The organism is Kitasatospora brasiliensis (assembly GCF_032654805.1).
Classification (GTDB): domain Bacteria; phylum Actinomycetota; class Actinomycetes; order Streptomycetales; family Streptomycetaceae; genus Kitasatospora; species Kitasatospora brasiliensis.
Genome location: NZ_JAUOOW010000007.1, coordinates 167,737 through 223,549, shown reverse-complemented (window position 1 = coordinate 223,549; position 55,813 = coordinate 167,737). Strand labels below are relative to the sequence as shown.

Genomic DNA, 55,813 nt, shown 5'->3' with positions numbered 1-55,813 from the left:
ACCACAGCGAGTTGGCAGGGCGTCGTTATCGCCGAGAGTGACGACACGGTCGTCGTCGAGGGCAACCACTACTTCCCGGCCGAGGCGGTGCGCACCGCGTACCTGCGCCCCTCGGAGACCACCACGGTGTGCGGGTGGAAGGGCACCGCGGGCTACTACACCCTGGAGGTGGACGGGCGGACCAACCCGGACGCCGCCTGGTTCTACGCCGACCCGAAGCCCGAGGCCGAGCACGTGCGCGGCCGGGTGGCCTTCTGGCGCGGGGTGGAGATCGCCGAGTAGCCATGGCGCCGTGGCGAAAGCCGTGGCGAAAGCCGTAGGGAAAGTCGCAGGGAAAGGGGTGCCGATCCCGATGGCAGTCTTCCGTAGACCGGGCCGATCCCGGCCGGCACCCGAGCCCGACCTGACCGAGCGCCTCGCCGAACTGGTCGAGGAGTCCGAGCAGCCGATCGGCCGGGGCCCGGTCGCCGAGTACGCCTCCGAACAGCGCGGGCGCGGCCGGGCCGTGGTGCTGCACGCCGCCCGGCTGCTCGGCCGAAGCGGCCGCACCGCCGCCCGGGGAGCGGCCAGGGGCGTCGCGTTCGGCGGCAAGGCCCTGACCGACCAGTTGGTGCAGGCCGCGCCGCGGATTCCGGTGCGCGACCTCGCCACCCTGCGGGCACAGCACCCGGACGCGGCCTTCCCGGAGCAACTGGCCGACGTGCTGGTCACCGGCGCCGTCCGGGCCTCCGGCGCGCTCGGCGCGGGCGTCGGAGCGGTGGCGATGCTCCCGGTGCCGCCCGCGCTGCCGGTGGAGATCGCGGCGGAGACGCTCGCCGTGGCGGCCCTGGAGGTCAAGCTGATCGCCGAGCTGCACGAGGTCTACGGCACCCCCGCGCAGGGCACCGCCACCCAGCGGGCCGGCGCCTACCTCGGTGCCTGGGCCAACCGGCGGGGGATCGACGCGAGCCTGCTGGTCCGCCCCGCCGGGTTCGCCGCGCTGGCGGTCGGCTCGGAGGTGCGCCGGCAGGTCCGCCGTCGACTGACCCACAGCTCGCTGCGCCATCTTCCGGCGGTGACCCCGCTGCTGGTCGGCGCCGGCATCGGCGCCACCATGAACCGCCGCGACACCCGCCGGCTGGCCGACGAGGTCCGGGCGGACCTGCGCGAGCGCCGTCCCGCGGACCGGGCCTACTGGACGGCGGCCGCTCCGGCGGCGACGGAGCACGGGAACAGCGGCGGGCCCGGGAGCGAACCCGGGCCCGCCGCTGCTGCGGGCGGTTCCTAGAGCTTCGGCGGTGCCGGGGCACCCACGCCCCGGCCGGCCTTGACGCCGTTCACCATCGCCTGGTGGATCGCCCGCGCGGTGGTCTCGTCATGCGCCGGGACCGGGCTGCCGGAGACGGTGTACCAGTCCAGCGCGCCGGTGTACTGGACGGTCAACCTCGCCTCACCGTCCACCCAGGTGGTGTGCACGGTGAGGTCGCCGGAGATCGGGCCGACCTCGGTGGTGGTCACCCCACCGGGGCCGCTGATGATCGATTGAGTGGTCCAGGTCGCCCACGACGTGCGCGGGTCCGCGGGCGGCCGGGCCTGGCGGTTTCCTTGGTCGTGTTCGGTCATGCGCCTATCCTCCCCCGCGGGTGGCCCGCCGCCGGAGCAGCGACACCTGCGGTCGCGGCGACCGCCCGGTTCCACCGGGCGGTCGGTTCGGTTCGGCGGACGGTCAGGCGGACTGGCCGGGCTCGTCCTGCATGGGGGCGCCCTCCGCCCGGGAGGTGTCCTGAGCGTGCAGGTTCTGCATCGAGGGGACGCCCTCCTCGGGGTCCGCGGCGCGGACGTCCTCGTCGTCCTCGGTGCTCACCTTGGACCGGTCGCTCATGTCGGTCATCGCGGGCTCCGTCTCCTCGGCCGGTCCGATCGCGCCGGGCCGGGGGCGCGGCAGGGCCGGTGCTGTCCTTACGCCTTCCAGCCTGCCTCCGCCCCGGCGCCGGGGCCAGCCGGGTGCCCCGGCGAGCGCCGCGCGGACGTCCCGCGCGTGTGCTGCCGACGCACCAGGAGCGTGCCGCGAACCTCACACGGTCGTCACCAGGTCACCGGCAGCGACCGCATGCCGTAGATGAACGAGTCGGTACGGAAAGCGAGTTCGGCGCGCGGGATGGCCAGCCGCAATCCGGGAAGCCGCCGGAACAGCGTGGCCAGCGCGATCTGGAGCTCGGCGCGGGCCAGTGGCTGGCCGAGGCACTGGTGCACACCGAAGCCGAAGGCCATGTGCCGTCGGGCGTCCCGGTCCAGGTCCAGCTCGTCGGTCGACGAGCGGCCGGCGGCGCCGAACACCTCCTCGTCCCGGTTGGCGGTGGAGAGCATCGCGATCACGCCCTCCCCGGCCCGGACCGTCGTGCCGCCCAGCTCCACGTCCTCCAGTGCCACCCGGGGCACCCCGGTGTGCACGATGGTGAGCAGGCGCAGCAGCTCCTCCACCGCGCCGGGCACCGCGGCCGGGTCGGCGAACCTGGCGATCTGCTCGGGCCGGTCCAGCAGCAGGGCGGTGGAGAGCGCGATCATGTTCGCGGTCGTCTCGTGCCCGGCGATCAGCAGCAGCAGTCCGGTGGTGGCGATCTCGTGCGGGGTCAGGTCGTCCCGGACGGCGAGCCGGCTGAGGATGTCGTCCTCCGGCTGCTTCCGCTTGCGGGCCACCAGCTCCCGCAGGTACGCGAGCAGCTCGTCCTGGGCTTCGAGGAGCCGTTCGAGCGTGTTGGTGTTGTTGAGCAGCGTCCGGCTGATGCCCTGGAAGAACTCGCGGTCCCCGTACGGGACTCCGAGGAGCAGGCAGATCACCAGCGAGGGGACGGGCAGCGCGAAGTCCGCGACCAGGTCGGCCTCGGTGCGGCCCTCGGTCATCCGGTCCAGCGCCTCGTCCACGATCCGCTGGATGCCGGGGCGCATCGCCTCGACCCGTTTGACCAGGAAGTCCCCGGTGACCATCCGGCGCAGCCGGGCGTGCTCCGGGTCGTCGAGCCGCAGGAAGGTCGGGTTCTCGGCGATCCGCTCCCGGCTCCCGGCGATCAGCACCGGGAAGGACGGGTGGCGCGCGTCCGCGCTGAACCGGCGGTCGGACAGGATGGTGCGGACCTCGGCGTAGCCGGTGGCCAGCCAGCAGGACCCGCCCCCGGGCAGGCCGGCACGGGTCAGCGGGGCGGTGGCGGCGGCCTCGGTGTAGGCGGGCGGCGGGCTGAACGGGCACTCGGCGGAGTGCCGGGCCGGGAGCGGGACGGCGAGGGAGGCGGGTGTGCTCGTCAAGGCGGGGGTTCTCCTTGCGTCGCGGTGCTGTTCTGGCTGGAAATGGTGACTGTTCGTCAATGGTGCCCGTCGCGTGATCAGTTCGGTCTCGGGCGGCCGAGGTCAGTCGCGCTCGGCCGACTCGTCCTCGATCACGGTGATCGCGCCGCTCGGGCAGAGCTTCGCGGCCAGCCTAAGATCGTCGAACTGATCGGGACGGAAGGTGGTTTGACGCAGCGTCACCAAGCTGTCGTGGTCGTCCTGGTCGAACACCTCGGGAACGTTCGTGACACACATTCCGGAGCTACAGCAGCGGTCCCGGTCGATACTCACCCGCATGGTCGGCACCTCTCGCCAGTGTGCCGCCGACTGCCCGGCGGCCGAGGTTCGTTGTCATCGCCAACCTAACTGCCGTTGTTCCGTCCACGGATGGCGCCGTGGCCGGATGGTTGAGAATGGCCGATTCGGTTCCCGTCGGAGCCATCGGGCGGCGCTGCAGGTTTGAACGGACGACGCTCCGGCGAACGGGCGTCCGGCAGCTCCCGGTCGGCGCCTTCCGGCCGTCGGCCACGACCCTCCTTCCACAGCCGCTCGGTTCACAGTCCCTCGGCGGCGGCGATCTCCCGTACGGTCGCGACGGTGTCGGCCTCGGCGGCGGACTTGTCCGGCCGGTAGCGCACCACCCGGGCGAACCGCAGGGCGAGGCCGGCCGGATAGCGGGGGCTGCGCTGCACCCCGTCGAACGCGATCTCGACGACCAGTTCCGGCCGGACCCGCACCGTCCAGGCGTCCCGCTCGGTCTCCCTGGCCAGCAGCTCGGCGGTCTGCCAGGCGAGCGTCTCGTCGGTCAGCCCCTTGAAGGTCTTGCCGAGCATCACCCACGGCCCCAGCCCCGGATCGCCCGCCGCCCGGGCGCCCAGGTGCAGATTGCTGAGGAAGCCGCGCCGCCGTCCGCTGCCCCACTCGGCGGCCAGCACCACCAGGTCCAGGGTGTGCCGGGGCTTCACCTTGATCCAGCCCGCGCCACGCCGCCCGGCCGCGTACGGGGCCGCCGGGTCCTTCACCAGCACGCCCTCGTGCCCCAGCGCCAACGTCTCGCGGAAGAAGGCCAGCGCCCGCTCGCGGTCCTCGGTCTCGACCCGGCCGACCCGCAGGCCCTGCGGCACCGCCTCGGCCAGCGCCGCCCAGCGCTCCCGGCCGGGACGGTCCACCAGGTCCTCGCCGTCCCGGTGCAGCAGGTCGAAGTAGCAGGCATCGAGCGGGACCTCGGCGCGCAGCCGGTCCGGGTCCCGCCGGGAGGCGGTGCGCGCGGCGGTCTCCTGGAACGGGCGCGGCCGCCCGTCCGGTCCCAGCGCGACCGCCTCGCCGTCCAGCACCGCCGAACGCAGCGGCAGCGCCGACACGGCCTCGACCACCTCGGGCACGCGCGCGGTGATGTCGTCCAGGCCACGGGTGAACACCGCGACCTCACCGCCCTCGCGATGCACCTGCATCCGGATGCCGTCCAGCTTCCACTCCAGCGCCGCCGGACCGGTACGCTCCAGCGCCGTGGCCACGTCCGGGGCGGAGGCGGCCAGCATCGGCCGCACCGCCCGGCCCACCTCCAGCCGGAACGCCGCCAGCGCCGGCTCCCCGCCGGTCAGCGCCGCCTCGGCCACCGCGCGGGCCGACCCCCGGAACATCAACGCCCGCCGCACCGCGGCCGCCGGCACCCCGGCAGCCTGCGCCACGGCGTCCCCGACCACCGCGTCCAACGCCCCCTGCCGCAGATCCCCGACCAGCACCGCCCGCAGGAACCCCTGCTCGACCCCGGTCGCCCGCGCGAACACACCGTGCAACAACCGCAGCCGCTCCGCCTGCGCCCCCGCCCCGTGCACCCCGGCGATCCGCTCCAGCTCCCGCTCCACCTCCCGCACCCCGAGCGAGGCCTCCACGGCCGGCTCCGGCAACCCCCGCAACGCCGCCGGCCCGACCCCCGTCCGCAATCGCCGCGACTCCCCGGACAGCAACGCCACCGCCGCCGCCCCCTCCACCGGCCCCAGTTCCCGCAGACACCCGGCCAACAACCCCGTCTTCACCCGCCGGCCCGCCTGCGCCGCCACCTCCCGCGACACCACCGCCAACCGCGACAACCCCGCCACAGCATCACCTCCAACCCCACCAGCATCCGCCCACCCGGGCCCACCCCACGACCTCACCCACCCACCTCGCGGCACCGTCCACCTCCCAGCACGGCCACGGCCGCCCGGCCACACCCCCCATGGCGACCACCTTGCTCCACAGCGCGCGCCCAGCCACACCCCGCCCGCACGGCGTGAGCGGGCCCACCGGATCCACGCCCGCGTGTCGGTGACCCCGGACGGGCCCGCATCCCCGCCCCGCGAGCGGGCTCATCCATCCGGCGCTCGACACTGAGCACCCCGAACCCGCGTCGCAGGCGGCCGACCGGACTCGTGTCCGGGCTGGGTCGGCGGACCCAGCCGCGCTCGTACGGCGACCCGTGTCCCGGCCCGCGTGTCAGCGATCGGGTAGGGCCGGGCGGGTGGACTCGGCAAGGCGACGGAGTGGCGTGTGCCGCGGGTGGGGTTGGCCGGGGTGGTGATCTGTGGGGAATCGACGGGGCGTCATGCTTATGGCTCGCAACGTTCGCTGAGTGATGGAGACCGAGATGAGTGAGACCACCGCGACCACTTGGAGTGTCACCGCGCCCGAGCCCGGCGACTTCGCGGCCTGGCGTGAACTCTTCCGTGGGTACTGCGAGTTCTACCGGGTGGCGAGCCCGGAGGAGAAGATCGAGCTGGTGTGGTCCTGGATCACCGACCCGGGGCACGAGGTGTCGGGGCTGCTGGTTCGGGACGGGGACGGTCGGCCGGTCGGGTTGGCCCATTACCGGCCGTTCTCGCGGCCGCTGCACGGGGCGGTCGGCTGTTTCCTGGACGATCTGTTCGTGGCGCCGGACGTCCGGGGCGGCGGGGCGGTGGACGCGCTGTTGGGCCGCCTGCGGGAAATCGCGGCCGAACGCGGGTGGAACACCGTCCGCTGGATCACCTCCGAGGACAATTACCGGGCCCGCGGCAAGTACGACCAGGTCGCCACCCAGGTCAGGTTCATCACCTACGACATGGCTCCGGAGACCCCGGCCGGCTGAGCCAGCGAGGCGACCGCCGGACATTCGTTCGGAGTTTCTGTTATCGACGCCCCGCCGGGAGGTCTCCCAAGTGTCGACACCCGACCAGTCGACCCGGAACAGAAAGCGTGGCCACGTGAACAGCGACGACAGGACGACCATCCTCCCGGCGGCCGGAGGCGGCGCCGACGGCGGCAGCGGGAGCGGTACCCGCGGCCGCGCGGCGCGGCGGGCTGCCGAGCGGCACTCCGGCCGCGGCCGACGGGGGCGGCGCGGCGGGGTCGTGCCGGTCGTCGCTGTCGTCGCCGCGGTGGCCGGCACCGGGGTGTTCGCCGCGCTGGCCGGCGCGGGCTACGCGGCGTTCGGCGGCAAGCAGGCCGACCGCGACATGGCCGGCCAGTCGCTGGCCGCCGACACGCTGATCGCCGCGGAGCTGGGCACCCACGACGGCATCCAGGTTCCCGGGACCGGGGGGACGAACCGGGACCTGCCGCTGCCGGGCAGCCCCACGGCCACCGACCCGGCGGCCACCACGAGCGCCCCGGCTACGCCGACCGCCACCGTTGCGGCCTCACCGACGGTCGCTGCCACCGCCACCCCGACCGCCGTCCCCACTCCCACGGGCACCGCGGCCAAGGCGGCTCCGGCTCCCAGCCGCACCGCCCCGGCCGCTCCGGCGGCAGCCCGGCGTCCGGCCCCGCCGGCCGGTGGGGGCGCAGCGCCGTCGTACGCCCAGCAGGTCGTGGACCTGGTCAACGTCCAGCGGGCCAAGGCCGGCTGCGGACCGGTCAGCTCAGAGCCCCGGCTGGCGAGCGCGGCCCAGTCGCACAGCGATGACATGGCCGACCGCAACTACTTCGACCACGCCAGCCCCGAGGGTGAGCACGCCGACCACCGGATCGAGGCGGCCGGCTACAGCTGGAGCACCTGGGGCGAGAACATCGCCCGCGGTCAGAAGGACCCGGCCGCCGTGATGGACGCCTGGATGAACAGCCCCGGCCACCGCGCCAACATCCTGAACTGCGCCTTCGACCAGCTCGGCGTGGGCGTGCGGACCGGCACCAACGGTCCGTGGTGGACGCAGGTCTTCGCCGCCCCGGAGGAGTGACCGGCTCCGGTCCGGTCTGACGGCAGCCCGGACCGCCCAGACGGGACCGCCTTGCCGGGCCGATTTTCCGATTCCGTGCACATTGTTGTTATCTGATCACTCCCCACAGGTCTCCGAGGAGGCAGCGGCGGACGGAAACACGGCAAGACGGAGTGCGGACCATGAACGCTGATGTGCAGAACAGGACCGGGACCACCCTGGTGCTCGCGGCGCAGGCAGGTGACCGGCAGGCGCGGGAGGCGCTGGTCGCCGCCTGGCTGCCGCTCGTCTACAACGTGGCCGGCCGCGCCCTCGACGGCCATGCCGACGTGGACGACGTCGCACAGGAAACCATGATCCGGGCCCTGGACGGCCTGGACGGGCTCCGCGACCCGGAGTCCTTCCGGTCCTGGCTGGTCGCCATCACGATGAACCAGGTGCGCCGCCGTCACGCCGCAGGCCAACAGCAGCCGACCGTCGGCGGTCTGGACGAGACCTGGGAGGTCGCCGACCCGCGGGCCGACTTCACCGACCTCACCATCCTGCGCCTCGGCCTGTCCGGCCAGCGCCGTGAGGTGGCCGAGGCCACCCGCTGGCTGGACCCGGACGACCGCGAGCTGCTCGCCCTCTGGTGGCTGGAGGCCGTCGGCGAGCTCACCCGTGCCGAACTCGCCGAGGCCGTCGGCCTGAGCCCCCAGCACACCGCCGTGCGGGTGCAGCGGATGAAGAAGCAGCTCGAAGCGGGCCGCATGGTCGTCCGCGCGCTCTGTGCCTACCCCCGCTGCCCCGGGCTGGCCGAGCTCACCGCGGGATTCGACGGCACCCCGAACTCGGTCTGGCGCAAGCGCATCGCCCGCCACATCCGCGACTGCCCGGACTGCGACGGCCTCGGCCGTGACCTCTTCCCGGCCGAAGGGCTGCTGGCCGGCCTCGCCCTGGTGCCGATCCCGCTCGACTCGCCCGTGCTGCTGCACTTCCAGCACACCGCGGCCGCCGTCACCTCCTCGACGGCCGTCGGCGGAGCAGGCTCCGGCAGCGGCGCCCACACCGGAGCGGGAGCGCACACGGGCATAGGCGGCGGGCGCGGGGGCTGGGCCGGTAGCGCGGCCCGCAAGGCCGTGTTGGTCAGCGGGGCGGCCGCGGCCGTGGCCGTGACCACCCTCGCCCTGGTCTGGCCGCAGGCCGACGAACCCGGGCGGCCGACGGCACCGGAGCCCGCCGCCCCGGTCGCGGCCCTGGACACCCCGACCGTCGCCGCCGTACCTGCCGCCGTCCCGCCCACGCCCACCGCGACACCGAAGCCCACGGAGAGCGCGACCCCGACGCCCACAGCGACGCCGACCGTGACCGCGACCCGCACCGTCGCCGCGATACCGCAGCCCAACCCGGAACGCCAGCTGGTGGACCTGGTCAACGCCGAACGCGCCAAAGCGGGTTGCACCCCGCTGCGACTCGACCCCAAGCTGCACGGCTCGGCCCAGAAGCACGCGGACGACATGGCCACCCGGGGCTTCTTCGACCACGTCAATCCGGACGGTGTCCGTACCGACGCCCGGATCATCGCTGCCGGCTACCGCTGGTCCCAGTGGGGCGAGAACATCGACCGGGGTCCGACCACCCCGGCCGCCGTCTTCGCCCGCTGGATGGACGGCGGAATCCACCAGTCCAACATGCTCGACTGCGGATTCAAGGACATCGGCGTCGGCTTCGCCACCAGCTCGGCCGGCACCCCCTACTGGACCCAGGACCTCGGAGCCCCGATGTCCTGACCCATCAGCAGGGACTACGCCGGGGTGACCGCCACCAGGCCGTTCGCCGACCCGGTCGCATAGCCCGTGGCCTCTCCGAGGACACCGCCCGCGTCACCGACCTGCCCGGTCACCACATCCGGAGCACTGCTCAGCGGCCCGGGCAGCCCCTCCTGCCCGCCCACGGCACTGGCGTGCGCGCTCGGCGCGGTGAGGGAGGCCACGACGCCGACGGCGAGCGAGGCAACGGCAAGCATGCTGCGCTTCTTCATGGCCGGTCCAACGACGCTGCGCCGGAAGGGTTACGCCCCGTACGGCCTACCGGCGCAGCCCGGTTATGAGCCCACCGCTGAGCCGTAGTTCGACGCCCATCAGGAGACCCCCGTTCATTCGTCCGATCGTGCTGGGGACGCTAGCACCCACCACTGACAACGAGACGGCAGAGAGGTCGCCCGCTCACGGTGCGGATCGCGCGGGAACGTTGGACGGCCCGCGAGCCGACCGGGACTGTGCCGGGCGGCGGGCGGGCCGTGGGGACCACCATGGCCCCACCCGCCCCCGTCGGTCAGGGGCGTGCGAAGGGTGATCGGACGCACGGCGGCGCGCCGGGCGTGCACCAGGAGCCCCAGCCGAGCCGTCAGAGCGTCCCGGAGCCCCGTGGCACCGAGGGCCCGCCCGCCGCGACGGCCCCACCCTCCCCGGCCGACACCACCGGACCTGCCGTTCCGACCGGGCCCACCACCCAGTCCGGATGCCCCGGCATCGGTGGTGTCCGCAGCCCGTACAGCCAGTCGCGGAGGAAGCCCCGCAGGTCCTGCCCGGACACCGCCGAGGCCGTCCGGACGTAGTCCTCGGTGGTCGCGGTCCCGTACCGGTGCTCGCGCAGGAAGGTGCGCTCGATCCGGTCGAAGGTGTCGGCTCCGACCTTCTCCCGCAGGGCGAACAGCACCAGCGCGCCGCCCGTGTACCGCTGGCTGTCGAAGAGCGCGGCCGCGGTGGGGGAGGCGACCGGCCCGGAGTCGTGCCGCCACTGGTCGCCCAGTCCGTAGAGCTGGTGCATCCGGTCGACCAGCGTGGTGTGGCCGCCGCTGTCCGGCCAGCCGCGCTCGTAGCGGTACGCCAGGCCGTAGTAGTCGGCGTGGCCCTCGTTGAGCCAGAGGTCGGACCACCTGGCGGGGGACACGCTGTCGCCGAACCAGGAGTGGACCAGCTCGTGCATCATGTGCGAGCCGATCACCGGCTCCGGCTGGCGCAGGAAGTTCGGCTTGTAGAGGGTGAGCGTCTGGGTCTCCAGTCCGGTGAAGGCGAACGCGGCCGGATCGTCGGTGTCGGCCGGCAGGATTCCGTACGTCTCGAACGGGAACGGCCCCAGACGGGCTTCGGCCCAGGCGAGCTGACCGGCGGTGAGATCGAGCGCGGGCTCCAGCTCGGCGGCGCGGGCGGTCGGCACGACGTCGCGCAGCGGCAGGCCGTGCGGTCCGGTGCGCTCGCGCACGGTGTAGTCGCCGACCGAGACCTGGACCAGCTCGGTGGCCATCGGCTCCCGGGAGACGTACCGGCGGGTGGTGCGGCCGTCGCCGAGGTGCTCGGTGGCCGCCAACTCCCCGTTGGCGACGCCCAGGAGACCGTCCGGGGCGGTCACCGCGATCGCGAACCGGGCCTTGTCGCTCGGGTGGTCGTCGCACGGGAACACGGTGTGCGCGCTGTTCGGCTGGCCGGCCACCGCGAAGCCGTCCGCGGTGGGGACCCAGCCGGTGTGCGGCAGCTTGGCGCGGGGGTCGGCCGTGTACTCGACGGTCAGCCGGGCGACTTCGCCCGGGAGGAACGGCCTGGCCGGGGTGACCGTCAGCTTCTCGTCGTGGGCGGCGAAGCCCGCCGGCCGGCCGTCGACCCGGACGCTGCGCACGGCCAGCCCGAGCGCGTCCAGCTCCAGCCGGGCCAGCCTGCGGTCGGCCCGTACGGTGATCACGGCGGTGCCGCCCACCGTCCGGCTGTCGGCCCGGTAGTCGAAGGCCAGGTCGTACCCGAGCGCCCGGTACCCGGCGTTCCCGAGCGAGGGGAAGACCGGATCGCCCAGCCCGTCGGCGGCATCGGCGGTCGGCACGCTCGCGGCCAGCAGCGCCGCGCTGAGCACGAGCGACAGGACGAGACCGGCACGGGGCCTGGGCAAGGGTGACCACCGCACTTCACGAGCGGGAACGGAAGCGCCGATGCTAGTGGATTGTCGGACCGGCAAGGGAGCCATTCGGATGACTTCCGTGCCCCGGTGATTCCCGGGACAGGGGAGAGCCGGGCGCTCCGGTGACACACCGTCGTCCCCCGGACGGCCTACGGTGATGGCGGGGCCCCCGGGTACGGACTAACGTCGGGAGTGCTTCGTCCCCTGACGGACGAGCCACGGCCGTCGGAACTCCTGGCCAGGTCCGGCGGCCGTACTCTCATGCCCTGGCACCGTGGGCCCCGGCGCGCGCCACCCCGTAGGCTGGCTGCCGAGACGAGACGACGCCCGCGTACCGGATGCCAGGAGCCGCCGTGACCAGCCTAGCTTCCCCCGTTCTGGTGGTCGGCGAGTGCGTCGCCGACATCGTCCGCACGGGTGAGGGACCGGACCGGGTGCACCCCGGCGGCAGCCCGGCGAACGTCGCCTACGGCTTGGCCCGACTGGGCCACCCGGCCACGCTGCTCACCGAGCTCGGGCCGGACGCCAACGGCCGGCTGATCCGGCGGCACCTGGAGTCGGCGGGCGTACGGGTGCGGGCCTCGGAGGTCGCCCGGACGCCTTCGGCCGTGGTCGAACTGGACGAGCAGGGGCGGGCCCACTACACCTTCGACATCCGCTGGACGCTCCCGGCGACCGGGCTCACCGGGCTCACCGGGCCCACTGGGTTCACCGGGCGAGGCGAGCAGATCGAGCCGCCGGCCGCGATCCACCTCGGCTCGATCGCCGCCGTCACCGAACCGGGCGCGGCATCGGTCCTGGCACTGGTGGAGCGCCTGCGCGGGCAGGCGCGGGTCAGCTACGACCCGAACGTGCGGCCCGCGCTGATGGGGGAGCACGACGAGGCCGTCCGCCGGGTCGAGCGCTGCGTGGCGCTGAGCGACCTGGTCAAGGCCAGCGACGAGGACCTGGCCTGGCTCTACCCGGGGGAGCGGCCCGAGGCGGTCGCCGAGCGCTGGCTGGATCTCGGCCCCTCGGTGGTCGCGGTCACCCTCGGTGCGGAAGGCGCGTTCGCCCGCACCGTCGAGGGCGGACACGCCGTGGCCGAGGCCGTCCCGGTGACGGTCGCGGACACCGTCGGCGCGGGCGACTCCTTCATGTCCGCCTTCCTCCACGCCCACGCCACCGCAGCCGATCTCCCCGCCTGCCTCAATCAAGCGGTGACGGCGGCAGCGCTGACCGTCGCCCGCCCGGGCGCCAACCCGCCCACGGCGGCCGAACTCACGGCGGCGCTGACGGGCGGCGCGTCGGCGGGCACCCGGGCGGACGGGCGGGAGTCCTACTCGGGTGCCGACGTCGGGTAGGCCCGCTCAGCCCCTCGGCCGCTCGACGGCGGCCAGTTCCTTCCCGTACCAGACCTCGGCGTACGGGCCGCTGCTGTAGGCGGGTATCTCCTGGTACCCGCGGCGCACGTACATCGCACGGGCCTCGACCAGGTCGAGGCGGGTGTCGAGGACGATCCGGTCGGCGCCGAGGGAGCGGGCGGCCCGGTCGACGGCGGCCAGCAGCGCGGTGCCGCCGCCGGTGCCGCGCAGGCCGGGGCGGACGAAGACGCGGGTCAGCTCGACGGTGGCGGCGTCGAGCCGGCGCAGGCCGGCGCAGGAGTGGGCGACGCCGTCGTGGCGGCCGATCAGGAAGAGGCCGTCGGGGGCGACGAGGTCGTCGCTGGGGGAGTCGGCCAGGCCGGACTCCAGCTCCTCGGGGGTGCCCTCCCGGCCGAGGTGCAGCCGGTAGTACCGGTTGGCCACCTCGTAGTAGTACTCGCGCAGCAGGCCGAGGGCCTCGGGGGCGGTCACGTCGGCCGGGGCGACGGTCCAGAGGTCGGATCGGTGGAGCGCGGTGTTCGTCATGCGCGCATGATCCGGTTCGAGGGCCGTCGGCGCAATCGGTTTTCCAGGCCCGCCGCCCCCGACCAGACCGCCGACCAGCCTGCCGGCCGACCCGCTGCCCCGGAGGGGCCGCGATCGGCCGGCCGGGCAAAGGAACGGCAAGGTCCTCGGTGGGTCGTTGCCCCGGGCGGGTGACGAGGGGATTGGCGGTGGTGCGCGGTGGGGGAGCAGTGCACCCATGAACAGACCATCAGTTTGTCGTAAAAGTCGGAGTTTGAGGGGGGATCAGCGGCACCGGGCAGGCCTGCTGGCCACCGTCTGCCTCTCCGCCGTCCTCGCCGGCTGCGCCAGTCCGGCCGGTCCGGCAGGTTCGGTCGGCCCGGCCGCGCCCGCCGCGCCGAAGGCAGCCCCCGCCGAGGCGAACGCGGTACCGGCCGCCCCCGCCGAGGCGAACGCGGCACCCGCCGCCCCGGCCGACGCCTCGGAGGTCGGCGCCGCCGAGGACGCCGACCGCGCCGCGCTGGAGACCGCCCAGCGCTGGGGCCTTGACCAAGTGCCACTGAAGGCCCCGCCGCGTCCGGCGAGCAAGGTCGAGCTCACCCCGGTGCAGGGCGTCAAGCTCGCGGACGGCCGCCCGCCCGTCGTCTTCCGGGTGCCGACCGACGACAACGTCGTCTTCCTGACCGTCGACGACGGCGCCGAGAAGGACCCGGAGTTCTCCCGGATGGCCAAGGAGCTGGGCATCCCGCTCAGCACCTACGTCTCCGACTACCTGGCCCGCGAGAACTACGGCTACTTCCGCGACCTGCACGCCCAGGGCGTGGAGATCAACAACCACACGATCAACCACCGCAACCTGAAGGTCCTGGACTACGAGACCCAGCGCGAGGAGATCTGCACCCAGCAGGACCAGCTGGAGGAGCAGATCGGCGTCCGCCCCCGGCTGTTCCGGCCGCCGTACGGCGAGTACAACGACGACACGCTGCGCGCGGCGGCCTCCTGCGGGGTGCAGGCGGTGCCGATGTGGAACGAGGAGGCCTTCCCGGACCACATGGAGTGGCGCTACGACGACCAGAAGCTGCACTCGGGCGACATCATCCTGACCCACTTCCGGGGCACCGACATCTGGAACGCCTCCATGCCGGACCTGCTGCGCAAGGTCGTCAACGACGCGACCGCGCAGGGCTTCGCCCTGGCCCGGCTGGACGACTACCTGTAGCGGCCGTCGGAGCGGGCGCCGACGGAGGGCGGCTCAGCCGAGCGAGAGGGCGTCGAGGTACACCCAGGCGCCCTCGTACCGCACGAAGCGGCTGTTCTCGGTGAGCACGCCCTCCTCGCCGCCCTCGGTCCAGTGCGCCCGGAAGGCGACCGTGCCTTCGGCGTGGAACGCGCCGCCCTCGGTGGTGGCGACCACCTCCAGCCCGGTCCAGCGCAGCCCCGGGTCGAAATCGACCTCGGCGGGCCGGGTGTCCGGGTGCCAGGTGCGCAGCAGGTAGGCCTCGTCCTGCGCGGCGAAGGCGCTGAACCGGGAACGCATCAGGGACTCGGCGGTGGCGGCCGCCGTCTGGCCCCGGTGCAGCCGCCCGCAGCAGTCGCCGTAGGTGGCGGGCAGGCCGCACGGGCAGGGCGAGGAGGGCAGCAGTCGGGGTGCGGCGGCACGGGGCGCGGAACGACGTCGGGACATGCCGTCCATTGTCCCCCACCGGTCCGGCGGCTCCTCGGCCACCCCGGCGAGCGGCGGCGACGGCCCCGCCCGCACTCGGGCACCCGCCCTCAGGAGCGGCCGGCGCCGAACCAGTGGCGCAGCGCCCGGACCAGTCCGTCCGGGTCGGCCCGGCCGGAGTCGGCGGCCCAGGCGACGTAGCCGTCCGGGCGCAGCAGCAGTGCCCCGGCCGGCGGCTGCGCGCAGTCGGCCGTCACCAGGTCGACCCGGTCCTTCCAGCCCGCCGCCGGGCCTTCGAGTCCGAGCGTCCCACCGGTGAGGTCGATCAGCAACGGGCGTCCGGCGCGGGCGAGTTCGGCGATCCGGACGGGCCCTTCGGCGGTGCTCGCGGTGAGCTCCGGCACGAAGAGGCCGGCCAGCGGGTGCGGGCAGTCGACCTGGTAGCGGACATCGCTGCCCGCCATCAGTGCGGCGATCCGGCCGAGGTTGTCCGGCTGTTCCAGCAGTTCGCCGAACAGGGCGCGCACGGCGGTGGTCCCGGGGCCGGGGGACATCAGCGCGATCTGGGCCTGGGAGTGCATGAAGACCCGCTCGCCGATCGGGTGGCGCTCGCGGTGGTAGCTGTCCAGCAGGCCGGGCGGGGCCCAGCCGCGCAGCTCGGCGGCGAGCTTCCAACCGAGGTTGGCGGCGTCCTGGAGGCCGAGGTTGAGACCGGGGCCGCCGGTCGCGGCGTGCACGTGGGCGGCGTCGCCGACCAGCAGCACCCGGCCGTCGCGGTAGCGCTCGGCGAGTCGGGTGTTGTGGCCGACGGTGCGGCGCGGGGTGAACGGTCCGGCGGTGCGGGCCGGGGCGAGCGGCAGATCGGCGCCGGTGACCCGGTGGATGCCGGCGCGCAGCTCGTCCAGGGTGAGCGGGGTCCGCTGGTCCACCGGGGGGCCGCCCCACTCCATGGTGGCGATCATGACGGCGTCCGGGTCGAACGGGGCGATGACGAACACGCCGTGGTCGGTGCGGGTGTGGGTGTAGAAGGGGAACGGGGTCGGGCAGCCCGGCAGCAGGACCTCGCCGCTGTCGGTGAGGCGCAGCCCCTCGGGCGGCCGTACGTGCGCGACCCGGAAGACCGGGTCGGCGGAGGTGACTCCGGGGAAGCCGATCCCGGCGAGCTTTCGGACGGTGCTGCGGCCGCCGTCCGCGCCGACCAGGTAGCGGGCGCGCAACTGCCCGGCGCCGTCCGGGCCGTGGACATCGACGGTGACCCCGGACGGGTCCTGACGGAAGCCGGTGACCTCGCAGTCGCGGCGCACGGTGACGCCCAGCTCGCGGGCGCGCTCCTCCAGCACCTCCTCGATCCGGTGCTGGGGCACGGGCGCGGCGTACAGCGGGTTGTGGTCGAGCCGGTCCAGCTCCAGCGGGAAGGCGCCGAACACGAAGCGCGCTACGGGCCGCGGCGCGCCCGGGAGGCCGCTGATCGGCTGGTACAGGCCGCGGTGGTCGAGGAGCCGGAGCACCTGGCCGACCAGCCCATTGGCCCTCTGCTCGCCCGAGCGCGCGGGCAGCCGGTCCAGCACCACCGGCCGGACTCCGGCCAGTGCCAGCTCACCGGCCAGGAACAGCCCGACCGGGCCGGCCCCGACGATGACGACATCGTTGGTCATCTCGAATCCCCTCGAATGCGGTGAGTTCACCGGTGTGACGGATCGGGCAGCCCGGCCGCCAGCTGGCGCAACGCCTCGGCGAGCAGGGACGGGAACGGCACCGGCGGCTCGGCGGTGAGGTACTGGTCGTTGGCGGCCTTGATCGCGGCGAGCGCGGCCGCGGTGACCAGCTTCGGGTAGAGGTCCCGGTCCGGGTCGGTACCGGTCCGGGCGGCCACCGCGGCCGTGAGTCCGGCCGCGGTGGCCGCCCCGTCGCGCATCAGCTCCGCCTGGAGCGCGGGCTCGCGCAGCAGCAGCCGGATGGCGGCGATCCACCGCGGGTCCGGCTGCTCGCCCGCGCTCTCGTACGGTTCCAGCAGGGCCCGGGTGAGCGCCTCCCAGAGCGGCTCTCCGGCGGGCCTGCGGCGCAGCGCCTCGGCGGACCGCTGCACGCGGTCGCGGTGTCGGTGGACGATCGCCTCGGCCTTGCTGGAGAAGTAGTTGTTGTACGTGCGCGGGGACACCCCGGCGGCGGCCGCGATGTCCTCCACCCGGACGTTCTCCAGTCCCCGCTCCGCCGCCAGCCGCAGTGCCGCCCAGCTGAGCGCCTCCCGCGTCGCGGCCTTCTTCCGTTCCCGCAGTCCTGGCTGACCCTTCGTCATGGGACCACTGTCCCGCGAAAAGTGCGCGCTGCGCAATAGTGCGTGACGCGCAAGTTTTCCCCGCCGTGCGGGCCGTGGCGAGCCGCCCGCCACCTGCGGTTCGTCGCTGGTAGTAGTTGCCTGGTCGCGGAGCGATCCCCAGTGGGGTCCGAGCCCCGCAGGTTTTCGGGGGGACGACTCGACAGGACTGAGGAGCGGTCATGGGTGGCAGACAGCGTCCGCCGAGAGCGCGGAGCCCCCGTCAGGGCAGGCCCGCCGGCGGCGCCCGGGTGAACTCCCGGACGGAGTTCGCCCGCATCGAGGGATTCCTGGCCTGGGAGGCGGAGGTCGCGGCGGCCGAACGGGACGCCCGCGCGTTCGCCGGGCAGTTCCCGTGGCTGCCGGCGGCGGAGCGGGAGAGCCTGGAACAGGCCTACGCCGCCGACCGGCTGCGCTACGCCGAGGAGGTCGTCGACCGCGCGGTCGAGCGCTGCCGCCGACTGGCCGCCCGCTACCGCGCCGAGTGCCGCCGGATCTGCGCCCGCTGGGCCGCGCTCTGCCTCTCCGTCACCCTGGCGGCGGCACTGTTCGCCGTCGTCCCGGCCGTCCTGCGCGGCTGAGCGCCCCCTGTCGGACCCGGGCGTGACGAGGGCCCGCTGTGCCGTCTCCGGCGCAGCGGGCCCCTTTGCGGTGCCGACGAGGGATCAGTGGTGGCCGTGGCCGCTGCTGATCTCCTTGTGCTCCTCGACGGTGGGCTTGGCGATCTGGCTGCCCTCGCCGTAGAAGCCGCGGGAGAGCTTCACCCGCGCGCGGGTCCACAGCCCGGCCTTGCGGGCCACCCCGTTCTCGTCCACCTCGGGCGGCAGTTCGGAGGGCTGCGGCTGGTCGTGCGAGGTGAGGGTGTAGAGCCGGCCCTGCGGCAGCGGGGCGTGCACCTCGATGAACTCGCCGTGCTGGAGCCGGTTGATGACGCCGGTCTCCCGGCCATGCAGCACCTTCTCCTTGTCCCGCCGCTGGAGGCCCAGGCACCACCGCTTGGTGATCACGAAGGCGACCACCGGCACGGTGAAGAAGCCGATCCGCACCGCGTAGGTGATCGCGTTGATCGAGAGGTGGAAGTGGGTGGCCAGCAGGTCGTTGCCGCCGCCGGCCAGCAGGAGCAGGTAGAGGCTCATCCAGGCCACGCCGAAGGCGGTGCGGACCGGGGCGTTGCGCGGCCGGTCGGCGATGTGGTGCTCGCCCCGGTCCCCGGTGATCCAGGCCTCCAGGAACGGGTAGCACCAGATGGCCAGCAGCACGAGCGGGAAGACCATCAGCGGGAGGAACACCCCGAGGTTGAGGGTGTGGCCGCCCCAGACGCTGATCTCCCAGCCGGGCATCACGCGGATCAGGCCCTCGGAGAAGCCCATGTACCAGTCCGGCTGGGCGTCGGTGGTCACCTGGTCCGGACGGTACGGGCCGTACGCCCAGATGGGGTTGATCGTGGCGATCGCCGACATCACCGCGACCACGCCGAAGACCAGGAAGAAGAACCCGCCGGCCTTGGCCATGTAGACCGGCATCAGCGGCATGCCGACCACGTTGGTGTTGGTCCGACCGGGCCCGGCGAACTGGGTGTGCTTGTGGTAGAAGACCAGGATCAGGTGCGCCGCGAGCAGGCCCAGCATGATCCCCGGGATCAGCAGGACGTGGACGGTGAACAGCCGGGGGATGATGTCGGTGCCCGGGAACTCGCCGCCGAACATGAAGAACTGGAGGTACGTCCCGACGATCGGGATGGACAGGACGGCGCCCTCCATGAACCGGATGCCGGTGCCGGAGAGCAGGTCGTCGGGCAGCGAGTAGCCCATGAAGCCGTCGAACATGCCGAGGATCAGCAGCAGCGCGCCGAAGACCCAGTTGAGCTCGCGCGGCTTGCGGAAGGCCCCGGTGAAGAAGACGCGCAGCATGTGCGTCAGCATCGAGGCGATGAAGACGACCGCCGCCCAGTGGTGGATCTGGCGCATCAGCAGGCCGCCGCGCACATCGAAGCTGATCTTGACGGTCGAGGAGAACGCCTCGGACATCGGGATGCCCCTGAGGGGGACGTACGACCCGTCGTAGACGACCTCTCCCATGCTCGGCGTGAAGAACATGGTGAGCCAGACGCCGGTGAGGATGATGATGACGAAGGTGTAGAGCGCGATCTCGCCCAGCATGAAGGACCAGTGGTCGGGAAAGATCTTGCGCAGGTTGGACTTGGCCAGGGAGTAGATGCCGAGCCGGCCGTCGGTCCAGTCGGCCAGGGCCTCGGCCTTGTTGGCGGGGTTGGCGCGCGTGGTGGTCACCGGTCCCGGCTGAGACTGCTGGTCGGCTCTCACGACGGGCTCCCCGGCGTCCTCGGCGTACCGTGCTGGAGGCCCGCCGGCGGGAACGCCGGCCGGCGAAGTGTTGTGATCATGGGACCTCTCGATACGGGCCCGCCGGCCGGACCGGCGCGTGGACCAGGTGTTCCGCGGGACCCGTTGCTCAGGGTGATGGAGCGCTTACTCTGTCATGCTGTCGGCAGGGGGCCGACTGTGCACGTCCATCGGCCCGTCCGGCCGTGCGTGTCGGGCCGGACGGGGGCCCTGACGCCCGATCGGCTGGCCCTCGGTCGGCCCAACGGGCCCCGATGCTGCGGTCGAGTGCCGCTGAACCGATTCGGCGCGCGCCGCGTCCGGGGGTCGTACGGTCCGGGGCCTACGCTGCGCCAATGGTGGATCAGCGTGAACTCTTCGAGGACGTCACCGAGGCCCTGGGCCGCGCCGGGTTCGACACCGGGCCGGGCTCCTCGCCGCTGTGGATCGACCGTCACCCCGAGGGCGTGGTGGTCGGCTGGACGCCGGGCGCGGAGCCGGGTGGGACGCCCTCCCGGGAGGCGCTCGCGGCGCTGAGCGGCGCGGCCGCGGTCGTGCTGCGCGAGTGCGGCTACCTGGTCGCCGGGACGGAGGAGGGTGATCTGCTGGTGCGTTCCGCCGAACCGGTGACGGTCCCCGAGTCGTCCGAGCCGGAGCCGGTGCCGGAGCAGTGGTGGGGGTGACGCGGGGCTCCTGACGATCTCCCACCTGCCGGTTTGACCGATGGTCAGATGGTCTCATTACCGAACTCTTACCTGCCCAGGGGGTGCTGTTGACCCGGTCGGCTCTAAGGTTTGCCTAAGCTAAGCCGCGGCGCCCCGGACCGCAGTGTCCGGGGCGCCGCGGCTGTGCCGCCCCACCGCCGTCGCGGCGGGGTCGAGGACAGGTGAACGACCCGGGGCGACCCCGGGGGAGGAGCCCGCCGCATGTGGGACGAGGCGTTTCCCAGCTTCCTGATCGGGCTGCGCGAGGGCCTGGAAGCCGGACTGATCGTGTCCATCCTGATCGCCACGCTGGTCCGAGCGGACCAGAAGACCCGGTTGCCCCAGGTGTGGACGGGCGTCGCGGCGGCCGTCGCGCTCAGTCTGAGCTTCGGCGCGGTGCTCACCTTCACCGCCGCCAACCTCTCCGGCCACGCCCAGGAGGCGTTCGGCGGGGTGCTCAGCCTGATCGCGGTCGGCTTCGTCACCGCGATGGTGTTCTGGATGCGGCGCTCGGCGCGCACCCTCTCCGCCGAGATCAAGGAGAAGGTGCAGGCCTCGCTGGCGATGGGCGCCGGCGCGCTGGTGCTCACCAGCTTCCTCGCGGTCGCCCGCGAAGGCCTGGAGACCTCGCTCTTCCTGTGGACGAACGTGCGCACCGCCGGGGAGTCCACCGGGCCGCTGATCGGCGCGGCCGTGGGCCTGGTGCTCTCGGCCGGGCTGTGCTGGGGGCTGTACCGGCGGGCCCTCAAGATGAACCTCACCCGGTTCTTCACCATCACCGGCGTCGGTCTGATCGTCGTCGCCGCGGGCGTGCTCGGCTACGGGCTGCGCGACTTGCAGGAGTCCGGCCTGATCGGCGGCGTCAGCTCGTACGCCTTCGACCTGAGCGGGCCCCTGGACGCCTCGTCCTGGTACGCGACGCTGGTGCAGGGCACCCTCAACCTGACCGTCACCATGACGGTGCTCCAGGTCGTCGGCTACGTCGCGTACCTGGGCATCGTGATGACGCTGTTCGTCGAAGGGGTCCGGGGCGGCAAGAGCGCCCCGGCCACGGCGGCCGCTCCGACCACGGAGAAGACCGCCCAGGCCGAGCCGGTGCGGGCCGGGCGGCCGCGCTGGGTGCTGCCGACCGCGGCGATCGCCGTCCCGGTGGTGGTGGCCGGCGCGGTGATCGCGATCAGCGACGGAAAGCAGGACAGCTCCGCCACCGTCGCCGTCTCCGAGCAGGACTGCGGCAAGGGCTTCGCCGGACCGCAGCCCGGTCAGCAGGTGTTCCAGATGCACAACACCGGCGACAAGGTCTCCGAGGTCTACCTGGTCAACCCGGCCACCGGCGCGGTCTACGGCGAGATCGAGGGCCTCGCCCCCGGCACCACCCGCGCCCTGACCGCCACCATCGGCTCCGGCGACTACGCCTGGCGCTGCGTGCCCACCGGCGGGAAGTCCGTCACCTCGGCCACCGTGCACGTCAACGGCGGCACCGAGGTCAAGGCCGTCAAGCCGGTCGCCGAGGACGACCTCAAGGCGCCGCTCGACAACTACAAGGCGTACGTCGAGCAGGGCCTCGCGACACTGGTGACGCAGAGCCGGAAGCTCCAGGCCGACGTGCACTCCGGCGACCTCGCCACCGCCAAGGCCGACTGGCTCACCGCCCACCTCCAGTACGCCTCGCTCGGTGCCGCGTACGGCACCTTCGCCGACCTCGACGGCAAGATCGACGGGCGCCCGGACGGCCTCGCCGACAAGGAGCGCGACCCGGGCTTCACCGGCTTCCTGCGGCTGGAGTACGGCCTCTGGCACGGCCAGTCCGCCGCCGAGCTGACGCCCCTGGCCGACGGGCTGGCACAGGACGTCGCCCAGCTGGCGCACGACTTCCCCGCCCAGGACTTCGCCCCGGGCGACCTGCCGCTGCGCGCCCACGAGATCCTGGAGAACACCCTCCAGTTCGAGCTGACCGGCGACACCGACATGGGCAGCGGCACCAACCTGGCCACCGCCCAGGCCAACCTGACCGGCACCCAGGAGCTGCTGACCCTGCTCCAGCCGCTGCTCGACGAGCGGGACCCGCAGGTGCTCGTCCGGGTGAACGCCGGGATGAAGCGGGTCGGCGACCTGCTCGCCGCCGCCCACCAGCCCGAGGGCTGGACCCCGGTCGACCGGCTCTCCGCCGACGCCCGCCGGCAGCTCGACGGCGCCACCGGCCAGCTGCTCGAAGACCTCGCCCCCGTCCCCGCCCTGCTCGAAATCCGGAAGGCCGCCTGATGACCGACCACGCCGCAGCCACCGGCTCCTGCCCGTTCCCGCACACCGCCGCGGCCGTCTCCGTCGAGACGGCTGCCCAGGGCGGCTGCCCGGCCGGCCCGGCCCGGCGCAGCTTCGTCCGGGCCGCGCTCGGCGCGGGCGCCGGAGCGGTCGTGCTGGCCGGCGGCGCCCTCAGCCTCGGCGCCGGCCCGGCCGCCGCCGGGGACGACAAGCAGGAGAAGAGCGGGGCGGTGCCGTTCCACGGAGACCACCAGGCCGGCATCACCACCGCGGCCCCGGGCTTCGCGGCCTTCGTCTCCTGCCAGGTGATCGCCCAGGACCGCAAGGGCCTGGAGACACTGTTGCGGACCCTCACCGAGCGGATCCGCTTCCTCACCGCCGGCGGCACCCCGCCGGACCTCGGCGTCGGCGCGCCGCCGTCGGACAGCGGCCTGCTCGGCCCGACCGTCCCCGCCGACCACCTGACCGTCACCGTCGGCGTCGGCGCCTCGCTCTTCGACGACCGCTACGGACTGGCCAAGGCCAAGCCGGTCAAGCTCACGCCGATGCGGACCTTCCCCAACGACAACCTCCAGGCCGCCGAACTGCACGGCGACCTCTCGCTCCAGATCTGCGCCGACCGCCAGGACACGGTGCTGCACGCGCTGCGCGACATCACCCGGCACACCCGGGGCGCGATGCAGATCCTCTGGCGGATCGACGGCTTCCAGAACCAGTCCCGTCCGGACGGCGCGCAGCGCAACCTGCTCGGCTTCAAGGACGGCATCGTCAACCCGGACACCGCCTCGGCGCGTGAGATGGACCGGCTGGTCTGGGTCACCGACGGGACGGGCGAGCCGGCCTGGGCGACCGGGGGCAGCTACCAGGTGATCCGGATCATCCGGATGCTGATCGAGTTCTGGGACCGCGTCACCCTCGCCGAGCAGGAGAAGATGTTCGGCCGCCGCCGCGACACCGGCGCGCCGCTGGACGGCAGTCGGGAGACCGACGCGCCAGACTTCGCCAAGGACCCGGAGGGCAAGGCGATCCCGCTCGACGCGCACATCCGGCTGGCCAACCCGCGTACCGCGGACACCGACAACTCGCGCATCCTGCGACGGGGCTTCAACTACGACCGGGGCGTCGACCGGGCCGGGAACTTGGACATGGGCCTGGTGTTCTGCTGCTACCAGCAGGACGTGGTGCGGCAGTTCGAGGCCACCCAGACCCGGCTGGTCGGCGAGCCGCTGGTGGACTACATCTCGCCGACCGGCGGCGGGTACTTCTTCGTCCTGCCGGGGGTGAAGGACAACGCCGACTGGCTCGGGCGCGGGCTGCTGGCGGCCGTCTGACGGTGGGTGCCACGGCGGGCCCGGTGCTGCTGACGCGCCAGGCCCGCCGTGTCGTTCGGTGGCTTCAGGGCTTCAAGGGCTTCAAGGGCTTCAAGGGCCTCAAGGGCTTGAAGAGCTTCAAGAGCTTCAAGAGCCCAGGGTGAAGCCGATCACCGCGCCGCCGCCCTCCCGGTTGGCGGCGAAGGCCGTCCCGCCGTGCGAGCGGGCCACCTCGTGCACGATGGCCAGGCCCAGCCCCGAGCCGGGCAGGCTGCGGGCGGCGGTGGCGCGGTAGAAGCGGTCGAAGACCCGGTCGAGATCGGCCGGGTCGATGCCAGGGCCGCGATCGAGCACCTCCACCCGGGGACCGCGCACCAGCACCTCGATCGGGGCCGTCCCGGCCGGGTCGAACTTGGCGGCGTTGTCCAGCAGGTTGCCCACCGCGCGGGCCAGCGCGTCCGGCCGGGCGGTGACCACCGTCGCGTCCGCGTCCACCACGATCAGGCGGCCGCTGCGCCGCCGGGCCTGGGCTGCGGCCTCCCGGACCACGTCGGAGAGCACCACCTCGGTCGGCTGCCCGTCCGCCCTGCGGTCCGCCGCGAGGGCCACCAGCTCCTCCACCAGCTGGGTCAACTCCCGTGCCTCCTCGGCCAGATCGGACATCAGCGCGGCCTGTTCGGCGGGCGGCAGCCGCTCCAGGCTGGGCAGCACGGAGAGGTTGGTGCGCAGGCTGGTCAGCGGGGTGCGCAGCTCGTGCCCGGCGTCCTGGACCAGCCGGCGCTGGTTCTCCTTGGCGGTGGCGAGCCGGACCAGCATCCGGTCGAAGGCCCGGCCGAGCCGGCCCACCTCGTCCGTTCCGGCGGCGGGCACCTGCACGTCCAACCGCCCGCTGGCGGCGACCAGTTCGGCGGCGGCGGTGAGCCGGACCAGCCGTCCGGTGATCCGCTTGGCGAGCAGCCGGCCGGCCGCGCCGGCAAGCACCGCGACGACGGCCACCAGGGCCGCCGTACGGGTCCGCAGGGTGGTCAGCAGTTCCTCGGTGGGCCCGACCTGCTGGATGATCTGGACCGCGCCGCGCCGTCCGCCCAGCGAGACCACGCCGACCCGGTAGCCCTCGCCGTGCCCGTGACGCAGCCCGATCGAGGTGCGGCCCGGCTGGTCGGCGTGGGCGAGCTCGTGGTCGGTCGGGCTCGATGGCAGGTCGAGCCGGGCGGTGCCGGGCAGCACCGCGCCGTCGGGGTCGAGCGACTGGGTGGTGACCCGGATCGGGCGCACCAGGTCCGCGCTCAGGCCGCTCGGGCCGGCGAAGTCGCCCGGGAAGAGGGCCTCCCGCTGGACCTGCCGGCTGACCGAGTCGACGGCGGCGCCGAAGTCGGCGGTCTCGTCGTCCCGGATCAGCCGGGCGGCGGCCTGGTAGCCGAGGGCGCCGATCAGCACCGCGACCAGCGCGGCGATCGCGGCGAAGGCGAGCGCGAGGGTGGTGCGCAGGCCGGGGCGGGGGAGGCGGGTGAGCCGCGGAAGGCGGCGCGCCAGGCCGGTCACGGCTCGCGCAGCGTGTAGCCGACGCCGCGGACGGTGTGGATCAGCGGGACCAGGCCGGGGCGGTCGAGCTTGCGGCGCAGGTACCCGATGAAGACGGCGAGGTTCTTCGAGCCGGGGCCGAAGTCGTAGCCCCAGATCCGTTCGTACAGGGTGGCCTGGTCGAGGACGGCACCGGCGTTGCGGGCCAGCAGCTCCAGCAGGTCGAACTCGGTGCGGGAGAGTTCGAGCTCCTGGGCGGCGCGCCAGGCCCGCCGGGCGGGCGGTTCGATCCGCAGGTCGGCGACGGTCAGCACCTCGACGGCGGGCTCGGGCGGTCGGCGGCGCAGCAGGGCGCGCAGACGGGCGAACAGCTCGTCCACGTCGAAGGGCTTGACCAGGTAGTCGTCGGCCCCGGCGTCCAGGCCGGCGATCCGGTCCGGGACCTCGACCCGGGCGGTCAGCATCAGCACCGGGGTGCGGTCGCCGGCGGCGCGCAGCCGACGGCAGACCTCCAGGCCGTCCGGCTCGGGCATCATCACGTCGAGCACCAGGACGTCGGGGCGCTGTTCGGCGAGGACGGCGAGGGTCTGGGTGCCGTCGGCGGCGATCCGTACCCGGTAGCCCTCCAGCATCAGCGCGCGGGCGAGCGAGTCGCGGATGGGCCGGTCGTCCTCGGCGATCAGCACGGTGTGGGTCATGGCGGAGATTCTCCCTGGCGTGCTCACGACGGGTTTGGGCGGGGCCGTGGCCGTGGCGGGCGGTCCGGGACCGTCGCCTCTTTCGCGCGGTGCTTCGCGGGCGTACGGTGGCCACACGGTGGCGCGCCGCCGGACGGGCTTGGCGGCGTCTCTTGCGGATCTTTGCCGGAGGCCGCGATGGCAGACCGGATGGCTTTCTTCACCACCCCGCGCGCGGAGCGGGCGCGGCGGGACGCGCGCGAGCGGCTGGGGGACTGGCGGGAGGTGTACCGGCCGGGCCCGCTGCTGCCGGTGGTGGGCGGCCAGGCGGGCCGGTGCATGGACTGCGGACTGCCGTTCTGCCACAGCGCCTGCCCGCTGGGGAACCTGGTGCCGGAGTGGAACCGGCTGGTGGCGGACGCGGGTCCCGGAGCCGGGTCGGAGGGTGGGGCGGGAGCCGGAGCCGGAGCCGGAGCCGGAGCGGGAGTGGGGGCGGGAGCCGGGGCGGGGGCGGACTGGCGGGCGGCGGCGGCGCGGCTGCTGGCGACCAACAACTTCCCGGAGTTCACCGGGCGGCTCTGCCCGGCCCCCTGCGAGAGCGCCTGTGTGCTGGCGATCGACGGCGCGGCGGTGACGATCAAGGACGTGGAGCTGGCGATCGCCGACCGGGCCTGGGAGGCGGGCTGGGATGCCCCGCGCCCGCCCGACTGCGTCGAGCGGGGCGGTGTGCGGCGGGTCGCAGTGATCGGCTCGGGCCCGGCCGGGCTGGCCGCCGCCCAGCAGCTGACCCGGGCCGGGCACGCCACCACGGTGTACGAGCGGGCCGATCGCGCGGGCGGCCTGCTGCGGTACGGCATCCCGCCGTTCCGGCTGGAGAAGCACCGGTTGGAGCGCCGACTGGACCAACTGCGGGCCGAGGGAACCGAGTTCCGCACCGGGGTGTGGATCGGTCGGGACCTCTCGGGCGAGGAACTGCGGGCCGGATACGACGCGGTGGTGGTCGCGGTGGGCGCGACCGCCTGCCGGGACCTGCCGGTGCCGGGGCGTGAACTGCCCGGGGTGCACCAGGCGATCGAGTACCTGACCTGGGCGAACCGGGTGGACGAAGGCGACTGCCCGACCTCGCCGGTGTCCGCCGAGGGCCGAGACGTGGTGATCGTCGGCGGCGGGGACACCGCCGCGGACTGCCTGGGCACGGCACTGCGCCAGCACGCCGCCTCGGTCACCCAGCTGGACATCAACCCCCGCCCGCCGCAGGGCCGGGCGCCCGGGCAGCCCTGGCCGGTCCACCCCAAGGTGTACCGGGAGACCACCTCGCACGAGGAGTCCGGCGCGGCGGAGGCCGGACCCCGAGTGTTCGCGGCGACCACCGTGGGCTTCGAGCCGGGCCCGGATGGCGGGCTGGCCGCTGTCCGGGCCGCTGCCGCCGAACCGGCCGACCGCAGCCCCCGGGCGGGCACCGAGCGGCGCCTGCCGGCCCAGCTGGTGCTGCTCGCGCTGGGCTTCACCGGACCGGAGCCGGACCGGCGGCTGTTCGCCCAACTCGGCCTGGCCACCGGGCCGGAGGGCACACTGGCCAGGGACGACGGCTTCGCCACGGCGTCACCGGGCGTGTTCGTCGCGGGGGACGCCGGGCGCGGGCAGTCGCTGATCGTGTGGGCGATCGCGGAGGGACGGGCGGTGGCGGCGGCGGTGGACCGGTACCTGCGGGGCTGGACGGAGCTGCCGGAGCCGATCCGGGCCTCGGCGCGGGCGCTCACGGCGTGAGTCCTGCGCGCCGGGCACGGGTGCGGGCCGGTCGGTGGGCCGGGGTCAGAGCGGAGGCAGACGGCGGAGGAACACGTCGTCGACGCCGTTGGTGTCCCCGGGGACGAGGGTGCCGTCGGACGAGGTGAACACCAGCGTGGTGCCGAAGGCGTCGACGAACGGGGAAGACGAGGCGCCGCTGTTCTGCGACCCGTCGCTCGCCAGGCTGACCCGTTCGGTGCGGCCGGTCCACAGGTCGTACCGGAACACGTCCCCGGCGTTGTTGGTGTCGCCGGGGACGAGGTTCTCCGCCGTGGAATCGAAGAAGACCCACCGGTCGTCCGCGGTCATCCTGGCGCCGTGGGAGTCGAGGGTGGTGGTCGTCCCGGGCAGTCCGGCGCTGACCAAGGTCTCGGTGCCCGTGCTGAGGTCGCGGACGTAGACCTCGAAGTGGCGGTCCCACGAGGTGTCGCCGTGCACCACCCAGGACGAGTAGAGCGCGTAGCGGCCGTCGGGGCTGACCGAGGGGTCGCTCGCGCCCCTGAAGCCGCCGCTGCCGTCCTCGCTGGCCAGACTGGTCCGCTCGGTGCGCAGGTCGCGGACGTACAGCGGGTAGAGGCTGGGCTTGAGGATCTCCGCTCGGGTCTCGTGGCGGGACACTTGGCGGGACTCGTGGTGGAAGGAGTCGGCGACGAACTGCCGGTCGGAGCCGGCCTTGAGCTCGGCGACCGCGTTCGGGGCGAGTGCGCCGGGCCGGCCCTGACCGATGAGGTTGGTCGCCTTGGAGATGAAGACGACCGTGTTGCCGTCGGCGCTGATCTCCGGAGTGGTGGAGGAGGCGTCCGCCGCCGTGCCGTCCGCGCCGACGCTGACCAGGCGGGTGTCGCCCGTCCACTGGTCGGTGACGTAGATGTTGCCGCCCCGGGTGGCCGTGTCGGGGACGAGGTCGCTGCGGCTGGACTGGTAGGCGACGTAGCGGCCGTCCCAGCTGATCGAGGGGACGCCGGACAGGCTGTCGGTCTGCGGTACTCCCGGTGCCTTGCCGACGCTGACCAGGCGGGTCTGGCCGCTCTGGCGGTCGTGGACGTAGACGTTCTGGTAGCCGAGGTCGGCACCCGGGGTGAGGTTGGCGGCGGTGGAGCTGAAGACCACATAGCGGCCGTCGCCGCTGATGGCGGCCTCGTAGGAGTCACCGTCGGCCTGTACGCCGTCCGGGCCGGTGTCGACCCGTTCGGTGTGGCCGGTCCACAGGTCGCGGACGAAGACGTCGGACTTGGCATTGGTGTCGCCGGGGACCAGGTCGACGGCCTCCGAGGTGAAGACGGCGAAGCGGCCGTCGGCGCTCAGACCGCGGCTCTCCGAGGCACCGGTGGCCTGCGCCTGGTCCGGGCCGACGGAGACGCGCTCGGTGACGTTCGGCGCGATGGAAGGCGCGGTGGAAGGCGCGGCGGTCGGCCGGGCGGTCGGCCAGGTGGTCGGGGCCGCTTGGGCGGGGGCGGCGACGGCGGCGGCCAGTGCGGCGGCCGCGAGGGTGCAGGCCGCGCGTAGCGGGCGGCGGAAGCGGGTCATCTGGTTCCCTCCCCTGGGATCGGCCGTGCCGCATCGGCGGTGGACGCCGAACTCCCCGTCGGCAGGCTCGGGGTGAGCCAACCGCTGGGCGGTCGGTCGGTCAACGGGTGTGCGCCGGGTGCGTGCCGGGAGTGGCGCATTCGCGTCAGGTGGCCGTGGACGCGGTCGGATCGGGTACGTACGGCCTTTGCTACGATCCGGCGACAAGGGTGTCGGGAGATCTGCGTACGGGGGCCGGAGCGTGAGGGCATGAGTGCAGGTGGCTGGACGGCGGAGACGGTCGAGGTCCGCTACATTCCGACGGCCGCCGACTTCCGGGAGGCCTACGCGACGTGGGCCCGGCACACGGTGGCGGGTCGGCGGGCGCGGCGTGGTGCGTACGTGGTCGCCGCCTGCCTGGCGGTGGTGGCCGGGCTGCTCGCGCTCGTCGGCGGGGCGGCCCTGGTGCCTGCCGGGCTGCTGCTCCTCTGCGCGCTGCTGCTGGTGGTCATGCCGCCCAGGGCGCATGTGCGGCGGATGGTGCGGCTGGTGGCGGACCGGGGTGAGTTCCTGGTCCTGTTGGACGAGCACGGGGTGGTCGTCGGCAACGCGGTCTCGGTCACCGAGTTCGGCTGGCCGGAGCAGCGGTACTACCTGGAGACGGGCGGGATGTTCCTGCTGCTGGGCGGGAACGAGGAGACGGGCGTGTTGACCATGCTTCCCAAGCGCGGGGTGGCGGACGTTCGGCGCCTGGGCGAGCTGATCGACCGGCATGCGACGGCGCTCGTCGCGGGGTGAGCGGGGCGTGAGGCTGGTTCGAGTCCGTGTGCTCGTCAGTCGTGGTGCGTCGGCCGGTCGTTGAGCGTTGGTTGGTCGTTGAGTGCCGGCTGGTCGTTGAGCGCTGCTTGGCCGTCGCGTCCTCGTTGGTCGGAGCACGCTCGTCGGTCGTAGCGCCAGAGCGCGGGGATCGCGGCGGACAGGGCGGCCGAGCTGCCGAGGCAGAGCAGTCCGCCCATCCGCAGGGCCGCCCGGATGCCCTGGCGGGCGGCGAGCCCGCCGGCCCGCAGGTCGCCCAGGGCCGGCCCGGCGGAGCCGATCAGCATCTCCAACCCGGCCGCGCGGCCACGGAGTTCGTCCGGGATGGACTGGTTCCAGATGGCGCTGCGGAAGGTGTCGCCGATCCAGTGGGCGGCGCCCACGACGGTCAGGCAGAGCAGGACGCCCCACAGGCCCGGGGCGACCGCCGCCGCGGCCGTCGCCGCGCCGACCAGGGCGGCGGCGAGCAGGACCAGACGGCCGTGCCGGTGCACTCGGTCCGTCCACCCGCCGGTCGCGGCGGCGATCAGGCCGCCGACCGCACCGGCCGAGTAGAGCAGGCCGAGGGCCCAGGTCGCGTCCAGGTCCGCGGCCAGGAACGGGAACAGGGCGGTCGGCAGGGCGAAGGTGGTGGCCGCGAGGTCGGCCAGGTAGGTGCCGACCAGGTCGGGCCGCCGGGCCGCGTACCGGGCGCCGGCCAGGAACTCGGTGAGCCGCGGCGCCTCGGCGTCCCGCACCGAGGGGACGGGCCGGACCTGGGCGAGCAGGGCGATCGAGAGCAGGAAGGTGCCGAGGTCCACCAGATAGGCGGCCGGGGCGCCGGCGACCGCGATCAACAGGCCGGCCGCCGCGGGGGCGGCCACGCCGCCGATGCTCCAGCGCAGCGAGAGCAGGGCGCCCGCCGCCACCAGCTGGTCCTGGGGCACGAGCCTGGGGACCATCGCCTCGACCGAGGGCTGCTGGATTCCCTGGAGCGCCGCCGCCACCCCGGCCGCGAGGTAGAGCGGCCAGACGGCGGGCGTGCCGAGCAGCGCGTTGGCCAGCAGTAGGGCGCTGAGCGCGGCCAGCGCGACTTCGGTGGCCAGGGCGACGGTGCGGCGGTCGGCGCGGTCCGCGAGGACGCCGCCGTAGAGGCCGAACAGGACGGCGGGCACGAGTTCGACCGCGCCGACCGCGCCCACGGCCAGCGGCGAGGCGGTGAGATCGGCGATCTGGAGCGGGATGGCCGTCATGGTGAAGATCGAGCCGAGCAGGGTGACCGTGCCGGAGGTCCAGATCAGGCGGAAGTCCCGGGAGGACCGCCAGGGCGCGGTGTTCGGCAGTAAGTGGCGACGGGCGCGGGCGCGGGAGTGGGGGTGGGGGTGGTCTGGTCGGGAGGTCATGCGGGTCGCGTCCTTCCGTGGCCGTCGAAGGTGGCTGCGACGGCTCTCCTTATCGCTGATAAGTTTCAGCTCGGGAACTTATCGGCGATAAGGTGGGCCTGGCAAGCGAATAGCTCGGGAGGTCGATCGGATGGCGCTGCACCGTGACGAGGTGGTGCGCACCGCGCTGCGCCTGCTCAACGAAGAGGGCATCGACGGGCTGACCACCCGTCGGATCGCCCGTGAACTCGGCGTCCAGTCACCGGCGTTGTACTGGCACTTCAAGAACAAGCGGGAGCTCCTCGACCTGATGGCGGAGGCGATGCTCGCCGAGGCCCTCCCGCCCGACCGCGAGCCGCGCCCGCACAACTGGCCCGAATGGATCGCCGCCGATGCTCGCGCCAAGCGCAACGCCCTGCTGGCCTATCGCGACGGAGCCCGGGTACACGCCGGGACCCTGCCCGCCGAGAGCGAACTCCCGGCGGTCGAAGCCCAGTTGGGAGCGCTGTGTCGGTCCGGGCTGCGCCCGCGTACAGCGCTGCGGCTGCTGCTGACCGTCGATCGGTACATCATGGGCTGGGTCACCGAGGAGCAGGCCTGGCGCCAGGACGCCGCGGACCGGGACCGGCCGCCGTTCCCGGACGAGGCGTTGCGCGAACTGCCGCTGCTGCGTGAGGCGGCCGAAGTGCTGCGGATGACCGACCACGACGCCGACTTCGAGTACGGGCTGCGGGTGCTGATCGAGGGCTTTCGGGTGGAGATCGCGCGGGAGGCGCGGGAGGACTCGTCCGCGTCGGCGGCTCGGCCGCCGGATGGACTAGCGTGAAGCGCATGACCACCCTTGACCCCCGTAGCACGGCCCTGGTCCTGATCGACCTGATGGACCGGATCGTCGCCAATCCGCTTGCGCCGCACAACGGTTCGCAGGTGGTGGCGGCCTCGTTGGAGCTGGCCCGGGACTTCCGTGCGGCGGGCGCGCCCGTCGTCGCCGTCCGGGTCGAGCGGCCGAACGTCACCGAGCAGCCGCCCGGGAGCGAACTGCTCGCGGAGGTCGCGGCCGCGGCCGACGAGGTCGTGGTGAAGCGCACCATCGGCGCCTTCCAGGGCACCGGCCTGGACGAGCTGCTCCGGGCGCGGGGTGTGAAGACGCTGGTGTTCGCCGGGATCGCCACCAACCTGGGGGTGGAGTCGAGCGCCCGTGCGGCCGGAGACCGCGGGTACCGGCTGGTGTTCGTCGAGGACGCGATGACCGCGCTCACGGCGGAGGAGCACCGGGCTTCGGTGGAGCTGGACTTCCCGCGGCTCGGCGAGGTCGTCGTGGCGGCGGATCTGCGGTTGGGCTGAACTGGTCTGGTGCCGTAGCGCGATGTTGGGGCGGCGCTGTGCCTGGGTGGTGCTACGTCTGGGCGGCGCTGCGCCTGGGTGGTGCTACGCCTAGGTGGTGCTACGCCTGGGCGGCGCCTCGGAGGGCGTCGCGCAGGCGTCCGTTCGAGGCCTTGAGCAGGTGGGCGGCGGTGGGCGCGTCCACGTCTGCGAGCAGGGTGAGGATCGCGTCCTTGGCTCGGCCGTCGGTCGCGGTCAGGGCGCGGTCGACCGCTCCCGCGTCGGCTCCGGTCGCTTCGGCGACGATCCGGCGGGCGCGGTCGCGTAGCTTGTCGTTGGTGGCGCGGAGGTCGACCATCAGATTTCCGTATGTGCGGCCGAGCCGGACCATCACGGCCGTGGACAGCAGGTTGAGCACCAGCTTCTGTGCCGTGCCCGCCTTGAGCCGGGTCGATCCGGCCAGCACCTCCGGGCCGACCTCCACCTCGATACCCAGCTCGGCCGCGGCGGCCAGCGCCGAGTGCCGGTTGCACGCCAGCCCGACGGTCAGTGCCCCAGCCGCCCGTGCCGCTCGGACGGCGGCCAGGGCATAGGGCGTGCGGCCGGAAGCGGAGATGCCCACCAGGGTGTCGGCGGGGGTGAGGCGCAGCGCGGCCACGTCGGCCTCGGCGAGGTCGGTGCGGTCCTCGGCCCCCTCGGCGGCCGCCGTGACGGCCGAGCGTCCGCCCGCGATCAGACCGACGACCAGCTCCGGGTCGGTCCCGAAGGTCGGCGGGCACTCGACGGCGTCCAGTACGCCGAGCCGTCCGGCCGTCCCCGCGCCGGCGTAGACCAGCCGACCGCCGCGCGCCATCCGGGCCGCCACGGCGTCGACCACGGCGGCGATCCGCTCCAACTCACCGGCGACGGTCGCCGGAACGCTGCGGTCCTCGGCGTTCATCAGGTGGAGCAGCTCGACGGTGGGCAGTTGGTCGATCGCGGCCCATTCGGGGCGGACGGTCTCGGTCGCGGGTACGGCGTCGTGGCTCATGCGGCGAGCCTCCCCAGGTGCGAAGGGGCCGAATCCGGGCAAGCGTGGGGGGAGAAGGGGAGGGGTTGAGATGGACGGAGGAGGCGATGGCCGTGGAACCGTCCGTTGCCGAGCTGCTGGACCGGTTCGGCCGCACCTACGCGGAGGAGGCCGGGATCACTCTGCATGACAAGCCCTCGCCGCTCTATCGACTGCTCGTCCTGACCGTGCTGTGCTCGGTGCGGATCAGCGCCACCACCGCCACGGCGGCGGCCCGCGAGCTGTCGGCCGCGGGACTGCGGACCCCGCGGGCGATGGTCGATGCCCGGCGCGCGACGTTGATCGCCGCGCTGGGGCGGGCCCACTATGTGCGGTACGACGAGAGCACCGCCACCGCGCTCGGGCAGGGGGCCGAGCTGTTGCTGGACCGCTGGCACGGCGACCTGCGGCGCCTTCGGGAAGAGGCCGATGGCGCGTCGGAGCGGATCGGTGAACTGCTCCGGGAGTTCCCCCGGATCGGGCCGGTCGGTGCCGGGATCTTCCGGCGCGAGGCGCAGGCGGTCTGGCCCTCGCTGCGCCCGTACTTCGACGAGCGGGTGCTGGCGGAGGCCCGGACGCTGGGGCTGCCGGGCGAGCCGGAGGGTCTGGCGGGGCTCGTCGCGTCGGGGGACCTGGCCCGGTTGGCGGCTGCGCTGACCCGGGCGAGCCTGGCCCACGTCGGGGCCGGCTGAGGCGTCGGGCTTGTGCGTCGGGTTCGGGTGGGGCCGGGGCCCGTCATCCAGGTGGTCAGGCCATCCAGAAGAAGACCGCCGTCATCCGTCGCTCCGCCAGCTCGGCGCCGTAGTAGCTGGTGGCGCTGTGGATCAGGTTGGCGTGGTAGAGGAGCAGTTGGTTGTAGCGGTTGGGGACACGGGTGTCCTCGGTGAAGTGGTCGGCGGGCACGTGGCGGGTGCCGAGTGCTTCGACCAGGTTGTTGTGCGGGGCGTTGACCAGGTTGCCGCCGAGGCGGCCGCCGGGGAACTGCTGGCGGTAGAAGCTGGTGCCGGCGTCCTTCGGGGCGCCTGGGCTGAGGTAGAGGACGGCGGCGTAGCGGCAGAGCGCGCGGGAGTCGGTGTGCGGGCGGGACTCCGACTCTCCCGAGCCCACGACCTGGACGCAGTTGTGGTTGAGCGTGCCGCCGCCCGGGGTGTTCTGCACCCAGAGCCGGGAGGCGCCGGTGGCCTTGCGGACCAGCGACTCGACCCGAGCCAACTCCGCGGGCTCCAGGCCCGGCATCGTGCGCAGTCCGGGCCAGGTCTCGGGGCGGTACGGGTACCCCTCGGTCCAGTCCCCCCGGGCCAGACAGCGCTCCCGGACGGCGTCCGGGTCGGGCAGCACGTTGTCCAGGACCCAGTAGTCCCGACCCCGGGTGGGCTTGCGGTAGGGCAGGACCGGCAGGGCGGTGGGCCTGATGGGCTGTGAGGGCATGGGCCGACCATAGAGGCGGTGATCGTCAATCTTCTGCCGTGAGCAGGTCAACCTTTCGTCAAGGGTGGTCTGACATGGGTGGATGGCCGGGGCTCCGGAAGCGGGCGCAGCGCTCCGGTGTTCGCTCAGGCCTCCCGGACGGCGAAGTTCCCCAGGGCGCCCTCCAATCGGTCGTAGGCGTGCACCGCCGAGGGGCGGACCGCGGCGGCGATCGCGGCCTGCTCCTCGCCGGCGAAGGTCAGACGGAAAACCTCGGTGAACACCGCCCGGTCGACGGCGGCGAGCAGTGCGGCGGCGACCCGGCACTCGAAGCCGACCGGTATCTCGTGCACCGCTTCGGCCAGCGCCTCGGCGAGCGCCGTCTCGCTCTGCTCGTGCAGCTCGCGCAGCCGGGCGGACAGGGCGGGACTGTCGGCGACGGTGCGGGCGAAGGCGGGGCCGGAGAAGCCGAGTCGGGCGTCGTGGCGGTCGAGCCCGGCCAGGCAGTCGCGGCGCAGCGCGGCGAGCGCGGACTCGCCCGGCGCGCGCTCGGCGACGGCCCCGGCGAGGCGGCCGGCGAGCTCTTCGTGCAGGTCGAAGAAGAGGTCTTCCTTGCGCGGGAAGTGGTTGGTGACGGTCATCTTGGCGACGCCGGCGGCGGCCGCGACCTCGGCGATGGTCGTCCGGTCGAAGCCGCGCTCGATGAAGAGCCTGGTCGCGGCGTGCGAGATCGCCTCGCGGGTGCGGCGCTTGTTGAGCTCGCGCAGATTCGGAGTGGCCCCGGTGTCGGTCATGGCAGGAGCGTAGCGCAGTTCGCTGGGTCGAGCACAGTAATTATGCTTGACCCAGTCGATGGGTCCGTCCTAAGTTCTCCTCGGGCGGTCGGAGCGGCCGCCGAAGGGAGGCATCCGTGTCCATCCGTCACCCCGGCGGGCTTCGCCTGCTCAGCGTGCACGCGCACCCCGACGACGAGTCCAGCAAGGGCGCGGCCACCCTCGCCCGGTACGCGGCCGAGGGCGTGGACGTCCTGGTCGCCACCTGCACCGGGGGCGAGCGCGGCTCGGTGCTCAACCCGGCCATGGACCGGCCCGAGGTCCGGGCCGACATCGCCCGCATCCGGCGCGAGGAGATGGCGGCGGCCCGGGAGGTCCTCGGCGTGCGCCAGTGGTTCCTCGGTTTCGTCGACTCCGGCATGCCCGGGCCGGGTGAACCGCTCCCGGCGGGCTGCTTCGCGGCCCAGCCGGTGGAACGCGCGGCGGCCCCACTGGTCGCGCTGATCCGGGAGTTCCGTCCACAGGTGGTGATCACGTACGACGAGACGGGCGGCTACCCGCATCCGGACCACGTGATGACCCACCGCGTCGCCGTTGCGGCCTTCGAGGCCGCCGCCGACGGGGAACGCCACCCGGAGCTGGGCGATCCCTGGCAGGCATCCAAGCTCTACTACCACCTGGCGCTCTCCAGAGCCTGGTTCCAGGCCCTGCACCGGGCCATGACGGAACGGGGCGTCCCCTCGGGGATGGGGGAGGTGCTCGCCACCTGGCCGGAGGCCCCGCCCGCCCTGGCCACCACCACCCGGATCGCGTGCGCCGAACAGTTCGCCGTACGGGACGCGGCGATGCTGGCGCACGCCACCCAGGTGCAGCCGGGCATGGCCTTCATGGCCCACCCACGGGCCATCGAACGCGAGGTCTGGCCGACCGAGGACTACCACCTGGCCCGGAGCCTGCTGCCCGGGGCCGGAGTGGCGGCCGGCCCGGGCGTCGCGATCGAGACCGACCTGTTCGCCGGGCTCCGGGAGAAGGTGAGGACGGGGTGATCCGCACGGTGGGCAGGGTGGCGCGGGCCGTCGTCGGAAGGGCGGCTACGGCGCTGCGCGGTGCCGCGTCGCTCGGCGGCGTGTTGCGCCGCGTCGGCTCCGCCGTCGTCCGGTCAGCACTGGCCGTCGGCGAGCACGTAGTAGCCCGGTCCGGTCTGCTTCAGGGTGTGGGTGACGAAGGTGTTCCAGAGCCCCATGTTCTGGCCCGAACCGGCGGCGTAGGTCAGGCCGCCGCTCTGGGTGGCACGGCCGGCCAGCACGTGGGCGTAGTTGCTGGCGGTGAAGCACTGGGATGTGCTCCCGCCCGGGGTGGTCGCCGGCACCGCCGCCGACCGGGCGCCGACCGCGCCCGACGCGTCGACCGCCGCCACGGTGTAGCTGTACGTGGTTCCGGCCGTGAGCCCGGTGTCGGTGAAGCCCGTACCGGACGGGTTGCCGACCTGGCTGCCGTCACGGAAGACCAGGTACGAGGCCGCGCCGCTGACGGCCTGCCAGGCGAGGGCCACCGACCCGTCGGCCGCCGTGGCCGTCAGTCCGGTCGGGGCCGGCAGTCCGGGGTTGGTGGGGCCGGATCCGCCGTCCAGTCCCCAGAACTGCGCCGTGTAGTAGCTGGAGCAGACGGTGTCCAGGAAGTAGGCGCCGCTCGCCCCGCACTGGTCGGCCCCGGAGCCCGGGTGGACGGCCAGGCCGTGGCCCATCCCGCTGATCGTGAACAGGCTCACGGCGGGCTGTCCGCTCGCGTCGGTGTAGAGCTCCTGGGTGGTGCCGCCCGGAAGGCTCCTGGTGCTGCTCGGTTGGCGGCCGATGCCCAGGACGTTCGTCCACTGGTCCCGCAGCTCGGTCGCGTTCACCGGCCTGACCACGGTGTCGGCGCTGCCCTGCCAGATCGCCACCTTGGGCCACGGCCCGGCGTAACCCGGGTACGCGGCCCGGACTTTGTCGCCCCACTGCGCCGGGGTGAGCCCCTGGTCGGAGTTCTGGCAGCCGGAGGCGGCGGCCTGGGTGGCGGCACAGTGCGCGGGCAGGCCGGAGTCGATCGCCCCGCCGGCGAACACGTCGGGGTAGTCGGCCAACAGGTCGGCGGTCATCCCGCCGCCGGCCGAGAGCCCGGTGACGAAGACCCGGTGGGCGTCCGAGCCGTACAGGGACTCGGCCTTGGTGACCATCTCGACGACCGACTTGGCCTCGCCGACGCCCCGGGCGTCCTTGCCCGCGTCGAACCAACTGAAGCAGGAGAGGCTGTTGTTGGCGCTGCTGGTCTGCGGGAACACCACCGCGAAGCCGTACTGGTCGGCGAACTTGGTCCAGCCGGAGCTGCGGTAGTAGTCGCTGGCGCTCTGGACGCAGCCGTGCAGCGCGACCACCAGGGGAGCACCGCTGGGCAGCCCGGCAGGGGTGTAGGTGTACATCGCGAGGTTGCCCGGGTTGGTGCCGAACCCGGTGACCTGCTGGAAGCTGCCGGCCGTGGCGTCGGCGGAGACGGCGGTGGCCATGGACGTGGCGGAGGTCCTGGAGGGGGAGGCGACCGCTGGGGCGGGTGCGGCGGTCGGGACCGCGAGGGCGGCGGTCATGAGCAGTGCCGCGGCGGTGGGGCGCAGTGGCATGGGGGCTCCTGGGTGGGGGAGGAGTGGGGGCTGGTTCCGTGCAGCGTGGCGCGCTCTTCGCCCCGGTGCCATGTGTCAGTCATCCGGGGTCCGCCGTCACGGCATGTCGCGGGCCGCCATGGTTCGGCGGCACCGTCGGAGAAGCGCCCCGCCCGGACCGCACGGACTGCTCGGAACACCTGGACCCTCGGAACGCCCGGAATGCCGGGAGCCCCGGCCGCCGAGGCGACCGGGGCTCCGCTCGGGGGAGTGCCGGGGTGGTTCAGAGAGCCGAGAGCACTCCGCAGAGCGCGAGGAATCCGCAGATTCCGAAGTTGACCAGCTTGTGGGACAGGAAGATCGCGGCGAACTCGCGGATGGTCGCGCTGGGCCAGTAGTACCGGGCGGTGGGTGAGCCGAAGACGTGTCCGTTGACGCCGGTCTGGCGGGCGAGCAGTGCCGCACGGAAGGCGTGGAAGTTGTTGGTGACCACGACGCAGCGGTAGCCGGGCTTGGCCTGCTCCATGATGGCCTTGCTGAAGAGCAGGTTCTCCTCGGTGGTGCGCGAGCGGTCCTCCCGCTCGATGTGCTCTTCGGGGAAGCCACGTTCGATCAGGTAGTCGGCCATCGCGTGGGACTCCGGCAGCTTCTCGTCCGGGCCTTGGCCGCCCGAGGTGATCAGCACTGGCGGGTTGCCGCGCGCGGCCTGCTTCTCGTACACCTCGCGGCCCCGGTTCAGTCGGCTGGCCAGCAGCGGCGGAACGCGCTCGCCGCCGATCAGGCCGGAGCCGAGCACGACCACGAAGTCCACGTTCCGGCGCGGCCGGTGGCGGCTGTACAGGAAGGCGTAGCCGACGAAGCAGGTGAACAGGAAGGAGATGTAGCCGACCACCAGGACGGCGGTGCCCGCCAAGGCGATCAGCTGCCGGGAGTGGACGAGCATGGCGGCGATCAGCAGCCCGATGACCCCGAGGATGCCCAGCCCGGCGAGCAACGAGAGGAGGTTGGCCGGCCTCCGGCCCTCCTTGCGGATCATGGTCAGGCCGTTGGCGAGCAGGAACCAGACCAGGGCCCCCGTGCCGAGGGTGGGCAGTAGGACGATCGCCACCGCCACGATCTCCACCACCAGGCTGGGCGCCTCTTTGAGTTCGGCGAGCACGGCGAGCGAGAGGAGGGAGACGGTGATGCCGAGCAGGACGGCGTTGCTGAACTGACGGCGGTCGCGTAGTACCCCGATTCCGAACAACACGAAGAACAGGGCGGCTGGGGCATAGGCGATCATGTGTCGTATGGTAGGCCTTTTGTCGCCCCTCCTCGGTCTGGACCATTCAGGCTGAGGGGGTGCTCAGGCGAAGCGCTCGATCGCGGCCAGGACCGCCTCCGTCATCCGAGGGCTGCCGGTGTGGCCGGACTCGTCGATGACCGTCAGTCGGGCGTCCGGCCAGGCCTTGGCCAGCTGCCAGGCGGTGACGAGCGGTCCGCCGAGGTCCAGCCGACCGTGGATCAGCTCGCCGGGGATGCCGGCCAGCCGTCCGGCGTCGCGCAGCAGTTGGCCGTCCGACAGGAAGGCGTGGTGGGAGAAGTAGTGCGCGGTGATCCGAGTGAAGGCCATCAGCGCGTCGGAGGGGCGATCGGTGTAGGCGTTGGGCTTGCCGAGCGTCTCGTGTGAGATGACGGCGTCCTCCCAGGTGGCCCAGGCGTGGGCGGCGGCCCGCCGGACCGACTCGTCGGTGCTGTTGAGCAGTCGGCTGTAGGCGGTGAGGAGTTCGGAGGTGTCACCGTCCCGGTCGGCGGGCGGAAGGAAGTCGCGGAACTCCTCCCAGGGGCCGGGCAGGAAGCGGGCGACGCCCCGGTAGAGCCAGTCGATCTCCTCCGGGCGGGTCATGGTGACCCCGCAGATCGCGATCGCGGAGACCCGGTCGGGGTGGGCCTGAGCGTACGCGAGGATCAGCGTGGAGCCCCACGAGCCGCCGTACAGCAGCCACTTGTCGATTCCGAGATGCTCGCGCAGCCGCTCCATGTCGGCGATCAGGTGTGCGGTGGTGTTGTGCTCCAGGCCGGTCGACGGATCGGCGGCGTGCGGCAGGCTGCGCCCGCAGCCGCGCTGGTCGAACTGGACGAGGTGGTAGCGCTGCGGGTCGAAGTACCGCCGGGAGCCCGGACTGTGGCCGGAGCCGGGGCCACCGTGCACCACCACGGCCGGCGTGCCCGCCGGGTTGCCGGAGGCGTTCCAGTGGATCCGCTGCCCTTCGCCGACGTCCAACAGGCCCTGGGCGTACGGCTCGTAGAGGGGGTACAGCTCGCTCACCGGTGCTCCTCCTGTGTCGCGCCGACTGGTCCCGGCGAGCCTACCCCCAGCGTCAGATCCCGAGGTTCAACCCGAAAGCGGCGTCGATGGAGGCGTATCCGACGCAGAGGACCAGCCAGAAGCCGAGCGCACCGGTCACCGCGGCGGTGATCCGCCCGATCCTGGTGCGCCGCTCCTTCGGCTTGCGCAGATGGCGGACGCCGTGGACGAGTCCGAGCAGGCCGAGGGCGGCGAGGGCGTAGGCGCCGACCGGGCTGGCCGCGTGCAGCACCCGCGCGAGGACGAAGGCGGCAGCCAGCGAGGCCGTGGTCAGGGCCATGAACGCGATCCCGCCGACGACTTCGAGGAGCAGTTCGCCGAGACAGCCCATCGACTTCCGGGCGGCGTACTCCGCCATGCCGACCTGCCCGCCGGGGACCGGCGTCGGGTCTCCGGGCTGATGGCCGGCCGGTTCCTCGGCTGTGAGGCCCTCGGCCATGCCCCCACCTCGCACTTTTGTCCGTCCTTGACTCAGCGATGATCGTACCGGGAGGCCTGTGTGTCATCGCAGGGGACGGGCGGGCTCGGCGTCCCGCCGGAGGCTCTCGGTCCGATCGCCGACGCACCCGCCGGTGCGATGCGCGGCGGCGGCGACGCGGCGGCACTGCCCGGTCCGCTCCGGGAGGCGGTGGACGGCGCCTTCGTCGACGGCATCCACCTCGCCGTGTGCTGCGGGGCGATCGCGCTCGCGGTCACCGCCGTCCTGGTCGCCGTCCTGTTCGGCCGGGCGCGCCCGATCGTCCCGCCGGAGGCCGCCCAGCAGCGACCGGCGGAGCCGGCCGGGGCCCGATCCGTCTGACCGGCGCTCCGCCTGACCAGCGGTCCTCTTGTCCGATGACCCGATCAGCCGCCCAGCCGGTTGCCTCGCCCGTGGTGCGTCAGCGGATGCCTTCGATCGCCGCCTGCGCCGCGCGGGCCAGCTCGCGCCGGGCGCCCGCCCGGCTGGGCTGCGGACCGGGCGGCGGGATCGGCGCCAGGAAGGTCACGTCGGCGACCAGCCCGCGGGCCGCGACCACCCGGGCGAGCGAGGTGAGCAGTCCGTCATCCCCGATGAAGGCGGGCACGCTGGTCGGCCGCCCGTCCGCCAGCCGGTAGCGGATGGTCACCGGCTGGACGTCGGCACCCGCGTCCACCGCGGCCTGGAACAGCGCGGGCCGGAACCGGCCGCTCTCCCGCCCGCACCACGTCGACCCCTCCGGGAAGACGATCACAGGGTGCCCGGAGCGCAGCACCCCGGCCACCGCCGCCACGGTGTCCGGCAGGGTGCGCAGCCGGTCGCGGTCCAGGAAGACGGTGCCGCACCAGGCGGCCAGCGGGCCGAGCACCGGCCACTGCCGGACTTCGGTCTTGGCCAGTGACCGGCCCGGCCGCCCGGAGGCGAGCAGCGGTACGTCCAGCCAGGACACGTGGTTGGCCACCACGAGCACCCCGCCGCCCGCCCCGCCGTCGGACGGCCCGGCGAGGTGGACGGTCACCCCGAGGGTGCGCAGCACCACCCGGGCCCAGACCCGGACCAACCGCTCCCGGGCGCCGTTCGGGATCAGCCGGGCCGGCAGGCTGAGCGCGACCCCGGCCAGCACCGCTGTCAGACAGCCCGTCAGCCGTAGCGCCCGCCGGGGGTGGGAGACCTCCGGCGCGGGTTCGGCCAGGCAGGTCTCCGGCCGGCAGGTCGCCGTGGGCAACCAGACGCTCATGACGAGGTGCCGCAGGCGCCGCCGGAGATGCCCGAGGCGGGCACGCCGGACAGGAAGTGCCGCAGGTAGCGCGGGTCGGTGCGCTCCAGCGACAGCAGCACGTAGAGGTCGGCGCAGTCGAAGTCCGGGTCGTAGGCTGGCTCGCCGCAGACCCAGGCGCCCAGCCGCAGGTAGCCGCGGAGCAGGGCCGGCAGCGCGCCCCGTTCGGCGCGCGGCACCTCGGTGGCGTCCCAGCGCCGGTGCGGGGTGACCCGGTACTCGGCGGGGGCCAGGTGCTTGGCACGGACGGTGTCCCAGACCCGGGCCGCGGTGGCGCCGCCGTCCGTCAGCTCGATCGAGCAGCAGCCGCCGACCCAGGTGTTGCCGGTGTCGGCCAGGTAGCGCGCGATGCCGCCCCACATCAGGTTGATGACGGCGCCGTTGCCCCGGTGGTCCGGGTGGATGCAGGAGCGGCCGAGCTCGACCAGGCCGGGGCGGACCGGCGCCAGCGCGGAGAGGTCGAACTCGCCCTCGGAGTACAGCCGGCCGGCCCGGCGGGCGGCTTCGGGGCGCAGCAGACGGTAGGTGCCGACGACGGTGCCGTGCTCGCCCTCGCGGACCAGCAGGTGGTCGCAGAACTCGTCGAAGGGGTCGACGTCCAGGTCCGCGACCGGGCTGTGCAGCACGGCGCCGAACTCGGCTCCGAAGACCTGGTGGCGCAGCCGCTGGGCGGCCCGCACGTCGTCCTCGTCGCGGGCGAGGGCGACGGTGTAGGCGGCCGGTGCGGCGGGCCGGGGGCGGGGCGCGGGGACCGCCGGGGCGTCGTGGGTGGGGGCGACTGCGGACGGAGCGCACGTGGGGACGGTGGTCATGGCGGACCCTCCAGGGCAGGCCGATCGGCGGTGCCGTGGATCACCAGGGCACCGTCCCGGTCCGCAGGTGGTTGGGCGTGGACGCGAACCGGTTCCCCGTATGTCTCTCCGAGCCGGTTGGCATTTATGTTGCGGCCCGGGGGAGCGCAGATGTGCACCTGTTGAATGGGACCACCCGTGGCGCGCCGGTCACCCTCCCGGCACCGGGCGCTCGTCTGCCGGGGGTGGACAACACGGACCACAGGGGCGTACGGCCGCACCGTACGCCCCGGCCTCGCGAGCCGTGCGCCCCTGCTCTAGGGCATGCGCCCTTGTCGTCGCGATCGGTGCGCTCAGGGGCTCACTTCTCCGCGCTCACGCCCGGGCCTTCACGCCCAGGCCCGCACGCCCACGCCCCGTGACGCGCGCTCAGAAAGCCTGCCAGCCCTCCGGGGCGACCCCGCCCGGGACGGCGTCGGCCGGGCCGTACGGTTCGCGGGTGTAGACGAAGGAGCCGACGTCGAGGTGGCCGACCGTGCCGTCGGAGTGGCGGACCACCCGCAGGGTCTCGCCCGCGTAGTAGTTCTCCACGCCGGTCCAGGTGCCGTCCGGTTCGGGGCGGAAGCGCGAGCCCCGGCCGGCACCGTTGAGCGGGGTGAGTTCCAGGACCCGGCCGGGCCGCAGCCGCAGGGCCGCCGGCGTGGCGCCCCAGTACCAGGGGCCGGTGAGCTCCAGCAGCTCCGGGTCCGCCGACTCGGCCTGCGGGCGCCACGGTTCGGGCAGCCGGGGCTCGTGCTCGGCGGTGAGCGCGATCAACTGGGGGGCCAGCGCGGCGGTGTTGCCGCCGCTGGTGGCGTTGGACAGGGCGTACGCGGCCAGGCCGTCGGCCTCGCTGATCCACAGGGCCGCCGTGAAACCGGGCATCGAACCGTTGTGCCCGTACATCAACCGGCCCTCGTGGCGGCGCAGTTGCAGGCCGAGACCGTAGCCGCCCGTCCACTCGCCGTTGTCAGGGCCGACGGCCGGGCGGCGCATCTCGGCGAGGGTGTCGGCGGACAGCACCTTGGCGTGGCCGGCGGAGAGGAAGACCGCCCAGCGGGCCAGGTCGGCGCCGGTGGACCAGAGCTGGCCGGCCGGGGCCATCCGGCCGGTGTCGGTGAGCGGCTCGGGCAGCATGACGTCGGCCCACGGGTGGACGGCGAAGCCCCCGGCGTGCGGGTGCTCGGGCAGCAGGGTGGTGCGGTCCATGCCGAGCGGGGCGAGCACCTCGCGGTGCAGCACCTCGCCCCACGGCTCGCCGCGGAGCTGCTCCACCAGCGCGCCGAGCAGCGCGTAGCCGGGGTTGGAGTAGTGGTGCACCCGACCGGTCGGGTGCACCAGCGGGCGCTCGGCCGTCAGGAGGTCGCCGAGGCCGGGCCGCAGCGAGCCCTCGGTCCGCTCCCACCACGGGCCGGGGGTCTCGGCGGCCAGACCGGCGGAGTGGGAGAGCAGCTGGGCGATGGTCGCGCCGTCGGCCGGGGTGCCGGGCAGGTGGCGGGAGAGCGGGTCGGCGAGGTCGAGCAGGCCCTCGTCGCGCAGCCGGAACACCAGTACGGCGACGAAGGTCTTGGTGAGCGAGCCGATCCGGTACTGGACGTCCGGGGTCGGCGCGTGCCCGTCGACCATGCTGCGGGCGCCGCTCCACACCGGCTGCCCGTCGCGCACCACCCCGGCGACCATCGAGGGGGTGCGCCCCTCGGACTGGGCGACGGCGAGCCGGTGCAGCAGGGCCCGGCGGGTGGCGGGCAGCAGCTCGTTGGGCAGGTCGGTCATGTGGGCTTCTGGGCTCATCGGCATGGATCGGACAGTAGCCCAGCCCGGCCCCGGGACCGATCGAAATATCCCGACGAACGAACCGAAGGGACGGCCGGACCCGCGGGCGGCGCGCTCAGTCCGCCGCCGGCGGCAGCTCCGGCCGCTCCAGCCAGGCCTCGAAGAGCGGCCCGAGCGGGACGGCGGTGTACCGGGCGGCGTGCGCGCGCAGGTCGGCGGTGGCGACCACGCCGTGCCGGTTGGCGCCCGTCCAGTCCCGCAGCATCGCGAAGAACGCGTCCTCGCCGAGCGCCCGCCGCAGCGCGTGCACCACCAGCCCGCCGCGCTGGTACAGCCGGTCGTCGAACATCAGCTTCCGACCGGGATCGCCGAGCCGCAGGTCCTGCGGCAGTCCGGCCAGCAGTCGGTGTGCGGCGGCCGCGTGCACGGCCGCGCCCGGACCGCCGGCGTGCTCGGACCAGAGCCACTCCGCGTACTTGGCGAAGCCCTCGTTGAGCCAGATGTGCCGCCAGTCGGCGATCGTGACGCTGTTGCCGAACCACTGGTGGGCCAGCTCGTGCGCGATCAGCCGCTCGCGCTCCCAGCCGCCGCCGAGGTGGTTGGTGCCGAAGGTGGCGACGCCCTGCGCCTCGACCGGGACGTCCAGCTCCTCGTCCGCGACCACCACCGCGTACTCGCCGAACGGGTACGGCCCGAAGACCTCGCCGAAGTACGCCGCCATCTCCGGCTGCCGGGCGAAGTCCCGGGCGAACGCGGCGGCCAGGCGCTCCGGCACGTACCCGGTCTGAGGCACCGCCGGGCGCACCGCCAGCGGCACCGGCCGGTAGTGCCCGACCGACACCGTCACCAGGTACGTCGGGGTCGGCGCGCTCTGCTCGTACACCCAGGTGGTGCTGGACGCCTTGGTGGTGCGGGTCAGCAGCCGGCCGCTCGCGACCACGGTGAACGGGGACGCCGTGGTGACCGCGATCTGGTACGTCGCCTTGTCGGCGGGCCGGTCGTTGCAGGGGAACCAGGACGGCGCGCCGACCGGCTGGCTCGCCACCAGCGCGCCCTCGGTCAGCTCCTCCCAGCCCAGACCGCCCCACGGGCTGCGCACCGGGCGCGGGTTGCCGGCATAGTGCACCTCGACGGTGAACGCCGCGCCCGGCGCGAGCGCCTTGGCCGGCCGGATCCGCAGCTTGCCGCCGCGATGGGTGTAGCGGGCGGCCCGGCCGTCGACCAGCACCCGGCCGATCCGGAACTCGGCCAGGTCGAGCGCGAACTCCGCCAGCGCCGCGTCCGCCACCGCGCTCAGCCGGGCCGAGCCGGCCAGCCGGTTGGGCCCGGGCCGGTAGTCCAGCGCCAGCTCGTAGCGGTGCACCCGGTAGCGGTGGTCGCCGCTGTTCGGGAAGTACGGGTCCGGGGCACCGGCGGCCGCGGGGGCGGGCTTGGACTTCACGGGGGCGTGCGCTTCCTGCGGGCCGGGACGAGGGGTCGGGGAGGTGGTCACGGCGTGGTCTGCCACGCCTCGATCGGGTTGCCCAGCCACCGCGTGTCGGCGGGGACGGACTCGGCGCGCATCACCAGCGAGGCCGGGCCCAGCGTGCTGCGCGCGCCCACCGTGCTGCCGGGCAGCACGATGCCGCCCGGGCCCAGGGTGGCGCCCTCGCGGAGGACCACAGTATCCATCCGCATGATCCGGTCGTGGAAGAGGTGGGTCTGCACCACGCAGCCCCGGTTGACGGTGACCCCGTCGCCGAGGGTGACCAGGTCCGCCTCCGGCAGCCAGTAGCTCTCGCACCAGACCCCGTGCCCGACGTGCGCGCCCAGCGAGCGCAGCCACAGGTTCAGCACCGGGGTGCCCGGCACCGCGCCGACCAGCCACGGCACCGCCAGCATCTCCACGAAGGTGTCCGCCAGCTCGTTGCGCCACACGAAGCCGCTCCACAGCGGGTGCTCCACCGCCCGGAACCGCCCGACCAGCAGCCACTTCGCCGCCACCGACACCAGGCAGGCCACCGCGCCGGCCGCCAGCAGCACCACACCCGACAGCAGCGCGGCGGTCAGCGGCGAGCCGGCCGCCAGCCAGGACAGCGCCGCCGCGGTCAGCACGCCCAGCGCCGCCGAGGCCAGCACCGGCACCAGCCGGCCCAGCTCCACCAGCCCGCGCGCCCACAGCAGCCGTGCGGGAGGCTCGTACGTCAGGCTCTGGTCGGCCTGGTCCGCCGAGCGCGGCAGCCGCATCGGGGGCATGCCCAAGTACGAGCCGCCCTTCTTCGCCTTCGCCGGCGTCGCCGACAGCACGCCCACCAGGCCGCGCTTGGGCACCGAACGGCCCGGCGCGGTCATCCCCGAGTTCCCGAGGAACGCCCGCTCGCCGACCTTCGCCTGGCCGAGCCGCACCCAGCCGCCGCCCAGCTCGTACGGGGCGATCAGGGTGTCGTCGGCCAGGAACGCGCCGTCGCCGACCGTGGTCAGGCTGGGCAGCGCCAGCACCGTGGACACCTCCGCGCCCCGGCCGACCCGCATCCCGAGCGCGCGCAGCCACAGCGGCGTCACCAGTCCGGCGTAGAGCGGGAAGAGCACCTCACGGGCCCGGTCCATCAGCTGGGTGACGGTCCACGCCTGCCAGCCCACCCGACCGTGCAGTGGATGGGTGCCGGGCACCAGACCGGTGCTCAGCAGCCGGACCAGCACCACCAGCTGCGCCGCGTACACCGCGCCGAACGCCAGTGTCGCGGGCAGCAGGCCGAGCAGCGCGCCGCCGAGGGCCGGGCCGAGAGCCTGGCCCTGGTCGATGAACCGGGACAGCACGGCCAGCGCGGCGAGCGCGGGCAACACCGGGAGCAGGTCGAGCACGGCACCGCTGGCGCCGTACAGCGAGGCCCAGCGGGCCCGGCGCGTCGGGCGCTCCTTGGGCCAGGAGCGCTCGGCGCGGCCCAGCTTGACGGCGGGCGCGCCGCCCCAGCGCTGGCCGGTCGGCACCTGGCCGGTGACGCTGGAACCGGCCGCCACCTGGGCGCGCTTGCCGATCCGGGCGCCGGGCAGCAGCGTCGAACGGGTGCCGACCACGGCGCCCGAGCCGATCTTGACCGGGCCGATCAGCAGCCGGTCGCCGTCCAGCCAGTAGCCGCACAGGTCCACCTCGGCCTCGACCGCGCAGCCGCGGCCCAGCTTCAGCATCCCGGTGACCGGCGGCATCGAGTGCAGGTCCACCTCGGGCCCGACCTTGGCGCCCAGCGCCCGGGCGTAGCGCACCAGCCAGGCACCGGACAGCGAGTCCGCGCCGCTCAGCTCGGCGAGCCGCTCGGCGGTCCACAGCCGCAGGTGGAGGGAGCCGCCGCGCGGGTGGCTGCCCGGGCGCAGGCCGCGCAGCAGCAGCCGGGCGCCGCCCGCCGCGATCGCCAGCCGGCCCGGTGGGGTGTACAGCGCGAGCGCGCCCGCGCCGACCCACCACCAGGAGGCGGTGGGCGCCCACGGGTAGTCGCCCAGGTGGCCGAGCAGGTTCCCGGCGGCCAGCAGGGCGACCGTCCAGCGTAGGCCGACCACGGTGAACAGCGGGAGCAGCAGGAGCAGCTGGAGCAGCTTGGCCCTGGTCGGCACCAGGGTGATGGTGCGGGCCTCGGCGCTCTCGCCGGCGGTGCGCTCCAGGTGCCGGGCGAGCTTGCGCAGCGTCGGGTGCTGGTAGATGTCCAGCACGGCCGCGCTCGGGTAACGGGTGCGCAGCAGGGTGGTCAGCCGGGCGGCGGCCAGGCTGCCGCCGCCGATCGCGAAGAAGTCCTCGCGCGGGCCGCCGACCCGGACGCCGAGGATCTCCGACCACTGCTCGGCCAGCCAGGCCTCGGTGCCGTACAGCTGCTCGCTCGGTCCCGCGGTCTCCAGGTCGGGCAGCGGCCAGGGCAGGGCGGCCCGGTCGACCTTGCCGGAGGTGCGGGTCGGCAGGGTCTCGACCGTCGCCAGCAGCGGGACGAGGGCGGCGGGCAGCTCGGCGCGCAGCCGCTCGACGGCCTGCTCGCGGTCGAAGCCGTCCTGGACCACCAGGTAGCCGACCAGCAGCTGGTTGCCGCCGCGCGCGGTCCGCACGGCCGCCGCGGCGCCCGCCACGCCGGGCAGCGCCTGGAGCGCCGCGTCGACCTCGCCGAGTTCGATCCGGCGGCCGCCGAGCTTGATCTGCTCGTCCGTGCGGCCGAGGAACAGCAGGCCGGCCGGGTCGGCCTGGACCAGGTCGCCGCTGCGGTAGGCGCGCTCCCAGCCCAGCGAGGGCAGCGGCGCGTACTTCTCGGCGTCCTTCTCCGGGTCGAGGTAGCGGGCCAGGCCCACCCCGCCGATCACCAGCTGCCCGGTACCGCCCGGGGCCACCGGCCGGCCGGCCTCGTCGACCACGGCGAGGTCCCAGCCGTCCAGCGGCAGACCGATCCGCACCGGGCCCTCGCCGGTCAGCAGGGCGGCGCAGGCGACCACGGTGGCCTCGGTGGGGCCGTAGGTGTTCCACACCTCGCGACCCTCGGTGACCAGGCGCTGCACCAGCTCGGGCGGGCAGGCCTCGCCGCCGAAGATCAGCAGCCGCACCTCGTTGAGCGCCTCGGCCGGCCACAGCGCGGCCAGGGTCGGGACGGTGGAGACCACGGTGATCTCCTGCTCGGCCAGCCAGGGGCCGAGGTCGGCGCCGCTGCGTACCTGGGAGCGGGGGACCGGCACCAGGCAGGCGCCGTGCCGCCAGGCCAGCCACATCTCCTCGCAGGAGGCGTCGAAGGCCACCGAGAGGCCGGCCATCACCCGGTCGCCGGGGCCGATCGGCTCGTCCTGGAGGAAGAGCGCGGCCTCGGCGTCCACGAAGGCGGCGGCGTTGTGGTGGGTGACGGCCACGCCCTTGGGCTTGCCGGTCGAACCGGAGGTGAAGATGATCCAGGCGTCGTCGGCCGGGGTGGGGCGGCGCTCCAGCGCGGGCGCGCGCTCCACGGTGGTGGCCAGGCCGCGCCCGGCGCCCAGCACGGCGGCGACGGCGGCCTCGCCGAAGACCAGCTCGGCGCGCTCGTCCGGGTCCTCGGTGTCCACCGGGACGTAGGCGGCGCCGGCGGCGAGCACGGCGAGGATCGAGACGTACAGGTCGTTGGTGCCGGACGGCACGCGGACTCCGACCCGGTCGCCCGGGCCGATCCCGGCGGTGGCGAGGCGGCGGCGCAGCTGCTCGACCTCGGCGGCCAGGGCGCGGTAGCTGAGCACGGCCTGCCCGTCGTCCAGGGCGGGCTCGTCGGGGTGGGCCCGCGTGGTGGCGTCCAGCACGTCGATCAGGGTGCGCGGGGCGGCGGCCGGGCGCCCGGGGAACAGGGCGAGGGCCTGCTGTCCGGCCTGGGCGGGGGCGGCGGGGACGGGGGCGGTGTGGAGGGGGTCGGTGCGGACGGGGCCGGCCTGCGCCGGCTCCTGCGGTGGCGTGGGGTACTGCTCCGGGTGGCTCGGTTCAGCTGTCATGGCAGCCTTGCGCTCCTCGTCCTCGCCCCGTTCCGACCGATGCCCGGCCCCTGGGGCGGTGGGAACACCGCTTGACCGGGTGATCCCACTCCGGGGCCGGAGCGGACAACCCGACCGATGGTAGCCCCGGGCCCGCGACCGGGCAGGAGTGGAAAGTCGGACCAACTCATGCGGAAATGACCGAATCTGACGTATTATCAGGCGATAACTGAGGCTCACTGTCATTGATGTGACGAGCGGTCAGTCGAATTGACGGAACGTCAGCTCTGGTTTTCGATCGTGATCCACACCACAGCGAATGCTGCTCCCTTCAGGTGGCGGGCCCGGGTTTCCGGGCCGGACGTCCGGTCCGGGCCCGGCCCGCCGTGCTGCCCGGCGATCAGCGGAACCGGTGCAGGTGCTCCGCAAGGAAGGCCTCCAGGGTGCGCGGAGCGCGGCCGACGAGCCGGAGGAAGGTGCCGTCCGGTGTCTCCTTGCGGACCGCCGCGAGCTGCTGGATCTCCCCCACACGGATGGTCGGCCGGTCCGGGATCCCGGACCGGCCGACCAGGTGGGCGTGCAGCTCGGAGGGCTCGGAAACCGAGGTGGCGGACCGGGCGACCGAGCAGCTCTTCCGGCAGCGCGGTGAGCTCCGGAGGCTGTGGGCCCGACCGCGGTGAGCCGATAGGTGCCGCCGACCGGGTCGGGGCGGGTGGGTGCCTCGGTCGCGGCGTCCCCGGTGTCCCGGACGTCCACGTGTTGCACCGCGCCTGACCCGGTGAGCCGTGCACCGCGCCTGACCCGGTGAGCGTGCACCACCCCGGCGGCGGCAATGCCGGGCGCCAGGAGCAGTACGGCCGAGGGTTCGTGCCTAGGCGGCGCGAGGGGTGATCGCGGGCGGCGTCCAGTCCGCGTGCCGGAGGACGGTGCGGACCATCGCGCCGGGCGGGGTGAGCCGGATCGCGGCGTTGCGCAGGCCGACCGCCAGCGGGTGGGCGAGCTGCTGGCCCATCCGGCCGGCTCGGCGGGCGTCGCGGGCCACGGTCTGGCTGCGCGGACGGCGGGCCGCGTCATAGCGGGTGAGCGCGCCCTCGACCGTCCGGGCCTCGGCGAGTGCCGCGGCCAGGGTCACCGCGTCCTCCAGGGCCTGGCAGGCGCCCTGGCCGAGATGGGGCGTCATGGCGTGCGCCGCGTCGCCGAGCAGGGCGATCCGGCCCGAGACGTAGGACGGCAGCGGGGTGACCAGCTCGTTGATGTCGTGGTGCAGCACCGCCTCCGGCTGGGTCGCGGCCAGCAGGGAGGGGATCGGCTCGTGCCAGCGCGCGAATCGGCGGCGGACCTCGGTCAGCGGGTCCCGGTAGCGGACCCCGGCCGGGGCGTTGAGAACGGCGTGCCACTCGGCGGTGCCGTCCGGGAAGGCGATGTGGCCGAACTCGGCGCCGTGGCCCCAGGTCAGTTCGAAGTCGGCCTTCAGCCCGTCGATCGGGCGCTCGGTGATCGCCCGCAGCACCGTCGAGCCGCTGTAGACCGCCCCGGGGTGCCCAGGGAAGAGGAGGCGCCGGACGCGGCTGTTGATCCCGTCGGCGGCCACCAGGAGATCGGCCTCCAGGGTGGTGCCACCGAGGCCGGCCCGGACCCGGAACGGCTGGGAGGTGTCCACCTGCGTCACCTCGGCGCCGATGACGAGGGACTCGACGGGCAGCGCCTCGCGCAGGATGCGGTGCAGGGCCGCGCGGGGGATGCCGACGATCGGGGCGCCCAGCTCACGCTCCAGCGCCGCACCGTCCATCGCGGCGAGGCGGCGGCCGTCCGGCGTGCGGGTGCCGCCGGTGTACTGGCGGCGCGCGGCCACCTCGATCGCCTCGCCGACTCCCAGGGCGGCGAGCGCGCGCATGCCGTTGGCGGCCAGCGAGATGCCGGCGCCCGCATCGTCCAGGACGGCCGCCCGCTCGACCACGGTGACGTCCCACCCCGCCAGTCGGAGCCCGATCGCGGCCGCCAGCCCGCCGATGCCGCCCCCGACCACCACCGCGCTACTGCTGCTCATGCCCGGTCCCTCCTGTGTCGCCTTGCCGTCTTCTACAGCTGTAGAAGGAGCGTACTACGGGGTGACCGACGGGCGAGGGTGGGGTGTGTGGCCGTCGGGGGTGGCGGGTGGCGAGCGGCGGCCCGTCGACCGGAGGGGGTGCACCGGGAGTGTGGTGCTGCCGGTAGAAAGGGGGGATGCGGCGAAACGAGGAGCAGAAGCGCGACGAATCCGGGCGGCCGGACCGGCGGACGGTGTTGGCGGACGCCGCGATCGGGGTGCTGGCCGACCTCGGCGTGCGCGGACTGACCCACCGGGCGGTCGACGCGGCGGCCGGGCTGCCGGCGGGGACCACCTCGGCCTATCTGCGGACCAGGCAGGCGCTGCTCACCGCGCTGGTGCGGCGGCTCGTGGAGCTGGACCAGGGCGAGCTGCACACCATGGGGGAGCGGGTGTCGATCCGCTCGTCTGGAGAACTGGCGGACGGTATCGGTGAGTTGATGCGCCGGCGACTGTCGGGTGACGGGCGGCGGCGCTCGCTCGCCCGGTACGCCTGCGCGGTGGAGAGCGTGCGCGATCCCGAGCTGCGCGAGATCCTCGTGCCGCGCGAGAACGCGAGCCGCGCCGCCGTCCGAGCGTTCCTCGCCGCCCAGGGCGTATCGGACCCGGACGGGCGGACCGCCACACTGTTGGCCTGCGTCGACGGCCTGGTCTTCGACCGGTTGGTGTGCGGCGGCGAGCCCGGGGCCGACGAGATCCAGGGGCTGGTGGCGGCAGCCCTGCGCGGGGCGGCCTCGCGGTAGTCCACCGACGCGAGCGCAGGGGGCCCGGCCGTCCGGCGATATCGGCGTTTCCGGCGCGCTTGGACCGGGAGGGAATCCCGCCCTGGAACGGTCCCGTCGTCCCGGTCGGCGGAGGGTTGATTGATGGACCGACGTGACCCAATGTCAGGTCAATCAACCGTCAAGTTGGTTCATTCACAGAATTTTCCAGTATCCGTCGCGCCTCAAGAAGAATATTTCGCTGCTCCCAGGTCTTCACAGGGAGATCTCAGACTGACAGGCTGGGGCCGCCCTTTCAGTACGGAGGAGGTTCCTTGTCCCGCATATCCACGTTGGCCGGAGCGGTCACCTGCGCGCTCGCACTTGTCACCGGCACCGCCGTCGCCGCGTCGGCGGCGCCCGTCGACCAGGCGCCGGGTCTGGCCGAGGCGAAGGTCGCCCCTGTCGCCTGGACGCCCTGTAACCCCGACCCGACCAAGCCGGACCCCGGCATCTACGACTGCGCCGTTTACCCCGTGCCGCTGGACTACGACAACCCGTCAGGTGACACGATCGGCATCGCCATGATGCGGCGGCGGGCGAGCGACCCGTCGAAGCGGATCGGCTCGCTGTTCCTCAACCCCGGTGGCCCGGGCGGCAGCGGCTACATGTGGGCGACGACCAACCGCTTCGGTGCCGAGGTGCAGTCCAAGTTCGACCTGATCGGCTTCGACCCGCGCGGTGTGGCCCGGAGCAACCCGATCAAGTGCTTCAAGACCCAGGAGGACGCCGACGCGGTCAACAACCGCCTGGTCGGCGTGCCGGTCACCAAGGCCGAGATCGACGAGACGCTGGACGCGGACCAGGACTACACCGACGCGTGCAGCAAGAACGCCGGCCCGCTGATCGAGCACATGTCGACCATCAACGTGGTCCGCGACCTCGACCGGATGCGCCGTGCCGTCGGTGACTCCCAGCTCTCCTTCGCCGGGTTCTCCTACGGCACCCTGATCGGTTCGACGTACGCCAACATGTACCCGAGCAAGGTGCGCGCGATCATCGTCGACGGCAACGTCGACCCGAACCTGCGCCTGCACAACGGCATGGAGTACGACCGCCAGCGCGCGGGCGGCTTCGAGCTGGCCCTGGACGAGTTCCTGAAGCGCTGCCAGGCCGCCGGTGCCCCGCGCTGCGCCTTCGGCGAGGGTGACACCCGGGCCAAGTTCGACCAGCTCCGCGACCACCTGCGGACCAGCCCGATCACGCTGCCGAACGGCTCCCAGGTGACCCTGAGCAGCTTCACCGGCGAGGTCGCCGGCGCCCTGTACTCGCAGGCCAAGCTGGCTCCGCTGGCCAAGTCGCTCCAGGCGACCTACCAGGTGTTCCAGAAGCCGAACGCGGCCGCCGCCCTGGTGGCCCCGCAGGCGAACGTCTCGGACGAGGACGCCAACCTGCTCTCGGTGGCCGTCCCGAGGGCGGCGCTGCGGGAGGCCCCGGTGGACTCCGAGTACAGCGCGGACGACTCCTACATGGCCGTCAACTGCCAGGACAAGCCGTACCCCTCCAACGACCGGCTGTTCGCGAACGCGGCCAAGGTCTGGGAGAAGGAGTCGCCGACCTTCGGCCGCTACCAGGCCTTCGACGCGCCGGCGTGCGCGAGCTGGCCGGCCCCGGCCCGGGACGCCGAGCGCTTCTCCGGCCCGTGGAACAAGAAGACCTCCAACACCGTGATGGTGATCGGCAACCTCTACGACCCGGCCACCCAGTACAAGTTCGCCCAGCGGATGCAGCAGGAGCTGAGCAACGCCGTGCTGGTCAGCGTCGACTCGATCGAGCACTGCGCGGTCGGCCGCAGCAAGGCGCTGAACGAGCTGGTCACCCGCTACCTGGTGGACGGCACCGCGCCGAAGCCCGGCCAGCTGCTGAAGCCGGACGCGGAGATCTTCCCGGCGGTCTGACGGAACGGCCCCGGGTGGCCCCGGGGATGAGGTGACGGTCGTGGTGGTCGGCGATGGAGCCGACCACCACGACCGTGCTTTTCGGGCGAGCTTCAGGACGGCCCGGCAAATGCGGCAGTGGATCGTCATCGAACCTCCAGGGAGAGGATTTCCGGCGAGTCGACGGCGACCATAGCCCACGGCACCGACAATCGACTTCCGACGAGAGCGCCGAGGTCAGCGCCAGGATGAATCCCAAGAAATGACG

At 73.7% G+C, this 55,813-nt stretch carries 50 protein-coding genes (1 of these 50 cut by a window edge); 20 read left to right on the top strand and 30 right to left on the bottom strand.

Going from position 1 to position 55,813, the window contains the following annotated elements:
- Both QWJ13_RS26980 and QWJ13_RS26975 read left to right on the top strand, forming a co-directional pair.
- Positions 1-282: the 3' portion of a DUF427 domain-containing protein gene (locus QWJ13_RS26980; RefSeq protein WP_489753401.1), read on the top strand. It extends 138 nt beyond the left edge of the window; only the last 282 of its 420 coding nucleotides appear in the window; its start codon lies beyond the left edge, outside the window; its stop codon occupies positions 280-282.
- Positions 283-352: 70 nt separating this feature from the next.
- The gene (locus QWJ13_RS26975; RefSeq protein ID WP_316527687.1) at positions 353-1,267 is read left to right on the top strand and encodes a hypothetical protein; all 915 of its coding nucleotides are present in this window, start codon (positions 353-355) and stop codon (positions 1,265-1,267) included.
- Here QWJ13_RS26975 and QWJ13_RS26970 read toward each other — a convergent pair.
- The 5 genes from QWJ13_RS26970 to QWJ13_RS26950 form a co-directional block, all read right to left on the bottom strand.
- Positions 1,264-1,602, bottom strand: a complete 339-nt coding sequence (locus tag QWJ13_RS26970; RefSeq protein ID WP_316527686.1) for a hypothetical protein — start codon at positions 1,600-1,602, stop codon at positions 1,264-1,266. The two genes, QWJ13_RS26975 and QWJ13_RS26970, sit on opposite strands and share 4 nt — an antisense overlap.
- Before the next feature lie 103 nt (positions 1,603-1,705).
- Positions 1,706-1,870, bottom strand: coding sequence for a hypothetical protein (locus QWJ13_RS26965; RefSeq protein ID WP_316527685.1), 165 nt, complete (start codon positions 1,868-1,870; stop codon positions 1,706-1,708).
- A gap of 194 nt (positions 1,871-2,064) precedes the next feature.
- Complete coding sequence (locus QWJ13_RS26960) at positions 2,065-3,279, bottom strand: cytochrome P450 (protein WP_316527684.1); 1,215 nt, start codon at positions 3,277-3,279, stop codon at positions 2,065-2,067.
- 102 nt (positions 3,280-3,381) lie between these two features.
- On the bottom strand, positions 3,382-3,597 hold the full coding sequence (locus QWJ13_RS26955) for a ferredoxin (protein WP_316527683.1): 216 nt from the start codon (positions 3,595-3,597) through the stop codon (positions 3,382-3,384).
- A 257-nt stretch (positions 3,598-3,854) separates the two neighbouring features.
- Complete coding sequence (locus QWJ13_RS26950; RefSeq protein ID WP_316527682.1) at positions 3,855-5,399, bottom strand: ATP-dependent DNA ligase; 1,545 nt, start codon at positions 5,397-5,399, stop codon at positions 3,855-3,857.
- 527 nt (positions 5,400-5,926) lie between these two features.
- Between QWJ13_RS26950 and QWJ13_RS26945 the strand changes: the two genes are divergently transcribed.
- The 3 genes from QWJ13_RS26945 (at position 5,927) to QWJ13_RS26935 (ending at position 9,241) form a co-directional block, all read left to right on the top strand.
- On the top strand, positions 5,927-6,406 hold the full coding sequence (locus QWJ13_RS26945) for a GNAT family N-acetyltransferase (protein WP_316527681.1): 480 nt from the start codon (positions 5,927-5,929) through the stop codon (positions 6,404-6,406).
- Between the two features lie 115 nt (positions 6,407-6,521).
- Positions 6,522-7,493, top strand: coding sequence for a CAP domain-containing protein (locus tag QWJ13_RS26940; protein WP_316527679.1), 972 nt, complete (start codon positions 6,522-6,524; stop codon positions 7,491-7,493).
- A 161-nt stretch (positions 7,494-7,654) separates the two neighbouring features.
- Positions 7,655-9,241: a sigma-70 family RNA polymerase sigma factor gene (locus QWJ13_RS26935; protein ID WP_316527677.1), complete on the top strand. Its 1,587-nt coding sequence runs from the start codon at positions 7,655-7,657 to the stop codon at positions 9,239-9,241.
- A gap of 14 nt (positions 9,242-9,255) precedes the next feature.
- On the opposite strand, the gene QWJ13_RS26930 is transcribed toward QWJ13_RS26935, so the two are convergent.
- Positions 9,256-9,477: a hypothetical protein gene (locus QWJ13_RS26930; RefSeq protein WP_316527675.1), complete on the bottom strand. Its 222-nt coding sequence runs from the start codon at positions 9,475-9,477 to the stop codon at positions 9,256-9,258.
- A 380-nt stretch (positions 9,478-9,857) separates the two neighbouring features.
- Positions 9,858-11,465 (bottom strand): M1 family metallopeptidase, encoded by a 1,608-nt coding sequence (locus QWJ13_RS26925; RefSeq protein ID WP_432277612.1) that lies wholly within the window; start codon positions 11,463-11,465, stop codon positions 9,858-9,860.
- Between the two features lie 287 nt (positions 11,466-11,752).
- Between QWJ13_RS26925 and QWJ13_RS26920 the strand changes: the two genes are divergently transcribed.
- Positions 11,753-12,742 (top strand): carbohydrate kinase family protein, encoded by a 990-nt coding sequence (locus QWJ13_RS26920; RefSeq protein ID WP_316527674.1) that lies wholly within the window; start codon positions 11,753-11,755, stop codon positions 12,740-12,742.
- Positions 12,743-12,748: 6 nt separating this feature from the next.
- Here the strand turns inward: QWJ13_RS26920 and QWJ13_RS26915 are convergent, their stop codons facing one another.
- A complete protein-coding gene (locus tag QWJ13_RS26915; RefSeq protein ID WP_316527672.1) occupies positions 12,749-13,288 on the bottom strand; it encodes a GNAT family N-acetyltransferase in 540 nt (179 codons plus the stop codon).
- 253 nt (positions 13,289-13,541) lie between these two features.
- Here QWJ13_RS26915 and QWJ13_RS26910 point away from each other — a divergent pair, with 253 nt between their 5' ends.
- Positions 13,542-14,486, top strand: a complete 945-nt coding sequence (locus QWJ13_RS26910; RefSeq protein ID WP_316527670.1) for a polysaccharide deacetylase family protein — start codon at positions 13,542-13,544, stop codon at positions 14,484-14,486.
- Between the two features lie 33 nt (positions 14,487-14,519).
- Here the strand turns inward: QWJ13_RS26910 and QWJ13_RS26905 are convergent, their stop codons facing one another.
- The 3 genes from QWJ13_RS26905 to QWJ13_RS26895 all read right to left on the bottom strand — a co-directional run bounded on the left by QWJ13_RS26905 (position 14,520) and on the right by QWJ13_RS26895 (position 17,226).
- Entirely contained in the window at positions 14,520-14,951 is a 432-nt protein-coding gene (locus tag QWJ13_RS26905; protein ID WP_316527669.1) for a YchJ family protein, read from the bottom strand.
- 89 nt (positions 14,952-15,040) lie between these two features.
- Positions 15,041-16,585: an FAD-dependent monooxygenase gene (locus tag QWJ13_RS26900; protein ID WP_316527668.1), complete on the bottom strand. Its 1,545-nt coding sequence runs from the start codon at positions 16,583-16,585 to the stop codon at positions 15,041-15,043.
- Between the two features lie 26 nt (positions 16,586-16,611).
- Positions 16,612-17,226, bottom strand: coding sequence for a TetR/AcrR family transcriptional regulator (locus QWJ13_RS26895; protein ID WP_316527666.1), 615 nt, complete (start codon positions 17,224-17,226; stop codon positions 16,612-16,614).
- A 269-nt stretch (positions 17,227-17,495) separates the two neighbouring features.
- On the opposite strand from QWJ13_RS26895, the gene QWJ13_RS26890 reads away from it, so the two are divergent.
- On the top strand, positions 17,496-17,825 hold the full coding sequence (locus tag QWJ13_RS26890; RefSeq protein ID WP_316527664.1) for a cytochrome C oxidase subunit I: 330 nt from the start codon (positions 17,496-17,498) through the stop codon (positions 17,823-17,825).
- Between the two features lie 84 nt (positions 17,826-17,909).
- Here the strand turns inward: QWJ13_RS26890 and qcrB are convergent, their stop codons facing one another.
- Complete coding sequence (qcrB, locus tag QWJ13_RS26885; RefSeq protein WP_316527662.1) at positions 17,910-19,532, bottom strand: cytochrome bc1 complex cytochrome b subunit; 1,623 nt, start codon at positions 19,530-19,532, stop codon at positions 17,910-17,912.
- Positions 19,533-19,939: 407 nt separating this feature from the next.
- On the opposite strand from qcrB, the gene QWJ13_RS26880 reads away from it, so the two are divergent.
- The 3 genes from QWJ13_RS26880 (at position 19,940) to efeB (ending at position 23,880) form a co-directional block, all read left to right on the top strand.
- Positions 19,940-20,266: a hypothetical protein gene (locus QWJ13_RS26880; protein ID WP_316527660.1), complete on the top strand. Its 327-nt coding sequence runs from the start codon at positions 19,940-19,942 to the stop codon at positions 20,264-20,266.
- A 243-nt stretch (positions 20,267-20,509) separates the two neighbouring features.
- Positions 20,510-22,549 (top strand): iron uptake transporter permease EfeU, encoded by a 2,040-nt coding sequence (gene efeU, locus QWJ13_RS26875; RefSeq protein WP_316527658.1) that lies wholly within the window; start codon positions 20,510-20,512, stop codon positions 22,547-22,549.
- Positions 22,549-23,880 carry an iron uptake transporter deferrochelatase/peroxidase subunit gene (efeB, locus tag QWJ13_RS26870; protein WP_316527656.1) on the top strand — a complete coding sequence of 444 codons (1,332 nt, stop codon included), beginning with the start codon at positions 22,549-22,551 and terminating at the stop codon, positions 23,878-23,880. The genes efeU and efeB overlap by 1 nt, the downstream gene beginning before the upstream one ends.
- Before the next feature lie 126 nt (positions 23,881-24,006).
- Here the strand turns inward: efeB and QWJ13_RS26865 are convergent, their stop codons facing one another.
- Complete coding sequence (locus tag QWJ13_RS26865; protein WP_316527654.1) at positions 24,007-25,401, bottom strand: HAMP domain-containing sensor histidine kinase; 1,395 nt, start codon at positions 25,399-25,401, stop codon at positions 24,007-24,009.
- Positions 25,398-26,078: a response regulator transcription factor gene (locus tag QWJ13_RS26860; protein ID WP_316527652.1), complete on the bottom strand. Its 681-nt coding sequence runs from the start codon at positions 26,076-26,078 to the stop codon at positions 25,398-25,400. Before QWJ13_RS26860 ends, QWJ13_RS26865 begins: the two co-directional genes overlap by 4 nt.
- 177 nt (positions 26,079-26,255) lie before the next feature.
- On the opposite strand from QWJ13_RS26860, the gene QWJ13_RS26855 reads away from it, so the two are divergent.
- On the top strand, positions 26,256-27,824 hold the full coding sequence (locus QWJ13_RS26855) for a glutamate synthase subunit beta (RefSeq protein ID WP_316527650.1): 1,569 nt from the start codon (positions 26,256-26,258) through the stop codon (positions 27,822-27,824).
- A gap of 45 nt (positions 27,825-27,869) precedes the next feature.
- Here the strand turns inward: QWJ13_RS26855 and QWJ13_RS26850 are convergent, their stop codons facing one another.
- On the bottom strand, positions 27,870-29,372 hold the full coding sequence (locus QWJ13_RS26850) for a TolB family protein (protein WP_316527649.1): 1,503 nt from the start codon (positions 29,370-29,372) through the stop codon (positions 27,870-27,872).
- 249 nt (positions 29,373-29,621) lie between these two features.
- Here QWJ13_RS26850 and QWJ13_RS26845 point away from each other — a divergent pair, with 249 nt between their 5' ends.
- Positions 29,622-30,149 carry a hypothetical protein gene (locus QWJ13_RS26845; protein ID WP_316527647.1) on the top strand — a complete coding sequence of 176 codons (528 nt, stop codon included), beginning with the start codon at positions 29,622-29,624 and terminating at the stop codon, positions 30,147-30,149.
- Between the two features lie 35 nt (positions 30,150-30,184).
- On the opposite strand, the gene QWJ13_RS26840 is transcribed toward QWJ13_RS26845, so the two are convergent.
- Complete coding sequence (locus tag QWJ13_RS26840) at positions 30,185-31,549, bottom strand: MFS transporter (RefSeq protein WP_316527645.1); 1,365 nt, start codon at positions 31,547-31,549, stop codon at positions 30,185-30,187.
- 130 nt (positions 31,550-31,679) lie between these two features.
- Between QWJ13_RS26840 and QWJ13_RS26835 the strand changes: the two genes are divergently transcribed.
- Together QWJ13_RS26835 and QWJ13_RS26830 are read left to right on the top strand one after the other, a co-directional pair.
- Positions 31,680-32,354, top strand: coding sequence for a TetR/AcrR family transcriptional regulator C-terminal domain-containing protein (locus QWJ13_RS26835; protein ID WP_316527643.1), 675 nt, complete (start codon positions 31,680-31,682; stop codon positions 32,352-32,354).
- A 5-nt stretch (positions 32,355-32,359) separates the two neighbouring features.
- Positions 32,360-32,872 carry an isochorismatase family protein gene (locus tag QWJ13_RS26830; protein ID WP_316527641.1) on the top strand — a complete coding sequence of 171 codons (513 nt, stop codon included), beginning with the start codon at positions 32,360-32,362 and terminating at the stop codon, positions 32,870-32,872.
- Between the two features lie 100 nt (positions 32,873-32,972).
- Here QWJ13_RS26830 and murQ read toward each other — a convergent pair whose 3' ends face one another.
- Positions 32,973-33,881 carry an N-acetylmuramic acid 6-phosphate etherase gene (gene murQ / locus QWJ13_RS26825; protein ID WP_316527639.1) on the bottom strand — a complete coding sequence of 303 codons (909 nt, stop codon included), beginning with the start codon at positions 33,879-33,881 and terminating at the stop codon, positions 32,973-32,975.
- Between the two features lie 86 nt (positions 33,882-33,967).
- Between murQ and QWJ13_RS26820 the strand changes: the two genes are divergently transcribed.
- The gene (locus tag QWJ13_RS26820) at positions 33,968-34,591 is read left to right on the top strand and encodes an endonuclease (RefSeq protein WP_316527636.1); all 624 of its coding nucleotides are present in this window, start codon (positions 33,968-33,970) and stop codon (positions 34,589-34,591) included.
- Positions 34,592-34,646: 55 nt separating this feature from the next.
- On the opposite strand, the gene QWJ13_RS26815 is transcribed toward QWJ13_RS26820, so the two are convergent.
- Positions 34,647-35,327, bottom strand: coding sequence for a DUF6445 family protein (locus QWJ13_RS26815; protein ID WP_316527634.1), 681 nt, complete (start codon positions 35,325-35,327; stop codon positions 34,647-34,649).
- Between the two features lie 125 nt (positions 35,328-35,452).
- Positions 35,453-36,100, bottom strand: coding sequence for a TetR/AcrR family transcriptional regulator (locus tag QWJ13_RS26810; protein WP_316527632.1), 648 nt, complete (start codon positions 36,098-36,100; stop codon positions 35,453-35,455).
- A 116-nt stretch (positions 36,101-36,216) separates the two neighbouring features.
- Between QWJ13_RS26810 and mca the strand changes: the two genes are divergently transcribed.
- Positions 36,217-37,125: a mycothiol conjugate amidase Mca gene (gene mca / locus QWJ13_RS26805; RefSeq protein ID WP_316527630.1), complete on the top strand. Its 909-nt coding sequence runs from the start codon at positions 36,217-36,219 to the stop codon at positions 37,123-37,125.
- A 113-nt stretch (positions 37,126-37,238) separates the two neighbouring features.
- Here the strand turns inward: mca and QWJ13_RS26800 are convergent, their stop codons facing one another.
- From QWJ13_RS26800 to QWJ13_RS26785, 4 genes are all read right to left on the bottom strand, one after another.
- The gene (locus QWJ13_RS26800; RefSeq protein WP_432277611.1) at positions 37,239-38,729 is read right to left on the bottom strand and encodes an extracellular catalytic domain type 1 short-chain-length polyhydroxyalkanoate depolymerase; all 1,491 of its coding nucleotides are present in this window, start codon (positions 38,727-38,729) and stop codon (positions 37,239-37,241) included.
- A gap of 262 nt (positions 38,730-38,991) precedes the next feature.
- Positions 38,992-39,990, bottom strand: coding sequence for a YdcF family protein (locus QWJ13_RS26795; protein WP_316527628.1), 999 nt, complete (start codon positions 39,988-39,990; stop codon positions 38,992-38,994).
- A gap of 63 nt (positions 39,991-40,053) precedes the next feature.
- The gene (gene pip, locus QWJ13_RS26790; RefSeq protein WP_316527627.1) at positions 40,054-41,016 is read right to left on the bottom strand and encodes a prolyl aminopeptidase; all 963 of its coding nucleotides are present in this window, start codon (positions 41,014-41,016) and stop codon (positions 40,054-40,056) included.
- A 52-nt stretch (positions 41,017-41,068) separates the two neighbouring features.
- Positions 41,069-41,494: a hypothetical protein gene (locus tag QWJ13_RS26785; RefSeq protein WP_316527625.1), complete on the bottom strand. Its 426-nt coding sequence runs from the start codon at positions 41,492-41,494 to the stop codon at positions 41,069-41,071.
- Positions 41,495-41,554: 60 nt separating this feature from the next.
- Here QWJ13_RS26785 and QWJ13_RS26780 point away from each other — a divergent pair, with 60 nt between their 5' ends.
- Entirely contained in the window at positions 41,555-41,854 is a 300-nt protein-coding gene (locus QWJ13_RS26780; RefSeq protein WP_316527623.1) for a hypothetical protein, read from the top strand.
- Between the two features lie 79 nt (positions 41,855-41,933).
- Here QWJ13_RS26780 and QWJ13_RS26775 read toward each other — a convergent pair whose 3' ends face one another.
- From QWJ13_RS26775 to QWJ13_RS26745, 7 genes are all read right to left on the bottom strand, one after another.
- Positions 41,934-42,749, bottom strand: coding sequence for a lysophospholipid acyltransferase family protein (locus tag QWJ13_RS26775; protein ID WP_316527621.1), 816 nt, complete (start codon positions 42,747-42,749; stop codon positions 41,934-41,936).
- Positions 42,746-43,600, bottom strand: coding sequence for a GNAT family N-acetyltransferase (locus QWJ13_RS26770; protein ID WP_316527619.1), 855 nt, complete (start codon positions 43,598-43,600; stop codon positions 42,746-42,748). The genes QWJ13_RS26775 and QWJ13_RS26770 overlap by 4 nt, the downstream gene beginning before the upstream one ends.
- A gap of 408 nt (positions 43,601-44,008) precedes the next feature.
- Entirely contained in the window at positions 44,009-45,391 is a 1,383-nt protein-coding gene (locus tag QWJ13_RS26765) for a serine hydrolase domain-containing protein (protein ID WP_432277619.1), read from the bottom strand.
- Positions 45,392-45,506: 115 nt separating this feature from the next.
- On the bottom strand, positions 45,507-46,832 hold the full coding sequence (locus tag QWJ13_RS26760) for a M1 family metallopeptidase (protein ID WP_316527615.1): 1,326 nt from the start codon (positions 46,830-46,832) through the stop codon (positions 45,507-45,509).
- 47 nt (positions 46,833-46,879) lie between these two features.
- Positions 46,880-50,842: a Pls/PosA family non-ribosomal peptide synthetase gene (locus QWJ13_RS26755; protein WP_316527613.1), complete on the bottom strand. Its 3,963-nt coding sequence runs from the start codon at positions 50,840-50,842 to the stop codon at positions 46,880-46,882.
- 379 nt (positions 50,843-51,221) lie between these two features.
- A complete protein-coding gene (locus tag QWJ13_RS26750) occupies positions 51,222-51,350 on the bottom strand; it encodes a hypothetical protein (protein ID WP_316527612.1) in 129 nt (42 codons plus the stop codon).
- A 342-nt stretch (positions 51,351-51,692) separates the two neighbouring features.
- Positions 51,693-52,868: an FAD-dependent monooxygenase gene (locus QWJ13_RS26745; RefSeq protein WP_316527611.1), complete on the bottom strand. Its 1,176-nt coding sequence runs from the start codon at positions 52,866-52,868 to the stop codon at positions 51,693-51,695.
- A 176-nt stretch (positions 52,869-53,044) separates the two neighbouring features.
- On the opposite strand from QWJ13_RS26745, the gene QWJ13_RS26740 reads away from it, so the two are divergent.
- Together QWJ13_RS26740 and QWJ13_RS26735 are read left to right on the top strand one after the other, a co-directional pair.
- Entirely contained in the window at positions 53,045-53,650 is a 606-nt protein-coding gene (locus tag QWJ13_RS26740) for a TetR/AcrR family transcriptional regulator (RefSeq protein ID WP_316527610.1), read from the top strand.
- A gap of 293 nt (positions 53,651-53,943) precedes the next feature.
- Positions 53,944-55,566 carry an alpha/beta hydrolase gene (locus QWJ13_RS26735; RefSeq protein WP_316527609.1) on the top strand — a complete coding sequence of 541 codons (1,623 nt, stop codon included), beginning with the start codon at positions 53,944-53,946 and terminating at the stop codon, positions 55,564-55,566.
- Positions 55,567-55,813 lie beyond the last annotated feature (247 nt).

Excerpts from the sequence above, each read along its gene's own strand:
- QWJ13_RS26900 (WP_316527668.1), bottom strand. The coding sequence starts at position 16,585 with ATGACCAACGATGTCGTCATCGTCGGGGCCGGCCCGGTCGGGCTGTTC.
- QWJ13_RS26935 (WP_316527677.1), top strand. The coding sequence starts at position 7,655 with ATGAACGCTGATGTGCAGAACAGGACCGGGACCACCCTGGTGCTCGCG.
- QWJ13_RS26975 (WP_316527687.1), top strand. The coding sequence starts at position 353 with ATGGCAGTCTTCCGTAGACCGGGCCGATCCCGGCCGGCACCCGAGCCC.
- QWJ13_RS26830 (WP_316527641.1), top strand. The coding sequence starts at position 32,360 with ATGACCACCCTTGACCCCCGTAGCACGGCCCTGGTCCTGATCGACCTG.
- QWJ13_RS26970 (WP_316527686.1), bottom strand. The coding sequence starts at position 1,602 with ATGACCGAACACGACCAAGGAAACCGCCAGGCCCGGCCGCCCGCGGAC.
- QWJ13_RS26955 (WP_316527683.1), bottom strand. The coding sequence starts at position 3,597 with ATGCGGGTGAGTATCGACCGGGACCGCTGCTGTAGCTCCGGAATGTGT.
- QWJ13_RS26740 (WP_316527610.1), top strand. The coding sequence starts at position 53,045 with ATGCGGCGAAACGAGGAGCAGAAGCGCGACGAATCCGGGCGGCCGGAC.
- QWJ13_RS26815 (WP_316527634.1), bottom strand. The coding sequence starts at position 35,327 with ATGCCCTCACAGCCCATCAGGCCCACCGCCCTGCCGGTCCTGCCCTAC.
- QWJ13_RS26775 (WP_316527621.1), bottom strand. The coding sequence starts at position 42,749 with ATGAGCGTCTGGTTGCCCACGGCGACCTGCCGGCCGGAGACCTGCCTG.
- QWJ13_RS26770 (WP_316527619.1), bottom strand. The coding sequence starts at position 43,600 with ATGACCACCGTCCCCACGTGCGCTCCGTCCGCAGTCGCCCCCACCCAC.
- QWJ13_RS26930 (WP_316527675.1), bottom strand. The coding sequence starts at position 9,477 with ATGCTTGCCGTTGCCTCGCTCGCCGTCGGCGTCGTGGCCTCCCTCACC.
- QWJ13_RS26840 (WP_316527645.1), bottom strand. The coding sequence starts at position 31,549 with ATGACCTCCCGACCAGACCACCCCCACCCCCACTCCCGCGCCCGCGCC.
- QWJ13_RS26820 (WP_316527636.1), top strand. The coding sequence starts at position 33,968 with ATGGCCGTGGAACCGTCCGTTGCCGAGCTGCTGGACCGGTTCGGCCGC.
- QWJ13_RS26785 (WP_316527625.1), bottom strand. The coding sequence starts at position 41,494 with ATGGCCGAGGGCCTCACAGCCGAGGAACCGGCCGGCCATCAGCCCGGA.
- QWJ13_RS26895 (WP_316527666.1), bottom strand. The coding sequence starts at position 17,226 with ATGACGAAGGGTCAGCCAGGACTGCGGGAACGGAAGAAGGCCGCGACG.
- QWJ13_RS26765 (WP_432277619.1), bottom strand. The coding sequence starts at position 45,391 with ATGACCGACCTGCCCAACGAGCTGCTGCCCGCCACCCGCCGGGCCCTG.
- QWJ13_RS26855 (WP_316527650.1), top strand. The coding sequence starts at position 26,256 with ATGGCAGACCGGATGGCTTTCTTCACCACCCCGCGCGCGGAGCGGGCG.
- QWJ13_RS26845 (WP_316527647.1), top strand. The coding sequence starts at position 29,622 with ATGAGTGCAGGTGGCTGGACGGCGGAGACGGTCGAGGTCCGCTACATT.
- QWJ13_RS26800 (WP_432277611.1), bottom strand. The coding sequence starts at position 38,729 with ATGCCACTGCGCCCCACCGCCGCGGCACTGCTCATGACCGCCGCCCTC.
- QWJ13_RS26860 (WP_316527652.1), bottom strand. The coding sequence starts at position 26,078 with ATGACCCACACCGTGCTGATCGCCGAGGACGACCGGCCCATCCGCGAC.
- QWJ13_RS26810 (WP_316527632.1), bottom strand. The coding sequence starts at position 36,100 with ATGACCGACACCGGGGCCACTCCGAATCTGCGCGAGCTCAACAAGCGC.
- QWJ13_RS26945 (WP_316527681.1), top strand. The coding sequence starts at position 5,927 with ATGAGTGAGACCACCGCGACCACTTGGAGTGTCACCGCGCCCGAGCCC.
- QWJ13_RS26795 (WP_316527628.1), bottom strand. The coding sequence starts at position 39,990 with ATGATCGCCTATGCCCCAGCCGCCCTGTTCTTCGTGTTGTTCGGAATC.
- efeU (WP_316527658.1), top strand. The coding sequence starts at position 20,510 with ATGTGGGACGAGGCGTTTCCCAGCTTCCTGATCGGGCTGCGCGAGGGC.
- QWJ13_RS26915 (WP_316527672.1), bottom strand. The coding sequence starts at position 13,288 with ATGACGAACACCGCGCTCCACCGATCCGACCTCTGGACCGTCGCCCCG.
- QWJ13_RS26850 (WP_316527649.1), bottom strand. The coding sequence starts at position 29,372 with ATGACCCGCTTCCGCCGCCCGCTACGCGCGGCCTGCACCCTCGCGGCC.
- QWJ13_RS26745 (WP_316527611.1), bottom strand. The coding sequence starts at position 52,868 with ATGAGCAGCAGTAGCGCGGTGGTGGTCGGGGGCGGCATCGGCGGGCTG.
- efeB (WP_316527656.1), top strand. The coding sequence starts at position 22,549 with ATGACCGACCACGCCGCAGCCACCGGCTCCTGCCCGTTCCCGCACACC.
- QWJ13_RS26905 (WP_316527669.1), bottom strand. The coding sequence starts at position 14,951 with ATGTCCCGACGTCGTTCCGCGCCCCGTGCCGCCGCACCCCGACTGCTG.
- QWJ13_RS26925 (WP_432277612.1), bottom strand. The coding sequence starts at position 11,465 with ATGGCTCCCTTGCCGGTCCGACAATCCACTAGCATCGGCGCTTCCGTT.
- QWJ13_RS26965 (WP_316527685.1), bottom strand. The coding sequence starts at position 1,870 with ATGACCGACATGAGCGACCGGTCCAAGGTGAGCACCGAGGACGACGAG.
- QWJ13_RS26755 (WP_316527613.1), bottom strand. The coding sequence starts at position 50,842 with ATGACAGCTGAACCGAGCCACCCGGAGCAGTACCCCACGCCACCGCAG.
- murQ (WP_316527639.1), bottom strand. The coding sequence starts at position 33,881 with ATGAGCCACGACGCCGTACCCGCGACCGAGACCGTCCGCCCCGAATGG.
- QWJ13_RS26880 (WP_316527660.1), top strand. The coding sequence starts at position 19,940 with ATGGTGGATCAGCGTGAACTCTTCGAGGACGTCACCGAGGCCCTGGGC.
- QWJ13_RS26835 (WP_316527643.1), top strand. The coding sequence starts at position 31,680 with ATGGCGCTGCACCGTGACGAGGTGGTGCGCACCGCGCTGCGCCTGCTC.